Here is a 57671-nt window from a genome sequence, read left to right as displayed (position 1 = left end):
CGCCGTGGACGAGGAGCGCGAGGCGCAGCGGCAGGTGCGGGCCGGTGCGGTGAACATGCTGCGGCTGCGCACCGGACGGCCGGGGCTGTTCCCGGACCCGGACGACGTCGAGAAGCACGAGTTCTCCCCGATGGAGGAGGAGTTCGTGCACTCCTGGACCGCCAACATCGTGCACGGCACCGCCGACGAGGTCCGCGCCGGCCTCGACGACCTGCAGAAGCGCACCGGCGCCGACGAGCTGATGCTCACCACGCACGCCCACCGCGGCGAGCTGCGCCTGCGCTCCTACGAACTGGTCGCCGACGCCTACGGCTTGCCGACCGGGGTGTCCGCGTAGGTCCTGGTGTCCAGCAGCTCGGAGATGCGATCCGCCGTCACCGGCCGGGAGTAGAGCCACCCCTGGCCGGTGTCGCAGCCGATGTGACGCAGGCGGGAGGCCTGCGCCGAGGTCTCGACGCATTCGGCGGTGACGGTGAGGCCGAGGCGGTGGGCCAGCTGGATCATCGCCTCGACCACGACCTCGTCCGCCGGGTTCGGGCGGTCGCCCGGGTCGTCGTACTGGAAGCCCCTCACGAAGGAGCCGTCCAGCTTGAGGACCGAGACCGGGAGGCGGCTGAGGTAGGCGAGGTTCGAGTAGCCGGTGCCGAAGTCGTCGATGGCGATGCGCACCCCCATGTCGCTGAGGGCCTGGAGGGCCTGGAGCGGACGCCCCGCCGAGCCCATGACCGCCGACTCCGTCAGCTCCAGCTGGAGCAGGTGCGGGGCCAGCCCGGTCTCCGCGAGGGTCTCGGCGACGTCCGCGACCAGGTCCGAGTCCCAGACCTGGCGGACCGCGACGTTGACGCTGACGAAGATCGGCGGCTCGCCGGGGTGGTCCAGCTGCCAGCGGCGGGCCTGCCGGCAGGCCGTGGTCAGGGCCCAGCGGCCGAGCGGGACGATCGAGCCGTCCTCCTCCGCCAATCCGATGAACCGATTCGGCGTTAGTGTGCCGAACTCCGGATGGTGCCAGCGGACCAGGGCCTCGACCCCGCTGAGCCGGCCGTCCCCCATGCCCACCAGCGGCTGGTACTCGAGCACGAACTCGCCGCGCTCGATGGCCGGGCGGAGGGTGGAGGAGAGCGCCTGCCGGGTCACCAGGTGGGCGTTGCGCTCCGGGTCGAACAGCGTCCAGCGGGACTTGCCGTCGGCCTTCGCCCAGTAGAGCGTCGTGTCGGCGGCCTGCATCAGACCGGTGGCGGTGGTGCCGGCGGCGTGCCGCTCCACCACCCCGATCGACGCCGACAGCGACAGCCGCTGCCCGGCCAGGTCGAACGGCGCCTGGAGAGCCGCCAGCGCGGACTCGGCCAGATCGGCCAGCTGCTCCGTGCCCGTCGAGTCCTCGACCAGCAGGGCGAACTCGTCCCCGCCGAGCCGGGCCACCAGCGGCGCGCCGGCCCGCGCGAAGCCGGCCTCGTCGGCGACCCGGGTCAGCCGTTCGGCGACGGCGGCCAGCAGACGGTCGCCGACCCGGTGGCCGAGGGTGTCGTTGACCGCCTTGAAACCGTCGAGGTCCAGGTAGCACAGGCCGATCCGGCCGGTGCCGCTCTGCTCGTACGACTCCGCCTCCAGCGCCGCCGAAAGCCGCTCGAAGAACAGTGTCCGGTTGGGCAGCCGGGTCACCGGATCATGCATCTGCAAGTGCCGCAGCCGGGCCTGGAGTTCGCGACGGGCGCTGATGTCCGAGACCGAGATCAGCACACCCGGCACGTCCCTGGCCAGCGGGGCGATGGTGACCTGGGCCCAGACCGAGTGCCCGTCGGGGTGTTTCAGCCGGCGGGTGCAGCGCAGCCTGGCCTGCCGGCCGCGCAGTACCTCGCGGTAGGCGTGCCAGGTACGGGCGTCGGAGGCCAGGTCCACCAGGTCCGCGGCGGTCCGCCCGGGCAGCCCGGCCTGGTCGGCGCCGATCAGGGTGGCGAACGCCTCGTTGGCGGCGGTGACCAGCCCCTCGCGGTCGACCACGGCCATGGGCAGCGCGGCGGCCGCGAAGGCGTGCTCGTAGGTCGTCGGTTCTGTCTTCTCGTCTGTCTTCTCGTACGACTTCCGGTAGGTGTTGTCACTCTCTGTGACGGCGGACCGGTCGAGGTCTGCCGCGGGCGTCGGCCCTTCGGACGTTCCGCTCACCGCTCGCTCCCGCAGTGCACTCGATCTCTGTCCGTGCAGGAAAGTGTGCCGATCATAGAGGCTGGCCCGAGGGCCTTCCAGCCACTGTCCAGTGTCCCCGATGAACCGGCGATTCTGACAGATCGTTTCTGCCCGCACCTGGACGGGTTCTTGGGGCGCGCGACCACTTGTGACGTTCCGTTAGCGTCCCGGGGTGTCGGCCGTTCGGGTCTGCCTGTGGTGAGCAGGTGGTTCCTCACCCTTCTGGTGCAGATAAACAGGTCATAAGGTGACAAACTCAAAGAGGCTGGGTGCGGTGTCCCGCGAACCGCCCCCGGAGGTCCTTCCGTGCCGCGTGTCCTGCTGCGCAGCTCCGCCGCCGTGTTCACCACGATGTCGGCGCTCGTCGCAACGACGATCCTGACCGGGCCGTCGGCCGCCGAGCCGTTCTCCACGGCCCCCTGCGCCCTGCACCGCACCGACGCGCACCACTCCGAGGGCGTCGACACCTGGAACCCCGACTACACGCGCCCCACCCATCCGCTTTCGGCCGTGATGGTGTTCCTCTCCTTCCCGGACGCGACCCCGCAGACCACGCCCGCGGAGCTCGCCGCCGACCACTTCCCGGCCACCAGCCGCTACTACGAGCAGGCCTCCTACGGAAAGTTCACCATCCGTCCGCACCCGCTCACCCACTGGCTGCGGATGCCCCGGCCCTCGGTCGACTACGGCATGAGGCGCGACTGGAGCATCCCGCTGCGGGCCGCCTACCTGCGGGACGCGTTCGCGGCGGCCGATCCCGAGGTCGACTTCTCGCGCTACGACGTCGTGTACCTCATCGCCGACCCCGACGCGCCCGGCGTCGACTCCGACGCCACGAAGGTGGTCAACCTCGACACCCCGGTGCACGTGGACGGCGTCGACGTCCGCCGGGTCGTCACGGTCTTCGAGAAGCACCCGCCGGACCGGCTGGTTCTCGCCCATGAGACCGGGCACGTCTTCGACCTCCCCGACCTCTACCACCGCCCGGTGGACGGCAAGGGCGACTGGGACACCTACGTCGGCGACTGGGACCTCATGGGCAGCCAGTTCGGTCTCTCCCCGGACCTCTTCGCCTGGCACAAGTGGAAGCTCGGATGGCTGGATCCGCGCCAGGTGGTGTGCGTCCGGGGGACCGCGCCGACCCGGCTGACCCTGGAACCGCTCTCCGCCGGGCCGGGTGTGCCCGCGCAGGGCGGCGCGGGCGGCGAAGCCTTCGGGCTCGGCGACGGCACCAAGCTGGCGGTGGTGCGCACCGGGCAGGACGCCGCGCTGGCCTTCGAGGCGCGCGACGCGTCCGGCAACGACAGCGCGGCCTGCCGGCAGGGCATCCTCGTCTACCGGGTCCGCGACGGGGCGGCCTCCGGCAGCGGGCCGATCGAGGTGATCGACGCCCATCCGCACACCGAGGCGTGCTGGGAGAACTCGGTCTACCCGCCGCTGGCCGATGCCCCGGTCGCCCTCGGTGAGAGCTTCACCGTGCCGGGGGACGGTGTGCAGGTGGCGGTGGAGGGGCGGACGGCGTCCGGCGCCTGGAACGTGAAGATCACGCCGGCCAAGGCGGACTGAACCCTGCCGACGAAAAGACGAAGGCCAAGCTCACAGGAGCTTGGCCTTCACCTACTTCGCGTGCGCCGCCAGGGACTCGAACCCCGGACCCGCTGATTAAGAGTCAGCTGCTCTAACCAACTGAGCTAGCGGCGCCTGCTGACGTCGTAGACCTTAGCACCCTGATCGGCGGGAGGAAAAATCGATATGCGGACGGCCGAGCGGGCCGCGCGGACGGCCGCCCAGAGCAGGATCTCGGGGCCCGGAAGCCACGGGTGCCGGGTGTCCGGGGCGACCAGCCAGCGGGTGCCGGCCGGGGCGGCAGAGGGGGCGCCTACCGGCGCCGGCGCCGGTACGGTCACCGCGTCGCCGGTGCCGTGGCACAGCAGCGGCGGTACGGCCCCGCCGCGGCCGCCCCACTCCTCCCAGCCCAGCAGCGACGGCAGCCGGGCGGCGGTGCCGGGGGCGGCGAACAGGAGCATCCGGCCCCGGAAGACCGCGACCGGCCCGGAGCCCGGCCCCTCGTCCCACAGCCGGTCCAGCATGCGGCGGCCGAAGATCGCCGGGGCGTTCACCACGTCGAACACGGTCCCGCAGGGCAGGACGACCGGGGCGTCCGGACGCTCCTCCCAGAACGCCAGCGTGCTCCGCGGATACGTTCCTGCCGAGGCCAGCCACGCGGCTCCGTCGGAGGTGACCTCGGCGGCGCAGCCGAGGTCGGCGAGCTCGGCGAGGTCGCCGGGGAAGGTCTCGTACGGTGTGCGGCTCATGGGGAATTGATACCCCTCGTGAACGCCCGCTCGCCGTCAGTTGCGGGAAACCCGGACAGGGCCGAACGGAGGGGCGTATCTTGCCCACCCGGCATATGCCATCCGCTAGATCTGCTCGGGGCCCCGCCCTTCCTTCCCTCGCAGCAGGTCCCGGCCGAACTCGACCATCTTCTTCGCGTAGTCCTCGGTCCACTCGGTCCGCTCGGCGATGTCGGCCGGGGTCAGCCGGTCGAAGCGGCGCGGATCGGCGAGCTGGGCGGCGGCCATGGCCTGGAACTCCACCGCCCGGTCGGTGGCCACCCGGAACGCCTGGGTCAGCTCCGTCGCACGGCTCAGCAGCACCCCGGGGTCGTCGATCGACTCCAGGCCGAAGAAGTGCTCGGGGTCGGCGACCGCTTCCACAGGCTCGAAGAGCAGGGGCGCGGGGCGTAGCCGCGGTTCGTTCCGACGCGGCGTGGGCTCCGCCATGTCTGGTCCTCCTCGTACGGTGTCGATGACTACGGTCCGATGACCACCGTCCATTGTCCCGCGCCCGCGCAAGGGGACCCTAAGGCCGGTAGCTGACTCTCTGCTCGCCCAGCTGCGCCACCGCGTGATTCGCCTTCCAGCCGTCCGGGGCTGTGTCCGTTGGCCGCCTCCGGCGGCGTGCCGGACTCCGTCCGGCGGGTGGGCGGCGCTGGTGCCGGTGCCCGTCAAGGCCGCCACGTCACCCGGTGCTCGCCCAGCCGTGCCAGCACCGCGTGATTCGCCTCCCAGCCGTCCGGGAACTTCACGAGGGTTCCCAGCTGGACCGGTTCTGTGGACGGGTAGTCGTCCAGGAGGTCGGTCACGCCGGCGCGGCAGATCATGATGCAGGCGTGGCGGTGGCGGGAGGCGAGGACGCAGAGGCGGCCCGTCTCCAGGTGGAAGGCGGTGGCGTCGGGGCGGCCGGAGAGCGGGTGGAGGACCACCGTCACGTCGTACTCCCGGCCCTGGAGACGGTTCGCGGTGTCGACGGTGACGTCGGCCACGCCCAGCTCCGCCAGGGCCGCGCGGACGGCCGCCGCCTGGTCCCGGTGGGCGGTGCCGACGGCGATCCGGTCGGCGGTGAGGGGTGCGGGGCCGGAGGAGCGCTCGGAGCGGGCCGCGCCGCCTCGGTCCAGTAGCCGTCGTACCACCGTGGCCACCGCGCGGACCGCCTCCGGGTCGGTGCGCGGGGTGTGCCGGGCGGGCAGTTCCAGCAGGCCCCAGCCGGACTCCGCCGCCTCGTCGATGACCCGGTCGGGCCCGGAGCCGTCGGAGGGGACGGCGAAGGTGAGGCGCCGGTCGTCGGGGCCGGTGCCGCTGCGGAAGGGGGTGTACGGGTAGAACGCGCCGGAGACGAGGGGCGCGGCCGACGCCGGGAGGCGCCAGGAGACCGGGAGGCGGTGCTGGGGGAGGCCCGGGTTGTGGGCGAGGAGGGTGGAGACGGCGGACGCCGACGGGTCGTACGACAGGCCCGCCCACTGCTCGCTGCCCACGATCGCGAACGGGTCCAGCTGGCCGGGGTCGCCGACGAACAGCGCCCGTTCGAACAGGCCGGCCACGGCGAGCAGGGAGTCCGAGCGCATCTGGTACGCCTCGTCGACGATCGCGTGCCGCCAGGGCTCGTCCACCTTCACGTGCGCCCACTTCGCGGCGGTGGACAGCACGACCTGCGCCTCCTTCAGATCGGCTGCCTTCGCCGACTTGCGGACGCTCGGCAGGTCGTCCAGCGCCTTGTCGTACGGGTCGGCGTCACTGCTGTGCAGGCGGCCGACGGGCAGCTCCGGGTTCTTCTCGGCGAGCCGCAGGACCAGGTCGTCCACCTGCGCGTTCGTCTGCGCGACCACCATCAGGGGGCGGCCCGCCGCCGCGAGTTCCAGCGCGGCGCGGACCACCAGCGTGGACTTGCCGGCGCCCGGCGGGGAGTCGACGACCACGCCCCGGTCGGCGCCGTGCAGGGTGTCGTGGAGGATCGCGGCGGTGGCCTGCGCGGCGGCCGTTGCGGGATCAGTTACTTGGACGCGATCGATCACGTTGTGTGCCATCCGGGTGACAGTTGGTAGCCTTGTGGTGCGCCGAGCGAGAACCAAGCCGGCGTGGCAATTCCGATTTCCAGGGCAAACCGGGCTGGTTCCAACCCGGCTGGTGTCGATCGCGGAAGACTCGGTCGTTCGCTGAGCGATCGAGCGGCGTGAGCCAGGAATTCCTCTCGTCCGCGAGGGGGAGGGTTCAAAGGATGTCCTCCGGCGTCGCGGTGTCGGCCGCCTCCGCCTCCGCCTCCGCTGCCGCCTCGCCCGGCGGGCCGCCGTGCGTCCACGGGGTGTCCTCCGGGTCGGGCAGCCTGGCGCCGCCGCGCTGCTCGTGTTCGAACAGGGTGAAGACGAGCCGGTCGCCCTTCTCGGGGACCGAGCCGGGCTCGGGTTCCTTGCCGCGGCCCATCTTGTCCAGGACGCGCAGCACCAGCACCCCGTCCGCCTCGTACCCGACGAACTCCGTCGACTGCGGCTTGCCGCCCAGCGAGCGGTACGCCTTGGCGCGCTCGCCCAGCTGCGGCCGGTCCTCCGTGCGCACGGTCAGCAGCGGGCGCGGGCTGGGCCGCTTGCCGTCGCTGTACGCCATGACGACGTCGAGGACCTCTCCGGCGAACGCCTCCCCGGACAGCCGCCGCCCCGCCATCACCAGCGGGTCGTCGAGGGCTTCCTGGGCGTCGAGGCGTGCCTGTTCCCGCTCGCGCGTGGCCAGCTTGTTGGCGGCGGTGACCGCGTCGTCGCGGCGCGGCTGCGGGGGTTCGCCGGCCAGCACCCGGTCGCGGTGACCGGTGAACGACCAGCGGTCGCGCGTCCACCGCTCCTCGACCCGGGCGCCCTCCGGCAGTCCGCGCAGCAGGTCGAGCCCCTGCCAGACCGCGTCCCAGGTGGGCCGGGTACGGCTCTCGACCAGGGCGCGGATCTCCCGCTCGGCGGCGGTGAGGATCAGCAGCCGGTCGTCGGCCTGGAGGCCGTCCTCGGCCCCGGCGAGGGCCGTGCGGGCCCGGTCGTAGCGCTCGAAGGCGGGGGCCAGCAGCCTGTTGTCGAAGGCCGGGTCGGTGGCGGGCCCGGCCGGCGGGCACAGCAACTGCCCGTCGCCGTCCCGCGCCAGCTCGGCCACGCGCGCGGCCGCCGCGCCCGTGCTCCCCTGCGGCGGGGCGATCCAGGCGAGCAGCGCGCCCAGGTGCTGGTCCTCGATGCCGGACTGGCCGGTCGCCCAGTGCCGGGACAGCAGGTCCGTCATGGCGAGGAGCAGGGAGGAGCCGGGGACCCGGGCGCGCTCGCCGAAGTGGGTGAGCCAGCGGCCCAGCAACGGCACCCGGGGCGGCGCCGGATAGGGCGCCTCCGGGTCCTGCTCCGCCGTGCGCCGGAACCGCATCGACCGCCCCAGCAGCCGTACGTACTCGATGCCCGCGCGGCCAGGGACGATCAGCTGGGGTGCGTCCGCGCACAGTTCGACCTCGACCTTGACGCGCTTGCCGGTCTCCGGGTCGGTCTCGGTGCGCTCGGCCGCCTCGACGCTGTCGGCGTAGGAGTCCAGGTAGGGCAGGACGACGTCGGCGAGCTCGGCGAGGAAGGCGGACCGCAGGTCGCGGTCGCGCGGCTGGGGTACGACCAGCAGGCGCGGGGCGTCCCGGTCGGTGCCGACCAGGGCCCCGAGCGGGGCACCGGCCTCACCGGCGGTGGTGAGCGGCACGAAGACCAGGGGATGCTCGGCGAGGTGCCGGTGGCGGACGGTCGCGGCGGGCTGCGCGGTGCCCGAGCTCACGGCTTCGAGGCGGGCGAGCGTGGTGATCAGGGACACACGGCCTCCCGCGCACCGCTCAGCGCCTCGGCGCGCAGGGCGGCCGCCCTGCGCAGCGCCGCCACCGCCGGGTCGGCCGGGTCGCCGCTCTCGCCGCGCGCCGCCGACAGCACCTCCTCGACGGTGCTCAGCCCGCCCAGCTCGGCCCGGGCCGCACGCCCCAGCGCGGTCACCTCGTCGGCCGCGCGGGACCGCTGCCGGCAGTGGAAGGCCAGCTCGCAGGCGGACAGGCACTCGGGCGCGTACGTCGCGGGGACGGCGTCCACGGCCGCCGTGAGCTGCTCCTTCGGCAGGTCCGGGGCGAAGCAGGTGCCCTCCGGCAGGGCGTCGGCGATGTCCTGGACGCGGGTGAGCCGGGCCAGCTGGCGGGCGGTGACCGCGCGCTGCTTGCGGACGTCCACGGCGGCGGCGGTCGGCAGGTTGGCGAAGTCCCTGGGGCAGACGAGCAGCACGTCGTGGCGCACGCGCGGGGCCGGGGTGAGCCGGGCCGCGACCTCCTCCAGGGCCAGCACGTACACCGCGGCCTGCCGGGCGGCCGCGCCCACCTTCGCCGGGTCGGCGGAGCCGTCCAGCATCGGGAACGACTTGATCTCCACCACCGTCCAGCTGCCGTCCGGGTGCACGACCACCGCGTCCGGCTCCAGGAACGCGAGCGAGCCGGCGACCTCCAGGGCCAGCATCGGATGGTCGAACAGCGCCCAGCCGCCCGCCTCGACGGCCTCGCGCAGCGCCAGCGCCGTACGGGCCGTGCGCCCCTCGGGTCCGGCCGCGGAAAGGTCCGGCACGGCGGCCCGCTCGGCAGGCTCGGCGCCCGGGTCTAGGTGGGCACGCACCAGCCGCAGCAACTCGGCGCCGCCGTCCGCCTTCACCTTCGCCTCGAAGGCGTTGCCCCGGGTCAGCGCGAACTGCGACTGGCCGAAGGCCGACGGTGAGCCGAGGGCGCCCGCCAGCGCGGACTTGTCCACCCCGGCCCCGTCCAGGATCGCCCGCCGCCTGCACCCCGGGTTCGCGGCGAGCGCCGCGAGGGCACGCGCGTCGAGGGCCTTGGCCGGGACCGCGGGGCCGCGCAGCTCAGCGAGCCGGTGCCGGAGCGCCGTCCCCCGCGTCTGTGGGGGAAGCGTCCGGTTCGGCTGCGGGGGCGAGCCGGGACTCGCGCTGCGCTGGAATTCGCTCACCCGCGGAAGTCTGGCATCCGCCACTGACAATCGGGGAGCCCGCGCCGTCCGAGCGCGCTGCGACGAGGGAGGCGCCCGGGGTGATCCGCACCCTGACGAGATCCGCGACCCGCGTCACGTACGGCGCCAGCAGGTAGCCCACGCCCATCACGAACACGCCCGCGACCGCGTCCAGGAAGTAGTGGTTGGCGGTGCCCATCACGACGATCGCGGTCAGCAGCGGGTAGGCCACGCCGAGCACCTTGGTCACGCGGTTGCCGCCGTGGCGCCACAGCATCACCCCGCACCACAGCGCCCAGCCGCAGTGCAGGCTCGGCATCGCCGCGTACTGGTTGGTCATGCCGCCGAGGCCGCGCGGGGCGCTTGCGTCGCCGCCCCACCAGCCGTACGAGCTGTACCGCGCCATCGTGTCGACGAACCCGTACTGCACGTCCAGCAGCCGGGGCGGGCAGGTGGGCAGCAGGGTGAAGCCGATCAGGCCTATGAACGTGGACGTCATCAGCCAGGTGCGGGCCCGCCGGTACATCTCGGCGCGCTTGCGGAACAGGAAGACCAGGATCACCGGGGTGACCAGGTAGTGCAGCGAGGCGTACCAGAAGTCCGCCGGTACGCCGAGCCACGCCTCGCGCGTGAACAGGCGGTTGAGCGGGTGCTCGGCGTTGAGGTGCAGGGCCTTCTCGATGCGCAGGATGGCCAGGCCGTGGTCGACGGCGGTGCCCGTGTTCCCGCGCGCGAGCAGGCGGCCGGCGGTGTAGCAGCCGTACACCAGCAGGATCAGCGGCAGCTCGGTCCACCAGCGCAGCCGGGTTCGTGCAGCCACCTCGGTGCCCGGTTTCTCGGTCTGCGGCATCCGACTGCCTCCCCCTTCTCGTCCCTGTCCGCGCGGCACCCGGCGGGCCGACCGTGACACTTTACGTTGCGCGTATTCCCGCCCATGCGGGGCGCTCAGCAGTCAAAGACGCGGAGAGCGCGCGCCGGGTTGCCCGCACCCGAGCCCGTTCCCGGCGTGTTCCCAGCCTGGGCGATGATGGAGGTGTCCCGCTCCCGAATTTCTCCCGGAAGGTTCTTCCTCCATGGCACCGCGCATCCTGCTGGCCCGGCACGGACAGACGGAGTGGTCACTGTCCGGCAAGCACACCGGCAGGACCGACGTTCCGCTCCTGGAGGAGGGCCGGCGGGGGGCCAAGCTGCTCGGCGAGCGCCTGCACCGGCCGCCGTTCGACGGCCTCGCCGACGCCGAGGTGCGCACCAGCCCGTTGGCTCGCGCGCGTGAGACGTGCGAACTCGCCGGCTTCGGCGACCGTGCCGCCCACTGGGACACGCTGATGGAGTGGGACTACGGGGCGTACGAGGGCCTGACCCCGGCGGAGATCCAGTCCGTCCGCCCCGGCTGGCTGATCTGGCGGGACGGGGTGCCCGGGGGCGAGTCCCTCACGGAGGTCACCGCACGGGCCGACGAGGCCGTGGCCTGGGCGCGCTCGGCCGACCGCGACGTGCTGATCTTCGCCCACGGGCACATCCTGCGGTCGATCGGGGCGCGGTGGCTGGGACTCCCGCTGGACTTCGCGTCCCGGATCCGGTTGAACCCGACGTCACTGTCCGTGCTGGGGTGGGCGTACGGGGAGCCCGCCATCGAGAGCTGGAACGATCTGGGGCACCTGGTCGGCTGACAGCGGGTGGGGGCTCGGGTGGGGTCGCTCACCGGCCCTTGCCGGGTGCCTCCCCCAGCCTTCGGCCGGGGGAGGAACTGCGCGACCAGCCCCCACCCACCCGCACGCGGAACTCGGCCCTACACGCCCCTCGGCGTGGACGCATGCCGGTCCAGGAACTCCTGGACGCCGCTCGCACGGCGGTGCGGCAGCAGTACCCGGGCCGTGCCCGCCAGCATGCCCTGGATCCGGGACGACTGGACCTGGTCCAGCAGGTCCAGGACCCGCATGCCCGCCGTCGCCGCCTCGTCGGGGCGCCCCCCGCGCGCGAGGTCGTCCGCGAGTTCCGCCGTGTACAGCGCGATGTTCCTCGTGAAGTGCGGGTCCTGCAGCTCGGCGGCCCGGTGCGCGTGGCGCGCGGCACGGCGCCAGTCGCCCAGCGTGGACCAGCACTGCGCCTCCAGGCCCTCGAGCTCGGCCTCTCCGTAGAAGCTCATCCACTCGGGGTCGGCGTCCGAGTGGCCCCGCTCGAAGAGGGCCTGTGCGCGGGCCAGCGCCTGTTCGGTGCCGGTGCGGTCGGCGAGCCCCGCCCAGCCGCCCGCCTCGCGCAGCGCGAGGAGGGACATGAGGCGGGCCGAGCCGAGGGGCCGGCCGACCCGCTGCGCGGCCTGGGCCGCGCGTACCGCCTCCCGGGGACGCCCGGCGTCGCGCGCGAGGAACGCCGTGTTGCAGAAGGCGTGCGCCTCCAGCCCCGGGTCCCCGGTCATCCGTGCCGTCGCCAGCGCCTCCGCGTAGTGCGAGCGGGCGTCGTCGAAGCGGCCGGAGTCATGGGCCAGCCAGCCCACCGAGATGGCCAGTTCACCGGCGCCCGAGTGCAACCGTTCGGCGGTCGTCTGCCGGGTCGCGCCCGCGTCAAGGAGCGCGTACGCCGCGCGCAGCGGAGCCGCCGCGCGCCGGTACAGCCCGTCCGCGCCGTGCCGGTCGTCCAGCAGCCGGATCCGGCGTACGGCTTCCTCCAGGGCGGCCGCGTGCGAGGACCCGGCACGGCGCACCGGCCGGTCCGCCGCCACGGCGTCGATGGTGAACCCCAGCGGGCCCAGCGTGGCGGCGGCCACGGTGGCGCCCCCGCCGGTCATGAATAGGCGACGCAGCACGTCGCTCTCCTCGTAGTTGTCGTGCGTCTCGTACGGGTCCTGCGGGTTCCGCATCTCGTGCGGGTCATGCGGGTCGTGCGGGTGGTACTGGTCCTGCGGGTCATACGGCTCGGCGGCCCCTTGCGTCTCACCCCGGGCGAGAACCAGGGGCACCTCCTCCGGCGGCCGCGCCGCGCGTCCGCGGACGGACGAGCGGGGCGCGAAGCCGAGGTCGGCGAGCGTGCGACCGGGGAACATGTGCAGGAACACCCGTTCGTAGGCGTAGTTCGGGCAGCGGATCTCACCCGCCTCGACCCGGCCGATGTAGCGCGCGTCACAGCTGACCCGCTCGCCGATCTCGCGGGCGGCACGCCGTACCAGCGCGGCGAACTCGGCCGGCGAGTGCCGGCCGCGTACCTGCCGGAAGGCGACGTTCGGCCGTACCGGCCGATCGGGCTGCGACGAGGCCGTGGTTGACGACGTCATGGCCGGGTCCTCTCGTGCGAACCGTCGAACCATGCCGGACTCGTGGTGGGTTGTCCGAGTGGACCCTTGATTCCGGCGGGCAAGAACGTACCTGCTGTGTCGGACCCGTGACGCTGTGTTTGGCTACAAACCGGATATCTCATCCACGATCTGCCATGAACTGCCATCCTTTGCGGCTGACTTCTGCCGTAGCCGTTGACGCGGTGGCGCGTTGGACCTCATGGACTGCAAGAGGGCTGCGCGGTGGAGGCCGGGATGGAGACCAGCCAGAGCAACGATCCTTGTGACGACGCGGGATGTGATCTCGTGACGGTGCCGGCCCGGCAGGGCCTGGAGGCGGTCGACATCCTGCGCCGGGGTGCCGGGGAGGCGGTGGGGCCCGTGCTCCACGACGACGGGGGCGACACCCTCGGCTTCGTGGTGCCGGCCGGTACGGCGGCGGGCTGGGACCTGCCCGGCAGCACCTGTACCGGGACCGAGGGGCGCGGGCTGCGGCTGAACCCGGAGCCACCGGTCGAGGGCTCCGACTGGCTGCTGCCGCCCGGCCAGGCCGAGCCGGCGACCGATCCGGCGGTGCTGCGGCGGGCGCTCGGCGAGGCGGCCCGGATGATCGAGGCCGCGGACAGCTGCCGCTGAATTTCCCGGACGGCCGCGGCCTGGGAAAATAGCGGAATGGGCAAGTCCAGGAACTCACGTCGCCGGTCGGCCGCCGCTGCCGAGGCCGTGGTCGAGGCCGTCGACGGCGGCCTCGCCCAACTCATCCCCGACCCCGACCGCGGCCGGGCCTGGACGCTGCTCATCGACGGCGCCCCGCAGTCGCACGTCGACCTCGACGACCCGGCGTACCTCTCCTTCGAGTACCAGCGCCGGCTCGGCCACGTCATCGACCTGGTCGCACCGCCGGGCAGGCCCGTGCAGGTCGTGCACCTCGGCGGCGGCGCGCTCACGCTGGCCCGGTACGTCGCCGCGACCCGGCCCCGGTCCACGCAGCAGGTCGTGGAGCGAGACGCGGCCCTGGTCCAACTGGTGCGGCGCGAGCTGCCGCTGGACGCGAACGCGCGCATACGGGTGCGGTCCGTGGACGCCCGGGAGGGACTGGGCAAGGTTCCGGAGGCGTGGGCGGACCTGGTCATAGCCGATGTGTTCAGCGGGGCGCGCACTCCTGCGCACCTGACGTCCACGGAGTTCCTGGACGCCGTGCGGAGGGTGCTGCGGCCGGGGGGCGTGTACGCCGCCAACCTCGCGGACGGGCCGCCGCTGGCCCACCTGAGGGGGCAGATCGCCACCGCGGGGGCGCGGTTCGCGGAGGTCGCGGTGGTGGCCGACCCCACGGTCTGGCGGGGGAAACGGTTCGGCAACGCGGTGCTGGTGGCGGCCGACGTGCAGCTCCCTGTCGCGGAACTGACCCGGCGTTGCGCGTCCGATCCGCACCCTGGGCGGGTCGAACACGGGCGGTCTTTGCGGGACTTCACGGGCGGCGCAGTGGCCGTGACCGATTCGGTGGCCGTGGCGTCGCCTTCCCCGCCGCCTTCGGTGTTTCGCTGAGCCTGCGGGCCGGTGGGGGCTGATCGCGCAGTTCCTCCCCCGGCCTTCGGCCGGGGGTACCCCCAGCGCCCCTGAAAGACTTAGCTGCGGGCAGGCGTGCCGCAGGGCGGCACGGGTGGGCGCGGCAGGACCCTGCAGCGCCGGTGAGCGTCCCCACCCCCGGCGCAGCTGTCAGTACGTCTCCACCTGCACCTGCGGCGCGCTGTCGTGCCAGGTGCAGAACACCGAGACGCGGTCCGTGCTCCTGCTGAACTCGACGCGGATCCACGTCTCCGTCTTCCACACCTGCATCGACCAGCCCGTCCCCGGTGTCGCCGACACGAGGGTCGCGCTGGCGCTGCCCAGGTCGAAGACCGCCCGGCCGCCGTCGGTGTCGTAGGCCTTGACCTGGCCCGAAGCGGAAGCGGAACCGGTGGCGGACGGGCTCGGGGCGGTCGTGGAGGTCCTGGACGGCGTCGGTGTGGGAGACGCCGACGGGTGCGGGGAAGCGGTGCGCGAGGGGCTCGGGGCGCGGGACGTGGACGAGGCGAGGGGCTTGGAGCCCTGGGTCGTCGGGTCGTCGTCCGCCGCCGTGACGGTCAGGGCGCGGGGCGGCGCGTAGGCCGTGGCCGCCATCACCGTGTGGACGCCCCACCACGACAGCGTGACCGCCGCGCCCGTGGCGAGCAGCCAGGCCATTACATGTACGAGTCCTCTGCGCATCGCGGGCCATACTGCCTCAGGGGCACCGCGGTGCGCACTCGACCCGAGTTGTCCACAGCCCCCGACCGGCGCCTGCCGCATGGCGTACGGTGCGGCGCATGGCAAGTGTGCTCGTCGTCGAGGACGACCAGTTCGTACGCTCGGCGCTCATCCGGCATCTCACCGACGCCTCGCACACCGTGCGCAGCGTCGGCACGGCACTGGAGGCGCTGCGCGAGGTCGCCCATTTCCGTTTCGACGTCGTCGTGCTGGACCTCGGACTGCCGGACCTGGACGGTTCCGAGGCGCTGAAGATGCTGCGCGGCATCACCGACGTGCCCGTCATCATCGCCACCGCCCGCGACGACGAGACGGAGATCGTCCGGCTGCTCAACGCGGGGGCGGACGACTATCTGACGAAGCCGTTCTCCGTAGAGCACCTCTCGGCGCGGATGGCCGCCGTGCTGCGCCGGGCGCGGTCGGGCGGGGGCGAGCCGGCGCCGTCGAGCGTGCTGCGGGTCGGCGGGCTGGCCGTCGATCCCCTGCGCAGGCAGGCCGAGTTGGACGGGGTGCGGCTCGATCTCACCCGGCGGGAGTTCGACCTGCTGGCCTTCCTCGCCGGGCGGCCGGGGGTCGTGGTGCCGCGCAAGGAGCTGCTGGCGGAGGTGTGGCAGCAGTCGTACGGGGACGACCAGACCATCGACGTGCATCTGTCGTGGCTGCGGCGGAAGTTGGGGGAGACGGCGGCCCGGCCGCGGTATCTGCACACACTGCGGGGCGTCGGCGTGAAGCTGGAGCCGCCGGGCGGGGAAGCGAGGCCGGTCGGATGAGATGGGCTCTGGTCAAGGTCTGCCTGGCGGTCACCGCGATGGTCGTGGTCGCCTTCGCCGTTCCGCTCGGCCTGGTCGTCAAGGAGCTGGCCCGCGACCGGGCGTTCTCCAACGCCGAGCGGGAGGCCGCCGCCGTCGCCCCCGCCCTCTCCATCACCACCGACCGGGACAAGCTGGAGCGGGTGGTGGCCTCGGCCGGCGCCGACCGGGGCATGGCCGTGCACATACCGGCAACCGGTGGCCAGGCCGCCGTCGACATCGGTCGGCAGCGCGCCGCCGACCGGGACATCGCGGCCGTACGGAAGCTGGGGCGGGCCTCCACGACCGGGGTGGCCGGCGGGTCGACCCTGCTGCAGCCCGTCGCGCTGAGCTCCGGTGCCATCGCGGTCGTCGAGGTGTACGTGCCCGAGTCCGAGGTGACCAACGGCGTCGGCACGGCCTGGGCGGTGCTCGCCGCCGTCGGCCTGGCACTGATCGTCGGCTCGGTCGCGGTCGCCGACCGGCTCGGCGTACGGATGGTGCAGCCCGCCCAGCGGCTGGTGGAGGGCGCGCACGAACTGGGGGAGGGCAAGCTGGGGGCGCGGGTGCCCGAGGAGGGACCGAACGAACTGCGGCTGGCGGCGGTCGCGTTCAACTCGATGGCCGACCAGGTCGTACAACTGCTGGCGAACGAGCGGGAGCTGGCAGCCGACCTGTCGCACCGGCTGCGCACTCCGCTCACCGTGCTGCGGCTGAACGCGGCCTCGCTCGGGGACGGTACCGCCGCCGAGCAGACCCGGGCCGCGGTCGCGCAGTTGGAGCGCGAGGTCGACACCATCATCAGGACCGCCCGGGAGGCGAAGCCGCAGACGGCGGCCGTCGGGCCGGGCGCCGGGTGTGACGCGGCCGAGGTGGTGCGGGAGCGGATGGGGTTCTGGTCCGCGCTCGCCGAGGACGAGGGCCGCAAGTGGCGGGTGGCCGGCGTGGACCGGCCGGTGCGCATACCCGTGGCCCGCGCCGACCTGGCCGCCGCGCTCGACGCGCTGCTCGGCAACGTCTTCCGGCACACCGCCGAGGGCACCGCCTTCGCGGTCGACGTGCACAACGCGGAGGACGCGGTGATCGTGCTGGTCTCGGACGCGGGACACGGCATCCGGGACCCGGCGGCGGCGATGGCCCGCGGGCGGGGCTCCGGGGCGGCCGGGTCGACCGGGCTCGGCCTGGACATCGTGCGCCGGCTCGCCGAGTCGACCGGCGGCGACGTGCGGATCGGGTCGTCGGTGCTGGGCGGGACCGAGGTGCGGATCTGGATCCAGCTGGACGGCCGGAAGCCGGAGCGCAAGGGGCACCGGGGGGCGGTGCGCCGGCGCCGTCCGCGCAGGCAGCCGGGAGACCCGGGCCGGAGCGGAACCGGCGGAACCGGGGGAACCACCGGGCGAATTGGTCTCGACCTTTAATCGGTCCCGATGCCTTCCTTAAGCGCACCCTAAGATCCTCAACAGCCGTCCCTATCAGGCCGTTTGTCCGATTCCTGGCCGCTAGCGTGCTGCCGCACCCCACCCCCTTTGGCAGGCGAAGGCAGGCACGGCATGAGCACGCACCGGCGCAGAATCAGCAGCAGGAACAAGGTGATGGGCGGTCTGGTCGCCGCGGCCGTGGTCGGTGGCGGGGCGATCCTGTTCACCGGCATCGCGCAGGCGGCCGGGGTCGGCGCCGCGTACACGAAGACCAGCGACTGGTCGACCGGGTACACCGCGCAGTACGTCGTCACGAACAACAGCGGTGCCAGGGAGCAGGACTGGACGCTGGAGTTCGACCTGCCGGCCGGCGCGAAGCTCAGCTCGCTGTGGAACGCCGAGTACACCGTCAGCGGGCAGCACGTCACCGTGAAGCCGCCGAAGTGGGACACGGACGGCCTCGCGGCCGGCGAGTCGGACACCGTCGGCTTCGTGGTCAACGGCAGCGGGGACCCGACCGGCTGCCGTATCGACAACGCGAGCTGTTCGGCGGACGGCACGGCGACCCCGGAGCCGAGCGGCCGCCCGACACAGTCCGCCACCCCGACCGCGACGGCCACCCCGACCGCGAAGCCGACGGCCACGGCGACCGCCACCTCCACCCCCACCGCGACGGCCACCCCCACCGCCTCCCCGACCCAGACCACCGGATCCGGCACCACCGCCTCCGCCGGGTTCGCCCCGTACGTCGACACCTCCCTCTACCCGGCGTTCGACCTCCTCGCGGCGGCGAACGCGACCGGCGTGAAGAACTACAACCTCGCCTTCGTCACCGACGGCGGCGGCTGCACGCCCAAGTGGGGCGGCGTGACGGACCTGGCGAGCGACGGCGTGGCGTCCCAGATCGGCGCGCTGCGCGCCAAGGGCGGTGACGTCCGGGTCTCCTTCGGCGGCGCGTCCGGCTCCGAACTCGCCACCACCTGCTCCTCGGCGGACGCGCTGGCGGCGGCGTACGGCAAGGTCGTGGACGCGTACAACCTGACCAAGGTCGACTTCGACGTGGAGGGCGGCGCACTGCCCAACACCACGGCGAACACCAACCGCGCGAAGGCCATCGCCAAGCTCCAGGCCGCCCACCCGAACCTGGACGTCTCCTTCACCCTCCCGGTGATGCCGGAGGGCCTCACCCAGGACGGCGTGAACCTGCTGTCCAACGCCAAGGCCAACGGCGTGAAGATCAGCGCCGTCAACATCATGGCGATGGACTACGGCGCCTCGTACAACGGCGACATGGGCACCTACGCCATCCAGGCCGCCACCGCCACCCAGGCGCAGATCAAGAGCGTCCTCGGCCTCTCCGACTCCGCCGCCTGGAAGGCGGTCGCCGTCACCCCGATGATCGGCGTCAACGACGTCTCCGCCGAGATCTTCAAGGTGGACGACGCCGGCCAGCTCGTCGACTTCGCCAAGTCCAAGGGGATCGGCTGGCTCTCCATGTGGTCGGCCACCCGCGACCAGCAGTGCGCCGGCGGCGCCAAGTCCACCGCCGACGCCACCTGCAGCTCGGTCACCCAGGACAAGTTCGCCTTCTCGAAGGCCTTCGCGGCGATCGGCTGACCCGTACGCACCCTCCGACACGTCCCGTCTGGTCTTCCCCTTCCCGGACGGGACGTACAAACTTCATCATCGGGGTGTGGCGTAACAAGGGGGACGAATGATCGAGCTGTACGACATGATCAGTGAGCTGAGGCGGCAGTTGATCGCCGCCGCGGCCGACGGCGACGGCCAGACCGTACGGTTCGAACTCGGGCCCGTCGAGGTCGAGGCCACCGTCGCCGTGACCCGGGAGGCGGGCGCCGGCGCCAAGGTGCGGTTGTGGGTCGTGGACCTGGACTCGAACGGCACGTACACCCAGGCACAGACCCAGCGGGTCAAGCTGACGCTCCTGCCCAAGGCCGTACCCGCGGGCGGGGGTTCGGCGCAGCCCGCCATGCTCGCGGGAGACGAGGCCGATGGCGAGCGCTGACCCGGGCTTGCGGGTGGAGCAGGTCGCGGAGATCCTGGTCGCGCCTCCCGGTGGGCGGGCTCGCCGGGGCACGGGGTACCTCGTCGGGGCGCGCACGGTGCTGACGGCCGCCCACCTCGTCGAGGCCGTGGAGGGCGCGGGGGCCGTCACGGTGCGCTTTCAGGCCGACCGGCCGGGACAACAGTCCGTCCCGGCGACCGTGTGCTGGCGGCACGCGGGTATCGACGTCGCGGTCCTCGCCCTGGACCCCGAGGTGCGGGTACCGGAGCCCGAAGCCGTCCCGTACGGCCGGGTGGGAGAGCAGGACGTGGTGCTGCGCTGCACCACCCTGGGGTTCCCGCGCTTCAAACTCCGCACGGACGACGACGGTTCACGTTTCCGGGACGCGGAGCACGTGCACGCTTCCTGCGCCGTGCTCTCCAACCGCCGCGAAGGCACCCTGGACCTCGCTGTCGCTTCTCCTCCCGCCGACGATCCCGACCCGGACCACGACGCCTGGGAGGGCATGTCCGGCGCGGCGGTCTTCGCCGGCGGCCACCTTGTCGCGGTCGTCACGCGGCACCACCCCACGGACGGTCCGGGACGCATCGCGGCGGTCCGGGTCGACCGGTGGTCCGAGGTGCTGAACCAGGAACAGCGGAAGGAGCTGGCGGAGCATCTGGGCTGCTCCCTCGACCCCGAGACCCTGCCCGACGCCGTTCCTCCCAGCATGCTGGACTGGAAGCGGGAGATCTACCGTGCCCACCTCGCCGGCTTCGCGCCCGCCGAACCCCATGCCCGGGAAGCCGAACTCGGCGAACTCGTCTCCTTCTGCGGTGGCCCTGATCCCTATCTGTGGGTCCATGGCCGGCCCTGGGCAGGAAAGACCACGCTGGCCGCTTGGTTCGCCCTGCACCCGCCGCGGGGCGTCGTCCCGGTCTCGTTCTTCGTCACCGCGGGCAACGCCCGGCAGTCGGACAGCTATGCCTACTCGCAAGCGGTCACCGACCAGCTTGCTGGGATAGTCGGCCGCGCGCTGACCGAGAACGCCACCCCCACGGCCCATGACGGAGAACGCCGACTGCTGCTGAAGCAGGCAGCCGAGCGCGTCGGACGGGGTGGCGGCACACTGCTCCTCGTGGTGGACGGTCTCGACGAGGACCAGTCCCTGCGCAGCGGCGGCATCAGTGCGAGCATCGCGTCCCTGCTCCCCGAGGAGCCCCCGCCGAACGTACGTGTCCTGGTCACCAGCCGCACCAGCCCCGGACTCCCCGTCGACGTCAAAGGCGGGCACCCGCTTCGTCATTGCCGGCAGCTGCGGCTGTCCGCCAACGAGACCGCACGGCGCTATGAGCAGGAGGCCAAAGCCGAGCTGCGCCGGGTGCTCACCCCGGACCGGCTGCCGCGCGACCTGGTCGGCCTGCTGGTCGCCGCCCGGGGGCCGCTCACCACCGACGACCTCCGTGTCCTGACCGGTGAGCCGAACGACGCGCTGCGGTGGCTGCTCGACAGTGCCTTCGGACGCGTCGTGCGTATACGCGACGCGCACCACGGCGATGGCGCCGACCGCGAGGACGACGACCACAACGACGACCTGGACCTGTACGTGTCCGGACGTGGCTGCGTCTTCACCCACGAGACGCTGTTCGCCACCGCCGAGGAGGAACTCGGGCCGGACGTGGCCCCCTACCTGGAAAAACTGCACGCCTGGGCGGAGCACTTCGCGGGCCTGGGCTGGCCGCCGGACACCCCGAACTACCTGCTCCAGCCCTATGGCCGCAGGCTCGCCCTGCTCCGCGACGCGGACCGGCTGCTCGGGTTCGCCGTCGACGTCCGCCGACGTGACCGGCTGCGCGAGGCGACGGGAAGCGACGCGGCCTTCCTCGCGGAGGTCGTGGCGGCCCGAGCGACGGCGAGCGAGGACGACCCGGGCACCCGGGCCGTACTCGTGGCAGTCGGCGACCTCGTCGCCCGGCGCAACAGGACACTCCATCCCGGCGTCCCGGCTGTCCTTGCCCGGCTCGGCAGGACCCGCGAGGCCATCGGGCTGGCCCGGAGCGTGCCGCACCGTCTCAGCCGCGCGCGGGCTCTGGCCGGAGTGGCCGGGGTACTGGCGGAGACGGGTGACGTGCGGGCGGTGCGGTTGGCGGAGGAGGGGGTGAAGCTGGCGACGCCGGAGGTGCGGACGGAATCAAGCCGGCTGTCGGAACCTGGCTGGGGGGCCACGGGATTCACCACCGAGGTTCTCGCGGTGCAGAGCGCCGCGGCAGCCGTGTTCGCGAGGCTCGGCAAGGAACACGATGCGGTGCGCCTGGCCTTCGGCTGGCCCTGGCGGTACGAGGCCGCGAACCACGAACTCGTCAGGGCGCTGACCGAGACCGCTCGCCAGGTCCGTGTCCCCGCCCACGCGGACGAACTGTGCCGCACCGCCGAGGAGATCGCTCACCGGTGCAAGTTCGATCCGGACCGCGTCCGCTCTCTGGTCACCGTCGGGCGGACATGGGCGGCCCTGGGGGCCCGCGACGAAGCCGACCGCCTCTACGACTCGGTGGTCCACTGGGTCCGGCGGCACGGAACCGACCGGCCCTACCTCTTCGCGGTCGCCGCCGAGGTCCTGCGGGAGGTACGCCCGAGGGAGGCGCAGCGACTGATGAGGGCGGGCCGCGAGCCCGTGCGCCACAGGTGGGAGTGGCCGCCGGCCCATGGTGAGGAGACCCATGACGATGTGTACGCGGCCATTGCCGGCAACCGCTTGAGGGACGCAGAACGGCTCCTGAGGTACGGGGCACTGTCGCGGCGCGCGGCACGAGAGCGTTTTCCCGGGTATCCGGGTTTCTCCGCCTCGGAGCAGAGCGAACGGTTGCTCGACGATGCCTGGACCATGACCGCGCGGCAGTGGGCGCGCGCCGGTAGGGCGGAAGAGGCCTGGGAAGCTCTCGTCGCGGCCCGCCGGCGGAGGGATCGGCAGGGAGTCGTCGAACTCCTGCTGCAGGCAGGTGAGGACGCGATCGAGGAGTTGGAGTCGTTCCTGCTCTCCCGGCCCGCCGTCGGCAACGGGACGGGCGCCGACGCCCTCGTGACACTCGCCGCTCACTTCGCCGCCGGCCGACCGGAGCACGCACGACGTCTGGTCGGCGAGGTGCAGCGGCGGCGCCACGGAGGGGACGGCTCCGGCCAGGCCGACACCACGAGCCTCGCCGTCCTCGCTGGTGCCCTGGCCGCGGCCGGCCGGCCGGACGACGCCGAACGTCTGCTGGCCCAGATAGGAGACCACGACGTACATGCGTGGGGCTGCGCGGTCGCCTCCCTGGCCACTGCCGAACGCGACGCGCGCCGAGCCCTCGGCCTGTGCGAGAAGGCCCGGGCGCCCTCATCCCGGTCGCCCTACTCCCCGGTGCCCGAGGGCACGGTGGTGGCTGTGGCCCAGGTATTGGCAGGGGCAGGAGCGGAGGAACACATCGAGGAGCTGCTCGGGCAGTGGCCCGTCACCGACAACGTGCGGTCTTTCTCCCGTGACAAGGCTGTCGTCGCCGCGGCCGTGGGCCTGTGGCCGTACGCTCCGCGGGCGGCATGCCGGTTGCTCGGCGAGGTACGGCTCCGCAAGGACGCCGGGGACGCCGTGCGCGCCGCCGGCCTCCTCGTCGAGGTGGGCCCGGACGGGCGGGGCAGCCTCCCGCGGGTCGAGGCGGTTCTTGAGGGCGATCATGGGATTCGGCGCTTGTTCCACCAGGGCGAGGACGTCTCCCTGTACGCCCTTCTGCAGGCCGGCAGCGACCCGGTGGCCGCACGACAGCGGCTCAAGGAGGCGCTGGGGAGGCGCTGGGGAAGTCTCACCGGCGGTGGACCAGGCGCCGTGGCGACCGTCGCCCTCGCCGCACTGGGAGATCCCGACGCGGCGGAAGAACATGCCAGAGGCGCGACGCAGCAGGAGGAGCGCGCCCTTCGTCTCCTCTGCCTGGCCGGCCACCTCGCCGGAATGCCGGGCCTCGCCATGGTCGTACCGCTCCTGGAATCCGCCCACCACTCCCTGCCGGTCTCCACGCGCCTCGCCGTCTGTCTCGTCCCGGCCCGTCCCACCCCCGACCTCCCCAGGGCGCGTGCCCTGGTCGCCGAAGCCCTCGGTCTGGGGGCCTGGGCGCGTGCCCTCCCGGTTCTCGCGGTCATCGACCCCGCGGCCGTCCTCCGGGTACGGGACGTGGTCGTCGCGCATCTCGGGCTGGCCGACTGAACCGGCCGGGCGGGTGCTCCCGTGCGGCCGCCGGATCAGAACGGCCCGGGACCGCCGACCCCCCCGAAGCCGCCCGGCCCGCCCATCGGCGGGCCGTGGTGGTGGAAGCCGTCGAAGAGGGCGTCCGCCAGGAGCATGCCGCCGACGCCCGCGGCGCCCGCGACCAGGGCGGTCTTCCACCAGGGGGCGCTGTACCAGCCGCCGGGGACGGTGCGGCCGCCGACCAGGCCGCCGGGGTAGTAGTAGGGGGTGCCCGCGCCCGGGCGGTCCGAGGACGTGTACGTCCGGCCGTTCACCGTCACCTGCCGGCCGGCCGCGGCCGTGCCCGTCGGCGGCAGGGCCGGGCCGGGGTCGAGGCCGAGGGCGGTGCGGGCCGCCCGTACGTAGTGCAGGCCCTCGACGGCGGTCTGGGTGACCAGGGCGTACTGCGCCGGGGTGTACGCCGTCGCCAGCTGGGCCTGGGCCGCGCGGTGGCGTTCGGTCGCGTCCGCCAGGGCCTGGCGCGCCGCCCGGTCGTCGCCCGCGGCCAGCGTCGCGATGCCGCCGCCGAGCCGGTCCACCCAGCGGGTGGCCTCCGCACCCGCGTCGGCGGTGAGGTCCTGCTGAGCCGTCTGCCCGGCACCCGCCGCGACCCGCTCCCGGTTCCGGCCGACGAAGGCCACCACTGACCCGATGACCAGCGCCAGCAGCACCAGCGCGATGAATCCCATGACGTCCTCCGGTGTCCACGAGGATCACTCGATCACGTCGTACCACCCATGAGACGCCCGGCAGTTGAGAGCCCGCTGATCGAAGCCTGAGCACCCCCTGTGAGCCGGGCGCGGCACTCCCCTCCGGGCGCCGCGCCCGGCTCACAGCGCCCCGCTCGACAGCGCCCCGCACTGAAGCGCCCCAAAGGGGCGCTGGGGGTACCCCCGGCCGAAGGCTGGGGGAGGAACTGCGCGACCAGCCATGACGGCGCCGCAGCCGAACGACGCATGCCGCAGCCGAACGACGTCGTCAGGCGACCGCTCCCACCGGCGGCAACGTCCCCGTACGGGCCGCCTCCCCGTACCAGCGGGCGCTCGACTTCGGCGTCCGGGCGAGCGTCGCGTAGTCGACGTACACCGCACCGAACCGCTTCCCGTACCCGTACGCCCACTCGAAGTTGTCCATCAGCGACCACAGGTAGTAGCCGCGCACGTCCGCGCCGTCGGCGATCGCGCGCCGCACCGCCGAGAGGTGGCCGTGCAGGTAGGCGATGCGCTCCGGGTCGTGGACCCTGCCGTCCGGGTCGGGCTTGTCGTCGTAGGCCGCGCCGTTCTCGGTGATGTAGAGGGGCAGGCCCGGCGCCTCGCGGGTGTAGCGCATGATCAGCTCGTGCAGGCCCGTCGGGTCGATCGTCCAGCCCATCTCCGTGCGCTCGCCCGGCGTCTGGTGGAAGGCGACGTCGTCGGCGGCCGGCCAGGGGGAGTGGTCGCTCGCGCCGTGGCCGTCCGCACGCGGCCCGCTCGCCTCGCGGGACGCCGACGACACCAGTGCGGGCGTGTAGTAGTTCAGCCCGAGGGCGTCCAGCGGCTGGTGGATCGCGGCCAGGTCGCCGTCGCGGACGTACGACCAGTCCGTCACCGTCGCCGTCGCCGCGAACAGCGACGAGGGGTAGGCGCCGTGCAGGACCGGGCCGTGGAAGACGCCGTTGGCGAGGTCGTCGATGGTGCGGACCGCCGCCAGGTCCGCCGGGTCCTGCGAAAGCGGACGTACCACCGAGGAGTTGAGGCTGATCGCGACCTGGTTGCGGGCCGGCAGGACCGAGCGCAGCGCCGAAGTGCCCAGGCCGTGCGCGAGATTGAGGTGGTGCGCGGCGCGCAGGGAGGCCGCCGGGTCGGTACGGCCGGGGGCGTGCACGCCGGAGCCGTAGCCCAGGAAGGCGCTGCACCAGGGCTCGTTGAGGGTGATCCACTGCTCCACCCGGTCGCCGAACGCCTCGCCGACGATCCGCGCGTACTCGGCGAACCGGTACGCCGTGTCCCGTTCCGGCCAGCCGCCCGCGTCCTCCAGCTCCTGCGGCAGGTCCCAGTGGTAGAGGGTGATCGCGGGCCTGATGCCCTTCGCCAGCAGTTCGTCGACCAGCCGGCGGTAGAAGTCCAGGCCCGCCTGGACCGCCGGGCCGCGGCCGGTCGGCTGGACGCGCGACCAGGAGACCGAGAACCGGTAGGCGTTCAGGCCCAGGTCCGCCATCAGCGCCACGTCGTCGCGGTAGCGGTGGTAGTGGTCGACAGCGATGTCACCGGTCTCGCCGCCGGCCGTCTTGCCCGGCGTATGGCTGAAGGTGTCCCAGATCGAGGGGGTGCGGCCGTCCTCCCGTACCGCCCCTTCGATCTGGTACGCGGAGGTCGCGGCGCCCCAGAGGAAGGCGGGAGGAAAGGCCTCGGTCGGCGAATCGGGCATGGAAGCGCTCCCATGGTCGGCTTGGCGCCATTATGCATGGGAGCGCTCCCATGGCAAAGAGGTGCCGTCAGGCTCCCGCGGTCCCGCCGGCGGCTCGGGGTGTCCGGTCCCTGGGAGGCGCTCCGGAAAGCTCATCGTTCACCTCTCGGCGTCCGGTCCGGGCGTGCCGCGTCCTGGTCCGGGAAACCCCGGGTGCGCGGTGGTGTGCGGCGCAACTCCTGGGGTGCTGGCCGCCGTCGCGTCTGTGACCTGCGTGATTCCTGGATGAGGCGGGCTGATGTCGGGCCGGTGAAACCCCCCGGCGCGACACGTTCCCGTGACGTCCGGAACACGCTTAGGCAACAACGCCGTTTTCAAGTCTTGACAGTCGGCCCGACAGGAACCAGTCTTCCGGCATGCCGCGTGGGAGCGGTCCCACGGGTAGCCGGGGAATCTCTCCCGTGTGGAGCGAACCACCCCATGGCCTATCCCTCTGTCGTCACCGCACCTCGTTGACCAGCACCTTTTCACCGCACGTCGAGTGCTGTGGGCTGGCCGCTGCTCGCACCGAGAGGGCAGGTCCGGATCGCCGGTCCCCGGCGGTCTGTTTCCTGAGATCCCGTTCCCCACTGGAACAAGGAGTAGTGGAATGCGCATCACCCGTACCGGTCGTCGCGGCCGCAGAGCGGCGGCCCTGACCACAACGGTCCTGACCGCCTCGGCGCTGCTGCTGACCGGTTGCAGCAGCGACAGCGACTCGGACGCCTCGGACTCCAACGGGAACATCACTCTCACGGTGGCGGACTTCGGGCAGTTCGGCTACAAGGAGGCCGACCTGTTCGCGAAGTACCACAAGCTGCACCCGAAGATCACGGTGAAGGAAGAGACCACCGCCAACGAGCAGGACTACTACCCCAAGCTCCTTCAGCAGCTGAACACGGGCAGTGGCCTGGCGGACGTCACCGGCATCGAGGTGGGCCGCATCAAGGAGGTCGTCGACACCCAGGCGGCCAAGTTCACCGACCTGAGCAAGACGATCAACGTCAGCGACTGGGTCTCCTGGAAGGAGAAGCAGGCCACCGCCTCGGACGGCACGGTCATCGGCGCCGGCACCGACATCGGCCCGATGTCCCTGTGCTACCGCAAGGACCTCTTCGACAAGGCGGGTCTGCCCTCCGACCGCGACGCGGTCGCCAAGGCCGTCGCGGGCGGCTGGGAGGACTACCTCAAGCTCGGCGAGCAGTACAAGAAGAAGGCCCCGTCCGGCACCTACTTCATGGACTCCGCGAGCGCCATGTACAACGCGGTCGTCAGCTCCTCGGCGCAGCAGTACTACGACGCCTCCGGCAAGCCGATCTACAAGGACAGCCCCTCCGTGCAGCAGGGCTGGAACCTGGCCGCCGAGGCCGCCTCGAAGAAGCTGACCCACGGTCTGGCGCAGTTCACCGACGCCTGGACGGCGGCGCTGCGCAAGGGCAGCGTGGCGACCGTGGCCTGCCCCGCGTGGATGGCCGGGCAGATCTCCACCAACTCCGGTGACGCCTTCAAGGGCAAGTGGGACATAGCCAAGGCCCCCGGTTCGACCGCGGCCAACTGGGGCGGCTCCTTCCTCGCCGTGCCCAAGAGCGGCAAGCACGCCAAGGAGGCCGCCGAGCTCGTCAAGTGGCTGACCGCCCCGGAGCAGCAGGCCGAGGTCTTCAAGGCGATCGGTGTCTTCCCGTCGAACAAGGGCGCCTATGACCTGCCCGGCGTGAAGAACGCGACGCTCCCGTACTTCAACAACGCGCCGATCGGCCAGATCTACGCGGACGAGGCCAAGACCATCCCCGAGGCGGTGCTCGGCCCGAAGGACGCGACGATCAAGGACACCATCTCCACGCAGATCAACAACATGGAGCAGCGGGGCACCAAGCCCGCCGACGCGTGGAAGGCCGCGACCGAGGCGATCGACAAGGTGATCGGCTGACGACCCGCGGTGCGGGCGGCCCCGCCGGCCGCCCGCACCGCGCGCCGTGCCGTACGAGGTTCCGGTGCCCGGCGCGTGGGTAGGGCGCGCCGGACACCGGTGCGCCGCGTCCCCCGGCCGGGTCCGGTGCGGTGTCAGACCCCGACGTCGCCGTCCGGCCCCGCCCTGTCCCGCCCCTGTTTCCCGGCCGAATCCCCCCAGGAAGGAAATCCCCCGTGGCAACGACGACACCCACACGGGGTGCCCCCACCCCGCCCGCCGGCGGCTCCGGTGCCGTGCCGAACGGACGCGGTACCTGGCGCAGCCGGCTGTGGCGCCTCGACGACCTCGCGTCCCCGTACGCGTACATCGCTCCGTTCTTCCTCGTCTTCGGTGCCTTCGGGCTCTACCCGCTCCTCTACACGGGCTGGATCGCCCTGCACCGGGTGGAGATGACGAGCCTCAGCACGTCGGAGTGGGTCGGTTTCGACAACTTCACCAAGATCCTCCAGGACTCGGAGTTCTGGACGGCCGTCACCAACACCTTCCTGATCGGCGTCATCTCGACCGTCCCGCAGCTGCTCGTGGCCCTCGGCCTCGCCCACCTGCTCAACTACAAGCTGCGCGCCAGCACGTTCTGGCGGACGGTCGTGCTCACCCCGTACGCCACCTCGGTGGCGACCGCGGCCCTGGTCTTCGCCCTGGTGTTCCGGGCCGACGGCGGCATCCTCAACTGGGTGCTGCACTTCGTCGGCATCGGCAACACCGACTGGGGCAACGGCGAGTGGACGTCCAAGATCGCCATCTCGGTCATCGTGATCTGGCGCTGGACCGGCTACAACGCGCTGATCTACCTGGCGGCCATGCAGGCCGTGCCGACCGACCTGTACGAGGCCGCCTCCATCGACGGGGCGACGCGCTGGCAGCAGTTCCGCAAGGTGACCATCCCCTCGCTGCGGCCGACGATCCTGTTCACCATCGTCATCTCGACGATCGGCTCCATGCAGCTGTTCGGCGAGCCGCTGCTGCTCCAGGGCGGCACGCTCGGCTCCACCGGCGGCAACGAGCACCAGTACGAAACCCTCAGCATCTACCTCTACAACTACGGCTGGAAGCTGGGGCATCTCGGTCCGGCCGCGGCGGTCGCCTGGGCCATGCTCGCCCTGCTGCTGCTCATCGCCCTGATCAACCTGATCGTCGGCCGGTTCCTGCGCAAGAGCGCGGCCTGACGGGAGCGATATCGATGACCACGACCAGCCCCACCAACACCGCACCGAGCCTCGACCCGGTGCCGCCGGTCGCCTCCCCGGGCAGGAACCGCGTACGACTCAAGCTCGGCGCCGGGCAGCAACTGAAGGGCGGCCCCCTCACCTACCTCGCCCTGGTCGTCGTCGGCCTGGGCTCGGTCTTCCCGCTGTACTGGACGCTGGTGGCCGCCTCGCACGACCAGCAGCGGGTCCTCGACAGCCCACCTCCGCTGCTGCCGGGCGGCAGGCTGTGGAGCAACCTCCAGGCCGCCTGGGAACAGGCCCATCTGGGCAAGGCCATCGTCAACAGCGTGATCGTGGCGGGCTGCATCACCGCGGCCACCCTGTTCTTCTGCACCCTGGCCGGCTACGCCTTCGCCAAGATGCGGTTCCGCGGCCGGGGCGCCCTGATGACCGCGGTCATCGCCACCCTGACGATCCCGCCGCAGCTCAGCGTGGTCCCGCTGTTCATGATGATGGCGGACATCGGCTGGGGCGGAAAACTGGAGTCGGTGATCTTCCCGACCCTGGTCGGTGCCTTCGGTGTCTTCTTCATGCGCCAGTACCTGCTGGAGGCCCTGCCCTACGAACTCATCGAGGCGGCCAAGGTGGACGGGGCGACCAACATCCGCATCGTGTGGAACGTGGTCCTGCCCGCGGCCCGGCCCGCGATGATGGTGCTCGGCATGCTCACCTTCGTCCAGGCGTGGAACGACTTCTTCTGGCCCTTCCTCGCCCTGAACCAGGACAACCCCACCCTCCAGGTCGCGCTCGGCCAGCTCAGCGCCTCCTACACCCCCGACCAGAGCATCGTCATGGCCGGCGCGCTGATCAGCACCCTGCCGCTGCTGCTCGTCTTCGTGATCTTCGGCAAGCAGATCGTCGGAGGCATCATGGCGGGCGCCGTCAAGGGCTGACGCCGGGCGGTCCGCCCCACCCGTTTCCGCCGGTCCGCCCCACCGCGTTCCGGCGGTCCGCCCCCGGGCCTGGCGGCGTCCCGCACCGTCCGCCGTCCCGTACGGGTCCGCCCCGGGTGCGGGCCCGTGCCCGGGCCGGTGCCCGCGTGCGACCCGGTCGCCTCCTCGCAGCAAGACCCCTTCTCCGCTTCTCCCCTTCCCCCCTTCTCCACGCCACTCCGGGAGCGTTCTCAGATGACCGCCGTACGAACCGAGACCACTGCCCAGTCGGCCTCAGACACCTCCTTCCCGCCCGGCTTCGTCTGGGGGGCCGCCACCGCCGCTTACCAGGTGGAGGGCGCCGCCGCCGAGGACGGTCGTACGCCGTCGATCTGGGACACCTTCAGCCACACCCCCGGGAAGGTGCGCAACGGCGACACCGGTGACATCGCCGCCGACCACTACCACCGGTACAAGGACGACGTGGCGCTGATGAAGGACCTCGGCCTCAAGGCCTACCGGTTCTCCGTCTCCTGGTCCCGGGTGCAGCCCACCGGACGCGGGCCCGCGGTCGAGCGCGGCCTCGACTTCTACCGGCGGCTCACCGACGAACTCCTCGAAGCGGGCATCGCCCCGGTCGCCACCCTCTACCACTGGGACCTGCCGCAGGAACTGGAGGACGCGGGCGGCTGGCCGCAGCGGGACACCGCGCACCGCTTCGCCGACTACGCCGAGATCATGGCCCGGGCCCTCGGGGACCGCGTCGGGGTGTGGACCACCCTCAACGAGCCCTGGTGCAGCGCCTTCCTGGGGTACGGCTCCGGCGTGCACGCCCCGGGGCGCACCGACCCGGCCGCCACCCTGCGCGCCGCGCACCACCTCAACCTGGCCCACGGGCTGGCGATCGGGGCGCTGCGGGAGAACCTGCCGTCGACCGCGCAGACCTCCATCACCCTCAACCTGCACCAGGTGCGCCCGCTGACCGACAGCGCCGCGGACGCCGAGGCGGCCCGGCGCATCGACGCGGTCGGCAACCGGATCTTCACCGGCCCGATCCTGGACGGCGCCTACCCCGAGGACCTGCTCGCCGACACCGCGCACCTCGTGGACTGGGCGGAGCTGGTGCACGACGGCGACCTGGCCGAGATCTCCCGCCCGATCGACCTGCTCGGCGTCAACTACTACTCGCCGACCGTGGTCTCCGCGGCCGTCGAGGGCGGCGCCGGCACCCGCAACGACGGCCACGGCGCGAGCGACCACTCCCCGTGGACGGGCGCCGACGACGTCACCTTCCATCTGGCCAACGACCAGCTCACCGCGATGAACTGGGCCATCGACGCGAGCGGACTGCACACCCTGCTGACCGGCCTGGCGGCCTCGCACCCGGGGCTGCCGCTGATGGTCACCGAGAACGGCGCCGCCTTCGACGACTACGTCTCGCCCGAGGGCCGGGTGAACGACCCGCAGCGGATCGCCTACCTCCACTCCCACCTGGACGCCGTCCGGCAGGCCGTCGCCGACGGAGCGGACGTGCGCGGCTACTTCCTGTGGTCGCTGCTGGACAACTTCGAGTGGTCCTACGGCTACTCCAAGCGCTTCGGCGCCGTCTACGTCGACTACGGCACCCAGCGCCGCATCCCCAAGGCGAGCGCACACTGGTACGCGGAGGTGATCCGCCGGAACGCGCTGCCGAGCGCCGGTGAGCAGGGCTGACCCGGTACGGCCCCGGGGGCGTGACGGGGCCCGGAGCGGCCGGGTCCCGGCTGTTACATTTCCTGGCCTGAGGGCTGCGAACGGAAGGCGGCGACCATGACGGTCAAGGGCGAGCGGGGCCGGGGCACTCGGCGGCCGACCCTGGAGGAGGTCGCCGCCCGGGCCGGCGTGGGCCGCGGCACGGTGTCGCGCGTGATCAACGGCTCGCCCCGGGTCAGCGACGCGACCCGCGCGGCGGTGGAGGCGGCCGTCAACGAACTCGGCTACGTCCCCAACACCGCCGCCCGCGCGCTGGCCGCCAACCGCACGGACGCGATCGCGCTGGTCGTTCCCGAGCCGGAGACCCGGTTCTTCGCGGAGCCGTACTTCTCCGACATGCTCAGCGGCGTCGGCGCCGAACTCTCGGAAACCGAGATGCAGTTGCTGCTGATCTTCGCGGGCAGCGACCGCGAGCGGCGCCGGCTCGCGCAGTACCTGGCCGCGCACCGGGTGGACGGGGTGCTGCTGGTGTCCGTGCACGCCGACGACCCGCTGCCCGACCTGCTCGCCCAGCTGGAGATCCCGGCCGTGATCAGCGGCCCCCGCTCGGCGGAGGAGACGCTGACCTCGGTGGACTCCGACAACTACGGCGGCGCCCGGTCGGCCGTGGAGCACCTGCTGACCCGCGGCCGCCGCACGATCGCCCACATCACCGGCCGGCTCGACGTGTACGGAGCCCAGCGCCGCGTCGACGGCTACCGCGACGCCCTGCGCGACGCGGGCCGTGCGGCGGACGAACTCCTCATCGAACCGGGCGACTTCACCGAGGAGGGCGGCCGGCGGGCGATGGCCCGGCTGCTGGAGCGCGAGCCCGGCCTCGACGCCGTGTTCGCCGGCTCCGACGTGATGGCGGCGGGCGCCCGCCAGGTGCTGCGGGTGGCGGGCCGCCGTATCCCCGAGGACGTGGCGCTGGTCGGGTACGACGACTCGGCCATCGCGCGTCACATGGACCCGCCGCTCACCAGCGTCCGGCAGCCGATCGAGGAGATGGGCCGCGCGATGATCGACCTGCTGCTGGCCGAGATCGCCGACCGGCGTCCGGCCGCCGCCCGGGGGCTGGAGCGCCGGCACGCGGTACTGCCGACGGCGCTGGTGGCCCGGGCGTCCTCCTAGTTCTCCGGGCGCTCAGGGTTCTCCGGGCTTTCAGGGTTCTAAGGGAGGCGGGTCACTTGGTGGCGTAGGCGGCGGTGTAGCCGCCGACGAGGGGACGGGCCTCCACCTTGGCGAAGCCGGCGGCCCGGAGCCACTCGGTGACGTCCGCGACCGTGTACTCGGATCCGCCCTCGGTGTCGATGAGCATGTTGAGCGACAGCATCAGGCCGTAGGTGTTGTGGCGCCGCTCGTCGTCGAGCATCGCGTCGTAGACGATGAGGGTGCCGCCCTCGGGCAGCGCGTCGTAGGCCTTCCGGAGCAGGAACCGGCGCTGTTCCAGGTTCCAGTCGTGGAGGATCTGCCCCATGACGTAGACGTCGGCCGCGGGCAGCGGGTCGGAGAAGAAGTCCCCGCCGTGGAAGGTGAGGCGGTCGGTCAGGCCGTGGGCGGCGACGAACTCGTCGAACACCGGGCCGACGGGGGGAAGTTCGAAGACGCCTCCGGTGAGGTCGGGGTGGGAGCGCAGGACGGCGGCGGGCACGGCGCCGAGGGCTCCGCCGAGGTCGACGACGTGGCGGCGGCCGGTCCAGTCGAAGTCCGCGGCCAGCGCGGCGGCGAGGGGGGTGCTGACGCCGTTCATGCCGTTGAGGAAGGCGCGCCAGGCGACCGGGTCCTGGCTGAGCGTGGCGAAGAACGGGGCGCCGCTGTGCGCTACCTCGTTCTGGAGGGTGCCGGTCCGCAGCGCGTCGGTGAGGTTGTTCCAGAAGCCGAAGAGACGGGAGTTGGCCATCTCGAGGATGCCGCCCACGTACGACGGCTTGGCCCGGTCCAGGAACACGTCCGCGGCGGGGGTGTTGCGGTAGGTGCCGTCCTCGTCGCGGGTCAGCACGTCGAGCGAGACCAGGGCGTCGAGGAAGTCCGTGGCGGATCTGGGGTGCAGGCCCACCTCGGAGGCGAGGGACTCGCGGTCGCGGCCGCCGCCGGTTAGCGCGGTGAAGACTCCCAGCTCCACCGCGCTCAGCAGTGTCTTGGAGGCCATGAAGCCGAGGCCGAGCCGAAGAAGCGGCTCAGGGGTGATCGGGGCGTCGATCGACATTTCTTTTCTCCACTCGGATTTGAAGTCGGACCTTGAACGGCAGGTGCCGTGCGGGTCTCAGAGCGTCTTGGTCTGGCCGCCGTCGACGAGGGTCTCGGTGCCGGTGATGTTGGCGGCCAGAGGGGAGGCGAGGAACAGGGTCAGGTCGGCGATCTCGTGCGCCTCGCTGATCCGCCCGGACGTGATCCCCATGCTCTGCGGCACTATGACGTCCAGCGCCTCCTGTGCGGTGGTCCCGGCTGCCGCGGCGGTGGCGTCGGCGAAGCCGCCCGGCGCGGTCCAGAACGGCGTGCGGACCGGGCCCGGAGCGATGGCGTTGACGCGCACGCCCTGCGGCGCGAACTCCTCGGACAGGGACTTGTTCAGGTTGGTCAGCGCCGCCTTGGCCGCCGAGTAGTCGACCACCATGGGGAAGGGCAGCCGGGCGTTGATCGAGCTGATGTTCACGATGGCCGCGTCACCCGCCGCGATCAGGTGGGGGAGGGCGGCGCGGGTGGTGCGGACGGCGCTGAAGAAGGTCAGGTCGAAGATCCGCTGCCAGTCGGCGTCGTCGACCTTGAGGAACGACTCGCGGGGTTCGGCGGCGCCGACGTTGTTGACCAGGATGTCCAGGCGCTGGTGGCGCTCCACGGCCTGCTGGATCAGGGTCTCCGCGCCCGCCGTGGTGGACAGGTCGACCGGCACGAACGTGACGTCGTGGCCGGCCGCCAGGGCGTCCAGTTCGGGGGTGGAGGTGCGGCTGCCGGCCACGACCTTGACGCCTTCGCGGACCAGCTTCTCGACCACGGCCAGGCCGATGCCCTTGCTGGCTCCGGTGACGACGGCGACCTTGTCCTCGAGGTGCAGTTCCATGACGGTTCCTTTCTGGATTGATCAATACATAATTACGGTATGACTTCCCGCGGGTGGGGGTGCGGGTGCGGCGATTCGGGGTCGCCCGTGGCGGTCAGTCCAGTGCGCGCATCGCCACGGACAGGGCGTCCTCCGCGAACTCCCTCCCCGTGCGCGCCTGGCCGACTATGCGGATCCCCTGGATGAAGGTGGTGAGGAACCGCGCCAGTTCCCGCGGATCCTTGTCGGGGGAGAGTTCGCCCCGCGCCTGCGCCTGCTCCAGGGCTCCGGCGAGGAAGGACTCGACCTGCCGGACGGCGATGGTGACGCGGTCCGCCGCCGAAGGCTGCTCGCCGCACTGTGTGGAGGCGCTGACCACGAGGCAGCCGCGCGTGGGTTCGGCCAGGTCCGCCTCGATCATGGAGGTGAGCACCTTGCGGATCGCGGGCCGGATCCCGGTCGTCCCGTCCAGGGTCTCCTGCAGGTCGCTGCCCTGGAGGGAGGTGTAGCGCTCCAGGCAGCGGACGTAGAGCTGTTCCTTCGAGCCGAAGGCCGCGTAGAAGCTGCCGCTGCCGATGGACAGCTCCTGCAGCAGGTCCTGCAGGGACGTCTCGGCGTAGCCGCGGCGCCAGAACAGGTCCATGGCGCGGTCTGTCGCCTGGTCGACGTCGAATTCCCTGGTGCGTGCCATGCGGCAAGAGTAGCCCACTTTATGGAATAGTCAATCCACAATGAGAGGGCCGGTCGCGGGGCAGTACCCTGAGCTTCCAGACAGACCGAGTCCGGGGGACCCGGCTGATGGGGGGAACGTGGAGCTCGTCGGTCGCGACGATCAGCTGGATCTGCTGCGCCGGCTGCTGGCCGAGCCGCGGAGCCACGGGAGCGCGGTGCTGGTCCGCGGGGCCCCCGGCATCGGGAAGACGGCGTTGCTCGCCGAGACCGCCGCCCTCGCCGAGGGGCTCGGCCACCGGGTCCTGCGCACCAGCGGTGCCGAGGCCGAGAGCGACATCCCCTACGCCGGTCTGCAGCTCGTCCTGCGCCCGCTGGCCGCGGAGGCCGCCGAGCTCGCCGTCCCGCACCGGCAGGCGCTGGACACCGCCCTCGGGCATGCCGAGGCCGGTGTGCCCGACGTCTTCCTGGTCGGCCTGGCGGTCCTCAACCTCCTGGCCGACGCGGCCGCCCTCGCGCCGGTACTGCTCCTGGTCGACGACGCCCAGTGGCTCGACGACGCCACCGCCAGCGTCCTGGCCTTCGTGGCGCGCCGGGTCGGTACGGAGCCGGTGGTCATCGTGGGAGCCGCACGCGAGGGCTACCGGTCGCGCCTGAACTCCGACGAACTCACCTCCGTGACCCTGGGGCCGCTCACGGACGGCCAGGCCGCGCAACTCCTCGCGGACCGCGCTCCGGACCTGCGGCCGACCGCGCATCGCCGGCTGCTGGCCGAGGCCGCCGGGAACCCCCTGGCCCTGACCGAACTCTCCCGCACACTCGGCGCGTCGGCCGATCCGCACATGTCCCAGCTGCCGCTCACCGAGCGGCTCGAACGGGCCTTCACCGACCGCCTGGAGACCCTGCCCGACATCACCCGCAGTCTGCTGCGGATCGCGGCCCTCAACGACAGCTCGTCGCTCCCCGAGACCTACCGTGCGACCCGGCTGTTCACCGGCGCCACGGCCGGACCCGCGGAACTCGACCCGGCCGTGCGCGCCCGGCTCGTCCAAGTCGTCGGCAACGACATCAGGTTCGGGCATCCGCTGATGCGGTCGGCGATCCACCAGACCATGCCCACCGGCGTCCGCCACGCCGCACACGCCGCGCTCGCCGCCGTGCTCTGGGAACACCCCGACCGGCAGCTGCGTCACCGCGCCGCCGCGGCCGACGACCCGGACGAGACGGTCGCCGCCGCGTTGGAGGACGCCGCTCACCGGGCCGCACACCGTGGCGGCATCGCGGCGGCCGTCACGGCCCTCGAACAGGCCGCCGCACTCAGCGAGGAAGCCGACCGCCGAGCCGAACGGCTGCTGCGCGCCGCCGACTTCGCCGTCGAACTCGGCCGGCCCGAGACCGTGACCCGGCTGCTGGACCAGGCGCTCACCGGACCGCTGTCGCGACGGCAGCACGCCACGGTCGTCTGGTTGCGCGGCAGCTTCGACGAGGGACTGCACAGCCATGCGTCGGGCGCCAACTCCCTGACGGCCCTCGCCGAGGAGATGGCCGCGGAGGACCGTGCGCTGGCGCTGCGGATCCTGTGGAGCGCGGCACAGCTGTGCTTCTGGTCCGACCCGGGCCCGCAGGGCCGCTCCACGGTCCTGCGGGCCGTGGAGCGGATGGAGCTCGACGAACTCGACCCGTGGCGGCTGGCCATCTGCGCCTACGCCGCGCCGGTCGACCGCGGCACCTTCGTCCTGGAGCGCGCCCGGCACGTCGCCCTGAAGGAGGGCGACGACGGCCGCGCCTACCGCATGCTCAGCACCGCCGCGCTCCTCGTCGGCGGCTTCGACCTGGCGCGGGCGTTCTCGGCGGCCGGCGGCGCCCCGCTGCGTGCCCAGGGACGCCTGGGGCTGCTGGCCCGGACGGTCGGCGCGGACGCGTGGAGCGCTCTCGTGGTCGGCGACCTCGGCGCGGCGATCGCCGCGACCGAGGAGTCACGAAGGCTGGCGCGCGAGACCTGCCAGACGATGATGTACGCGCTGATGACCGCCACCGCCGCCAAGCTGGCCGCATTGCGCGGTGAGGTGGATTCCGCCCTGGCGCTGGCCGAGGAGGCGGAGGAGATCGGGCTGCCGGCCGGGGCCCGTCCGGTGCTGGCCACCGCGTCGATGGCGCGCGGGCTGGCCGCGCTGGGCGCGGGCCGGTTCGAGGAGGCCTTCGGCCAGTTCCGCCGGCTGCACGATCCGGCGGATCCCGCGTTCCAGGTCGCCCTGCGGCTGACGGCCGTGGGCGACCTCGTCGACGCGGCGACGCACTGCGGGCGGCCGGACGCCGTGCTCCCGGTCGTGACGGAGCTGGAGGAGGTCGCGACGGTGACCTCCGCGCCGGTGCTGCACGCCGAACTGCGTCTGGTCCGGGCACTGCTGGCCGCCGACGAGGACGCCGACCCGCTGTTCGCGGACGCGCTCGACGCCGACCTCGGCGCCTGGCCGCTGATCAGGGCCCGTACCCACCTGGCCTACGGCGAATGGCTGCGGCGCCGGCGGCGCAGTGTCGAGTCCCGCGACCACCTCCGCGCCGCCCGCGACATGTTCGACGCGCTCGGCGCGATCCCCTGGGGGGAGCGGGCCCGCCGGGAGCTGCGCGCGGCGGGCGAGACCAGCCGCCGCCGGGCCCCGGACGCCCGGGACCGGCTGACCGCCCACGAACTGCAGATCGTCCAGCTCGCCGCCGAGGGCCTGACGAACCGCGAGATAGGCCAGCGGCTCTACCTCTCGCACCGTACCGTCAGCTCGCATCTCCACCGGATCTTCCCCAAGCTGGGCGTGGCCTCGCGCGCCGAACTGCGGACGGTGGTCAGCGCCCTGCGGTGACCGGCACACCACCGTCACATGACGCTCGCTTCCGCCGGCGCGGTGCTCCTAGCGTCCCCATGTCAGGACAGCGACAAGCAGGGGAGCGGTCCCATGAGGGGGAACGGCGTCCAGCACGCATCCGGGCTGCCGATCGTCGGCCGTCATATCGAACGCGAAGCCATCGGGCGACTGCTCGACGCGGTACGCGACGGCCTCAGCGGAGTCCTGGCGCTGACCGGCGAACCCGGGATCGGCAAGACCCGGCTGCTGGAGTACGCCGCGGACCGGGCCGCGGAGCTCCGCGTGGTCCGGCTGACCGCGGCCGAGACCGAGACCGGTCTCGGCTACGGCGCGCTGCACCGGTTGCTGCGGCCGTTCCTGAACGGTACGGATCGGCTGCCCGGGCCGCAGCGGGCCGCGCTGGACGCGGCCATGGGCCTCGCGCCTGGGCCGCCCGCGGACCGCTACCTGGTCGGGCTGGCGACACTGACGCTGCTCTCCGAGGCCGCCGCCGACCAGCCGCTGCTGTTCCTGCTCGACGACGCGCAGTGGCTGGACCGGGAGTCGGCCGAGGCGCTCGCGTTCCTCGCCCGCCGGCTGCACGCCGACTCCCTGGGCCTGATCATCGCCGTCCGTGACGGGCTCGCGGACAACGGCCTCTTCGACGCGCTGGACGTGCACTCCCTGACCGGTCTGCCCGAGCCGGAGGCCAGGGTCCTGCTCTCCTCCGTCGCCCGGCGGGTGGACGCGGACGTGGCCGGCCGGATCGTCACCGGCACCGGCGGCAATCCGCTCGCGCTGCTGGAGCTCGCCGACGCCCTGGCTGCCGAACAGCTGTCCGGGGTCGCCCCGCTGCCCGATCCGCTGCCGGTGAGCCGGCTCCTCGAGGACCACTTCCAGCGCCTGGTCCGAGCCCTGCCGGCCGAGACCGCAACCCTGTTGCTGCTGCTCGCGGCCGCCCCCTCGGACGACACGGGGATGATGTGGCGGGCCGCCGGGCGCCTGGGCCTGTCCGCCCGCGCCGTCCAGCCCGCGGCCGCCGTGGGAGTCCTCGGCCGGGACATGCCTCCCGCCTTCCGGCATCCCCTGATCCGCTCGACGGTCTACGCCGCGGCCGAACCCGGCGAGCGCCGCCGGGTGCACGCGGCACTGGCCGCCGCCTGCGACCCCGTCCGGGACGCCGACCGCCGCGCCTGGCACCGGGCGGAGGCCGCCGAGGGCGTGGACGACGGCGTCGCCGACGACCTGGCGGCCGCCTCCGAGCGGGCCCGCGCCCGCGGCGGCTACTCCCAGCAGGCCCTGTTCCTGTCGCGTGCCGCCCATGTCACCGGCGCCCCGGAGAAACGGGCCGAGCGGCTGCTCGACGCGGCCCAGGCCCATCTGATGTCCGGTGACGCGCCGGCGGCGGGGACCGCGCTGGACCTGGCCGTCGCCGGCGTCCGCGGCCCGGCGATGCGCACGCGCGAACTGCGGATCCGGGCGACCGTGCTGATGTTCCAGGCGGTCGTCGCCGACGTCCCGGCGATGCTGATGGACGCCGTGACCCGGCTCGGTACCCGGGACCCGCGGCTGACCTGGGAACTGCTCCGGGAGGCGCTGCACGCCGCGCTGGTCGCCCACGACACGGTGCGGGGCACGTCGCTGACCGAGGTCGCGGCGGCCGCCGTCGCCGCGCGGCGCGACCCGGACCCCGTCGTACGCGGCCGCGACCTGCTGATGGAGGGGCTGGCCCGCCGTGTGGCCATGGGCTACGAGCACAGCGCGCCCGTGCTGCGTACCGCCATGGGCCTGCTGTCGGGCGGTGGCGGGACCGGGGACGCGAACAGTCCGTTCGCGGTGATGGTGGCCATGGCCTGCGACGATCTGTGGGACGTCGAGGCCAGGCGCCGAGTCGCCGACCGGCTGGCGGCGACGGACCGCGCCGGCGGCGCGCTGTACGCGCTCAGCATGTCGCTGCTCGTCCAGGCGCACTACGAACTCTGGGACGGACGCCTCAAGCAGGCGGAGGTCCGCTACGCCGAGTTCGACGACATCGTGGCCGACACCGGCTTCCCCGGCGGCGGAGACCTCAACCGGATCCGGATGTTCGCCCTGACCGGCCGGGAGGCCGAACTACGGGCCGCGGTAGCGCGGATCACGGAGATGAGGAGCATGGGCCACGGCCTGCTCCGGTTGCTGGCGCAGCACGCGCTGACCCTGTTCGAGCTGGGGCGGGGCCGCTACGGGCAGGCGATGACGCACGCGCTGGAGGTCTTCGAGGCGGACCCCCCGGCCTGCGGCAACCTCGTGCTGCCGCTGATCGTCGAGGCCGGCGTCCGCACCGGCGACCGGGACAGCGCGGACCGGGCCCTGGCCCGGCTGGAGGAACGCGCCCCGCTCGCCGGTACTCCCTGGGCGCTGGGGACGCTGGCCCTCGGCCGGGCGCTGACGGCGGACGGCGACGACGCCGAGAAGTTCTACCAGGAGTCGGTCGAACTGCTGGGGCAGGGGCCGCTGGGCCTGGAACTGGCCCGGTCCCGGCTGCTGTTCGGCGAGTGGCTGCGCCGCCGCAAGCGACGTTCCGATGCCCGGAGGCAGTTGCGCGCAGCGTACGAGAGCTTCGACGCCTTCGGCGCGGTGCCGTACGCCGAGCGGGCCCGGATCGAGTTGCTGGCCACCGGCGAGAAGGCCCGCAGGCGGACCGAGGAGACCAGGTTCGATCTCACCCCGCGGGAACGGCAGGTGGCCGCCATGGCCGCCTCGGGGCTGACCAACGGGGAGATAGCGGCGCGGCTGTTCGTCACCGCCTCGACCGTCGAGTTCCATCTGAACAAGGTGTTCCGCAAGCTCGGCATCACCTCCCGGAAGCAGATCCCGCGCGCGATCGGCGAACCCGGCCCGGAGACCGGGGGGTGACCCCGTGGGAACCGGTCCGGGCGGCCGCCGTCCCGGCCGCGACGCGTGTGTCATTTCGCCGCGGACGCGAAGAAGTCCAGGTAGCGGCTCGCGAGTTCGGCGGGCGCCTCCAACGGGATGTTGTGCCCCGCCTGCTCGACCACCACAGGTGTGACGTTCACCGCGACCTGAGCCATCTGCTCCCCGGGCTCCCCGGCGAGGTAGGCGCGCCCCCCGACGGCCAGCACCGGGCATTCCAGCGGGACGGCGAACTGCGGCCGGTTCTGGTCGGCGTCGATGCCGGTCGCCCGGTACAGCTCGAACACCGCGTGGTTGCCGCCCGGTTCTTCGAGCCCGCGCGTGTACTCGTCCTCGTCGGCGTCCGTGTACGCACTCGGGTCCCACATGATCCGCCGCATGAAGTACGTCCAGAAGGCACGCTCCCGGCCGGTGATCAGCAGTTCGGGGTAGTGCGGCAGACCGAACAACGAGCGGTGCCAGCCGGTGCGGGGATCCTCGGCGGCGAGCGGCCCGAGGTCGGGCACCGGGAGGCCGGGCAGTCTCGTCTCCTGGAAGACGAGCTGGACGACCTCCGGGCGGTGGAAGGCCGCGACGGCGTAGCCGACGGCCGCACCCCAGTCCTCGCCCACCACGCGGTACCGGTCGTGTCCCAGCGTCGCCATGAGCGCGGCGACGTCGGCGGCCAGGGTCCGCGTGTCGTACCCCGTCGCCGGACGTCCGGAGCCGCCGAAGCCCCGCAGGTCCACCGCGACGACCGTGTGGTGCGGGGTGAGCAGCGGGATGACGTGGCGCCAGAAGAACATGGTCTTCGGCACGCCGTGGATCAGCACGACCGGGTCGCCGCTGCCGCCCGTCGCACAGTGCAGATCGACCCCGTTGACCCGTGGCCGGCCGTGGGTGAGCGGGGCGCCGGCGTGATCCGTCATCCTCAGCGCTCCGGATCCCGTCATCGCCGCCTCCTCGTGGCCGGTTCCCGCCGGTGCCGATGGCGCCGGTCGGTCGTATTCCACACCGGTCGAGGTTCCGCTCGCACTGGGGAGCCACCCCGGTCCGAGAGTGCGCCGGGGTCCCGTGCACAGCCTTCCGATCGCCGCACGCTCCGCGGGCCGGCCGACCGTCGGCGGCCCGGCCGCACGGTGAACGCCGGACCACATCATGGGAGTTCCCTTCACCACGTTCCGACCCGCTCGGGCGCGGGCGCGCCCCGGTGGGCGGGCGAGCGTCGCAGGAGGCGACGCCGGGTCCGGTGGGGAGCCGGGAGTGACGGGAGCCGACGGCCCGGCGGATCAGGGCGCGGGAAAGCGGCTGCGGCGTACGGCACCTCGCCGAGTGCGTGGCGAGCCGGCGCGCAGGGGTGTCGGGCCGGTCCCGGTGCGGGTCACCGGCGGGACGCGTGAGGGCCCGCACCGCATCGCGGTCCGGGCCCTCGGCGGTGGCGGAGCCGGGCGGCTACTTGGCCAGGAAGGCCAGCAGCGCGGCGTTCACCTCCTCGGCGTGCGTCCAGAGCAGGCCGTGCGGGGCGCCCTCGATCTCGACGTACTCGGCCGAGGGCAGCAGCGCGTGGAAGGGCCGCCCGGTGGCGTCGACCGGCAGGATCCGGTCGGCCGTGCCGTGCAGGATCAGCGTCGGTACGTCGATCCTGGCGACGTCGGCGCGGAAGTCGGTGATCCAGGTGGGCACGCAGGCCACCGACGCGTACGCGGACGCGCCCGCCGCCACGTTCCAGCTCGCCCGCACGGCCTCTTCGCTGATCCGGCTGCCGAGCGTCTCGTCGAGGTTGTAGAACGCCTCGTAGAAGCCGGTGAAGTAGGCGTAGCGGTCCTTCGTGACCGCCTCCAGGATGCCGTCGAACACGGACTGGTCGACGCCGCCCGGGTTGTCGTCGGTCCTGACCAGGAAGGGTTCGAGGGAGGCCAGGAAGGCTGCCTTGGCGACGCGCCGCGAGCCGTACGTGCCCAGGTAGCGGCCGACTTCCCCGGTGCCCATGGAGAACCCGACCAGTACCGCGTCGGTGAGGTCCAGCTCGGTCAGCACCGCGTTTAGGTCGGCGGCGAAGGTGTCGTAGTCGTAGCCCGTGGTCGGCTGCGACGAGCGGCCGAAGCCGCGCCGGTCGTAGGTGACGACCCGGTGGCCCGCGTCGAGCAGGGCCGGGAGCTGCTTCTCCCACGAGTGGCCGTCCAGCGGGTAGCCGTGGATCAGTACGACGGGCTGCCCGCTCCCGTGGTCCTCGTAGTACAGCTCGATGTCGGCGGAGTTCTCCTGGCCGACGGTGATGTACGGCATGTCGGTTTCCCTTCGTGTGCTCGGTGGACCGGCGGGTGACTCACAAGGACGGCGGCGGGCCGGTGACGCGCAGGTGGAAGGCCTCGGCGGAGGCCACGACCGCCGCGATGTCGAACTCCGGCGGCAGGTCCCCGGCCTCGGCCACCGGGGTGCCGTTGGCCCGGAAGTACTCCTCGATGCAGGCCGGGCTGAACAGCACCGCTATTCGCGCCCCCTCGGGCGAGCGCACCAGGTAGCTGTGCGGCACCCCGCGCGGCCCGTGCGCGACCTGCCCGGGCACCAGGTCGTGGCGCTGGTCGCCGACGAAGAACGTCACCTCGCCGTCGAGGACGAACCAGACCTCCTCCTCGTCCTCGTGGACGTGGTGCGGGGGTGCGTGGCCGGCCGGGTCGGCGAACTCCATCAGACTGAGGCGGTTGTCGGTCGCGGTACCGGGGAGCAGGATCCTGGCCTGGCCGCCGAGGAACCAGAAGGGTTCGCGCTCGGGCGTCGGGCCGAAGGTCGGGAAGAAGCCGGTCATTTTCGCTCCTGAGGTCATCGGGGGCCGTCCAGGAAGCGCAGCAGCATGTCGGTCATCTCTTTCGGGTGCTCCTCGTAGATCCAGTGGCCGGAGTCGGGGACGACGGCCGGGGTGACGTGGGTGGCGTAGTGGCGCACCTGCTGCGCGAGCGACGAACCGAGGCTGCCGTCGGCGCCGATCGCGAGGACCGGCATGGTCAGGCGCTTCTTCCGGAACCGCGCGTTGTCGGCGATGTCCTGCGGGAACGCCCGGAACCAGGCGAAGCTCGCCTCCAGATGGGCGTAGTCGCGCAGGTAGGAGGCGAAGACCTGGAGGTCGTCCGGGGTGAGGGCGTCCTTGCGCACGGCAAGGCCCTGCATGAAGCCGGTCGTCCAGGTCAGCTCGCGGCCCCGGACCAGGCTCTCCGGGAGGCCGGTCCGCAAGGAGAAGAAGCCGAAGTGCCATGCTCCGGGGCCCTGGGCCGTCAGCGCCGGGTGCTGGTAGATGTCCGGGTCCGGGATCGGGGCCTCGCTGAGCACGAGCTTCCTGACGCTGTGCGGGTACTGCGCGGCGTACGCGTACGCGACCATCGTGCCGATGTCGTGGCCGACGACGTCCACGTCCTGGTCCTTGCCGAGCGACACCAGGAGCGCGTGCAGCTCGGCGGCCATGGTCTTCTTGTCGTAGCCGGACGCCGTGGCGTCACTGCGGCCCGCGCCGGGCAGGTCCGGCGCGATGACGGTGTAGTGCCTGGCGAGCGCGGGCATGATGCCGTGCCACTCGTACCAGGTCTGCGGGTAGCCGTGGATCAGGACCAGGGTCGGGCCGTGGCCGCCGATCACGTAGTTGATGCCGATCCCGGCGACCCGGGTCTTGTGCTCACTGAAGCCGGCGGGAATCCGCTCGCCGGGCGACGGCGCCGACTTGTCGGAGGCCGCGGCCGTGAGGGTGGTCGAGCCGAGGCCGACGGCCAGGGCGAAGACCGCGGCCACCAGGCGGCGGGATCTGGGCAGGCGGAATCTCACGGATCTCTCCAAGCGACACGAGGGGAGGTGAGGCGCGGCGGGCCGGGCGCCCGTCGTGCCGTGACGGCCGGTCAGAGAGAGTCGACCAGGCCGCCGTCGACGACGAAGTCGGCGCCGGTGATGTTCGCCGCCCGGGGACCGGCCAGGTAGACCACCAGATCGGCCACCTCGGACGGCCGGGTGAAGCGGCCGGTCACCGACTGGTCCGCCGCGCCACGGGCCACCTCCCGGGGGTCGACGCCCCGGGACCGGCCGACCGTGGCGGCGACACCGCCGGCGCCCTGCCACAGCGCCGTCTCCACCGGGCCGGGACCGATGGTGTTCACCCGCACACCGCGTGGCCCCACTTCCTTGGACAGGGCCTTGCAGAAGTTGGTCAGCGCCGCCTTCGCCGCGCCGTAGTCGATGACCAGCGGGTCCGGCAGCCGGGCGTTGACCGAGGAGACGGTGACGATGCGTCCCGCGCCGGTGGCGAGCAGGTGCGGCAGCGCGGCCCGGGTGGTACGGACGGCGGCCATGAGGTTGACCGTGAACGTCCACTCCCAGTCCTCGTCCGTCACGCCCAGGAAGCCGTCGACCCGCGGCCGCACCGCACCGACGTTGTTCACCAGGACGTCGACACCGCCATGGAGCGCCACGGCCTCGGCGACCAGCGCGGCCGGACCGTCGGGCGTCGCGAGGTCGACCTCCACGACGGTGAGCTCGGCCCCCTGCTTCACGTGCTGGTCGAGGGCGTCGGTGCGTTCCCTCGAACCCGCGACGACGCGGGCGCCGGCCGCGAGGAAGGCCTCGACGACGGCCAGTCCGATGCCGCGCCCGGCGCCGGTGACCACGACGGTCCGCCCGGCCAGGCCCGTGTCGCCGGCGGACGTCCCGGCGGCCTGGGGACCGGAGTTCACCGCCCGGCCTCCAGGCCCTGCCGCCGCAGCCAGGTGAGCACGGTGTCCGCGACCTCGCGCCAGCCGCCGTCGATCGTCAACGAGTGCCCCCGGTCGGGGAAGTTGATGATGTCGGTGACCGCCTCGGAGTGCCGGTACTGCTTGAGGGTGGCCCGGGTGACGACCTCGGGCACCGTGTGGTCCTTGCCGCCGGAGATGAGCAGCAGCGGGCCGCGTCCGCTGTTGTCCGTGTCGACCTTCGCCGGGGAGTGGGGGTTGAAGTTGGCGGAGGCGGCCTCGTACAGCGGCTTGCCCGGCGCGGGGATGGTCCAGCGCTCGTACAGGGCCGCCGATTCCTCCTCGGCCACGGCGTTGCCGAACGCGAACCGGAACTGCTCCGCGGTCAGGGAGACCGACCGGCGCTTGTTGGCCGGGTTCTTGAAGACCGGGAGCGTCGCCTTCAACGCGGACAGCGGCAGCGGCAACACACCCTTGATCTGCGCGGCGTCGATCGCGACCGCCGCGGCTGCGCGGTCCTGGCCGAGCAGCTTCTGCGCGATCATCCCGCCGAACGAGTGGCCGATCACGACGGGCCGCACGGGCAGGGCCTCGATCAGGGCCGCGTAGTGCTCGACGACGTCGTCGATGCCGTGGCCGGCGATGCTCTCGGGGTTCTGGCGCGCGTCCTCGACGGTGTCGGGGTCGCCCGGCCACCCGGGCGCGGACGGGTCGTAGCCCTCGGCGCGGAACAGCTCGATCCACGGCTGCCAGGAGGTGCTGTGCAGCCAGAGCCCGTGGATGAAGACCACGGGAAGGGGGACGGTCATGGCTGGGCCTCTCTTGTCGGTGTCCTGACCCGCATGCGCACACGAAACCGGGAACCCCGGTGCTCTCGCACCGGGGAGGCACCCCAGTGCTTCAGGGCAGTGCTTCAGAGCCAGCGGTTCAGGGCCGGTCGTTCAGGGACGGACGCCGAACGGCCCGAGGACACCCGCGTCGATCCGCAGGGACTCCAGCAGCGTCCACGCGTTGTCCCGCGTGAAGACGTCGGCGGCGACGAGCGCGGCGGCGGCCGGGACGGCGAGCGCCCCGGCGGCGCCCTTGAGGAATCCGTGGCGGCCGGTCGGAGGCTGGAGTTCGGAAGGCATGGAGGGGTGGTCGCCTTTCGGTTGGGGGGACGAAGGCGGCGATCGCCGACCCCGCCAGGACAGCACCCCCCGAGCGACGTTCGCACTGGGGCTCCACCCCAGCCGAACAGACCTCCACCCCCCCCAAACCCCCTGACACACAGGGAAGTTGAGGATCGGCGGCACGGATGACCGGAAGCGGCCGAGTCGACATGAGACGTAAAGAAACTTCACAGGAAACCCAAAGAATCACTCACGCTGGAAACGCATCTCGACGCACATGACTCGAAAACGGGCTGTAGGCGGCCGCTTGGCGATCAATTGGTGATGCACCGCCCACATACCGGCCTTCAGAATGCACAGCGGCGCGGACCCGCCGGGGGGACCGCCTCTGTCCCGGGAAGGATCCCGACCTCCATGTCCGTCTTTCGCTTAGCCATGCCTGTTCTCAGACGTCCCGCGTCAAGGCCGTTCGTCGCCGTCATGGTCGTGGCCACGGCCCTTGCGGCCGGATCACTGACGGCGCCGGCCCACGCGGCGTCCGGCACCCCGGCCCCACCACGCCGTGCCGCGTCGCGCAGCACTCTCTCTCAGCCCACCGCCCGACCGACCTGTGCGGTCAACGACGCCGACGGCTGCCTGAACAACACCGCCACCAGCACCTTCACCACCACGACCAGTCCTGCCGACGCCGACGGCTCCGGCGACAGCATCGACGCCGCCGACCTGACGGGCACAGCGGGCTGGCAGAGCGGCGGCACCGTGACCGTCGACGGCGCCACCATCACGCTGCCGCAGTTCGGCACCGGCACCTACGACAACATGCTGGCCTCAGGCCAGACCCTCACCCTGCCGGGCGGCAGCGTGGTCGACACCGGCGATGCCGTGGTCTTCCTCGCCTTCGCCACCGGCGACGCGGTCAAAGGCGCCTCCGGCACCATCACCTACGCCGGGAACAACTGCCTGAACCCGGACGGCGACCCCGCCGACCAGGACTATGTTCTGGACACCGTGCCGGACTGGCTCTCCGGTCCGCCCGCCGCGGCCTCGATCACCCTGGCCCACGAGAACCACGGCAACAACACCCAGACCAGCCCGAGTTCCGGCCCCAAGGTCTACGCCGTCAGCGTTCCGCTGGCCTGCCCCGGCTCGGTCGTCAGCAGCATCTCCCTGCCGCTGGTGAGCAACGGCGTCCAGGCCGGGCGGCCCGCCCTGCACATCCTCGGGCTGGGCCTACGGCCGACGACCGCCACCGGCAGCGGACCCACCGCCCGGCACTGGGTCGGCACCTGGGCCTCGGTCCAGGACACCGGCAGAGTGCGGTTGTCCGACGACAGCACAGCCACCGTCGACGACCAGACGCTCCGTATCCCGGCCCATGTCAGCATGGGCACCGACAGCGCCAACGGGGTGCGAGTCCACCTGTCCAATGCGACGGGCGCCACCCCGGTGACCTTCGACGCGGCCTCCGTCGCCCTTCAGGACACCGTCACAGGCGGCGCCACCGCGGCGGCGGCTCCGACGGCGCTGACCTTCGGCGGTTCCCCGTCCGTCACCATCCCCGCAGGCGCCGACGCCGTCAGCGACCCAGTCGCCCTGACCGTCCAGCAGCAGGCAACCGTACTGGTCAGCTTGCGGGTGCACGGCTCGGTGTCCGCCATGCCCGGTCACTCCGTGGCCCGTACTCCCGTCTGGGTCAGCGACCCCGCCGACCGCACCGGTGACACGGCCGCCGCCCACTACACGCAGACCACTTACACCGGTCTGCCGTACCTCTCGGGTATCGACGTCACCACCTCCACCGCAAGGCCCACCGGCTCGCTGGTCCTCTACGGAGACCAGAGCGTCAACGGGGACACCGCAAGCGCAGACGGCCGGCATCACCTGAGCGACGCGATCACCGACGCTCTGGTCGACGATCCGCACGGGAACGCCTCCGTGGCCTACGGCGTGCTCAACGCGGGCACCAGCACCAACCTGCTTCCGCAGATCACCGACAGCACCGTTCCGAGGAACGCGCTCAACCCCCAGGACCGGGACGTGCCGGCCCAGGGCAACGTGCGTACCGTCCTCGTCTCCCTCGGCGCCGACGACCTGCTGAACTGCGCCGGCAACGCCGACACCTGCGCCACCGAAGTGGAGAGAGGACTGGCCTCCCTCGACACCCGGCTGAGCTCGTACTACACCGACGACAGCCAGATGTACGCCGACCAGCAGCCGGTCACCCAGAACTCCGGCATCACCGTCTACCTCGCCACCATCCCGCCGTTCACCGCCGCCCACCCTGGCACCGCGACCCAGGAGGCCGCCCGGGAGCAGGTCAACAACTACCTGCTCGACGATTACCCGGGCCGGCTCATCGACCTTGCCGCCGCGGTCTCCACCGACGGCACCGCCACATCCTCGACCGTCAAGGCCGCCGACCTCTCGGACGGCAACCCGTCCGACGCGTACTACGCCGACCTTGCCGGCCGATACGTCGACGACGTCGACTCCGGCACGCTCATCTACCCGCCCGACTGATTCCAGCAGGCCTCGGACAACGAAAGAGGCCGATGACCTGTGACTACAGATCATCGGCCTCTGACCGAAGGGTGAGTGACGGGACTCGAACCTGTTTCGTATCGCTATCGTGACCTGCGGCTATGCTGTACAGGTGGGCAAACCCGGGCATCCGGGTGACGGGTGATGGCGCTGGATGACGCTGTGCGGGATCCGGTTTGGCCATGGCCAAACGCTCCTGTTGAGGGCGGCGGGTGCGCGTGACGCGCGGGGTGTTCGTGACCTCGCGCGCTGCGCGCCGGATAGGGCGGTCCTGGCTTCCTGGCGGCCCTTCATGCTTCCGTCGCCGTCCGCACGGTGAAACCGATCCCTTTTGCCAGCCCTGCTGAAGGGTCTCCGGTTGCCGACTCGGGCAGTGACAGCGGGCACCGAAACCCTGATCGCTGTCCCTGTCTCGGCATGCGTCAAGCACAGTTGTCTGACCGGGCGCCTCTCCGCGAAGAGTCCCGGTGCACGACAAACACGGGCTGTCAGTCGTCATCCTCGTCGTCTGGTTCGGACTCCCGGACGAAGGCCAGGTCGAGTACGTAGCGTTCGTCGGCCGGGCATCGGCCCCAGGCCTGCCGGATCAGTTCGGAGGTCCAATCCTCGTCGATCCTGCTCAGGATGTCGTCGTAGTAGGCGGAGGCCGCTTCGCGTCCGGCCCACCACGCGTAGCCCTCGTACACGCCTGGGCGGGGCAGGGTCATCTCGCCGGCCGGGCCCAGAGTCAGCTGGTTCACGACGAGGGTGCCGGTCTCGGACTCGATAGTGATCGGGGTGTGGCCCTCGGCCTCGGCGGGGGGCTTGGGGGGCGTGTCCCAGATGCGGACGGTGATCCGTACGTCGATGTCGGCCTGGAGGCTGAGCAGGTACAGGTGGTAGCCGTTGCCCGCCACCACCTGTACCTCCGCGGCTGCCATGGCTGCCTCGTCACCGAGGTAGGCGTCGGCGTCGTAGACCTCGACAACTCGACGGTCGGGGCTTGCGGTGACGCTGTACTCGGCGAGGAGTGCCATGGGAACACCTTTCGGTCAGTCAGTGATCTTCACGTAGAAGGGATCGTCGTCCAGGACGCGGTTGGTGGTGTACATCTCGTCGAGCCGGTTGCCGCCGGCGCGGTTGTCCGTGCCCGTGATCAGGCGGACGGAGTACCGGTTGTCACCCTTGGTCGACCCTTCTTTCGTGCTGGCGAAGGGGTACTCGTCGCATTCAAGCCCACTCCCCGAGTAGTCGCCCCACACCTTCTTGCACTCCTTGATGGACTTGGTGCGGTTCGCATCCTGCTTGTCCTTGTTGATCAGCCGGTGAAGCGGATCCTTCTCTCCAGGAACGGTCTTGCCCGCGAAGGACGGGAAGGTTCGTTCCGGGCGCTTCAACGCGTCGTAGATGTGCAGGGCGCTCTCCTTGACGGCGGAGTCCTTGCGGCTCATCACGAGCTCGACGCGGGCTCCGGTGAAGACCGTACCCATGAACTTGCCTGCCACGGGTCCGGCGTAGTCGAAGCGGACGCCGGAGTGGTAGGCGTCGACCTCCTGGTACGGGGAGACACTGGGCGACGAGATGTTGAGGTCCATGGAGACCGTTCCCGCGACCTTTTGCTGGTTGCCGTTGTTGTACTGGGCTCCCAGGTCTGGAGAGGTGTAGGTGAGCGTCCATGTGGGCTTGTCGTTCCAGACGCCGAGAAGTTCGTCGCGCTGGACCGTGCTGGGGGCGGTGATCTGCGGGTCGGGGTCGCTACTGCTGGCGTTGATGTCGTCCCGGAAGAACTGACCGACGCTCCACTTGGTGGCGTCCTCGCTACCCGCGGTCTGGACGCGGATGTTCTCGACGCTGGCCACGTAGTCGACCTTGCGGCTTCCGTCGTAGGAGAAGCCCAGGGTCCACATGTCGAACCAGAGACGGCCGATGGCCTCGGTGCCGTTCTTGTCGCGCAGGATCAGGTCGTACGGTTTCTTCTGACAGCTCTCGAAGCGGCTCTTGATCCAGCCGGTCTGGGTTTTCGCGGCTGTCGCCTGCTGCTCACACTGCTGGCGCAGGTCGGTCTGATCGTCGGTGGGTGCGCGCCGGACTGTGTGCCCGTGCCGCGTCTGCTTGCCGTGTGAGCGTCGGTAGGTGGTGAACGGAACCGGGTGGTTCAGCTTTCGGAGCTCAGACTTGGGAACGGACGAGGCTTTCACGAAACCCGAGGTCGTCGCGGGTCGCGGTGTGTGCGCCTGATCGGGTGCCGCGGTCGCCGCGGTCGTGGTCAGGAGGGTCACGGCGCAGGCGGCTGCCGCTCGGCGGGCCCAGCGGACCAGCCGTATTCGGTGGTCGGGGTGCTGCATAAGGAGTTGCTCCCTGGGAGGCACAGTGAAGTCTCGGATGGTGGAAGGCGTCAGCTGGGACTGCTCGTGGCGGCCGTGGAAGGCGGAGCGTTGCTGGTTCCGTCCGGTCAGGAACGGCACATCGCGCCCCAGCAGGCTTCGAGGAGCTGGCCGGTCCGGGCCGAGTACACGGCGGTGAAGCCTTGGTAACGTCGGTGGACGTGCTCGAGTCCTGGCGTCATCTGCTGGGAGCTGACGGTCCATGTCGGCTCCGGCTTGGCGCCCAGAGACCGTGCCCCAGTGGTCGACGACCGGGCCAGGTCGAGGTGGCGCGGGTCGACGGCGAAGGAGTGCGCGGCGCGCTCGCGGAGGGATGCCGCGCTGGGAGCGTCGCCGCTGGCGCGGTCGGCCATGGCTTGCGGCTTTGCTTCCAGAGCGACGGCGTTGCAGACGTGGGCGGCCTGCACGCACTCGGCGAGACCGGGCACTGTCTGGAGGCAGCTGTCGGGGTCCCGGTCCAGGCACGCGGACAGGGCGTTCTGGTCGACGCCGTTGACGACGGCCGGTACGCCCTGGGCGTGCTGCAGGGAGGCCCACGACGCCGGTACAGCCGTGGCGCGTGTGGCAGCGACGGAGGGCGCGGGCTTGCGCGGCTTGCTCGCCGTCCACTGGGTGAAGGCGGTGGCGTCCGTCAGCTTGCTCTTGAAGCAGTACGGCGGCTTGTTCGTGGTGCTGCAGGTGGGCAGCGAGAGAACCTTGGCCACGTTCGTCGTGGCAACCTGATGCCAGGACTTGTTGCCGTCCATGAACTGCATGCGGTTGGAGATGTCCGGGACGTTCGTGTACTGCGGGCCCGTCACCTCGAGACCGACGTCGACGCGGTTGGTGGCGCCCCCGATGACCTTGAGCTGGTCGGTGGTGCTGCCCACGGTGTTGAAGTCGTACAGGACGTCCCACTGGTTGCCGGTGGCCTGGCGGACCAGCATGTAGGTGTGGTTCCGCTTGTCCGGCTTGCTCGGGTTCACTCCGGCGGTGATGGCCGTGGTGCGTCCGCCGCTCTTGCCGAGTTCGGTCCAGCGGGGCCCGTACTTCATCGTGGTCTTGCCGGTCTTCTCGGCGTACAGGCCGATCTCGATGTTCCGGCCGAACTCGTTGCCGTCGGTGTTGGGCGTCACGCGCAGGTAGTTCGCCGTCTACACGGTCGCTGTGGTGCTTATCTATAGGCGGTTTCTCGACGTAAGGCATGTGAGGTCAGGGCTCATTCGTCTGTGTGGCTGACGGGTATCTGATAGGTCACTGGCCGGTCTGGCTCGTTAGGCCTTTCGTGATCTTTCATGCTGAGCGAGCGACGGTGGCCAGCCCTTCGGGAGTGGCATGGGTGGTGGTGGATGAGCAGTTCCGCCTGCATCCGGAGTCGACTGCGTACCTGGACGCTGTACGCGGTCTGGGTCGGTCGGTGAACACAGAGCGGAACTACGCGTACCGTCTGGCTCTCTACCTGACCTGGTGTGATGAACGAGCCTTGTCGTGGTCGGACCCAGGTTTCGAGAGTCTGCTGAGGTTCCGGAACTGGCTGGTCAGCGCACCGCTTCCGGCGCGGGGCCGAAGAGGTCAGCCCGTCGTCCGGTATCGCAAGGACGGATCGGCGAACGCCGTGCTGGGGACGATGACGCAGTTCCTTCGGTTCGGGGTGGGCCCAGGCTGGGTGTCGGAGCGTGTCGCCGCGTCGCTGTCTCAGCCCAAGTACATGCGGTTCCTGCCGGCCGGAGTCGGCGGAGACGGCCGGGACCTTCGAGTGGTTCAGGAAAGGACGCTGAAGTTCGCCACGACCGACCCTGGGATCGAGTGCCTTACTCCAGAACAGGTCGAGTTGATGATCCGGCTGGCCAGGAATGCGCGCGATCGATTCATGATCGTGTTGATGCGGGCCACGGGCATGCGGATCGGCGAGACGCTCGGCCTGCACCGGGCCGACATGCACCTGCTCGCCGACTCCCACGCCCTGGGCTGCGCTGTCCGCGGACCGCACGTTCACGTTCACCGCCGCCGCGACAACACCAACCGTGCCCTGGCGAAGTCCCGAAAGTCGCGGGCCATCCCCGTCGGCGATGATGTCGTCGGCCACTACCGGGACTATCAGTGGGAACGCGACGCGGTACCTGAAGCGGCCGACAGCGACATGGTCTTCGTGAACCTGTTCCGGGCTCCGCTGGGACGGGCGATGAGCTACCCGAACGCCAAACAGCTCTTCGATCGACTCGCCAAGTGGGCCGCGATCGTTGCCCGGCCACATATGCTCCGGCACACTGCCGCGACGGAGTGGATCAGAGCGGGGGTTCCCCGCGACGTGGTCCAGGACCTCCTGGGTCAGGAGTCGCCCGCATCGCTGAAGCCCTACCTGCACACCACGGACCGGGACCGCCGCGAAGCCGTCGAGCGAGTGGCGGCAGGTGCACGATGACCGCTACAGCCCATGCGCAGTTGCAGCCTGCCATCACCCCGTTCGACGTCGACTGGGCAGGCTGGCAGACGTGGCTGCAAGACCACATCGATCGAAACTGGCGCCCGGCGGAGTGGGACGCTGACTCCTGGCTGTTCACCGGCGACCTCACCAGTTCGCTGACGGCCGCCTGGAAGTGCCAGACGCCTCGCTGCCGGGCCTTGCTGGCCTCGCGTTCCCGCTGCCGGAACTGCACCCGCGGGCGGGAGGAGAGCGGGCTGAGCTGGGAGGACTTCGACGCTCAGTACGTGCCGTCCGACCGCCCCCGCGGCACCGACGCCGCGCCGTGCGCGGTCATGCGGGACGCGGTGCGATGCGGACGCGCGCGGGTGATCCACACCCTCTGCCAATCCCACTACCACCGCTGGATCAGAGACTGCAAGATCCGCAGCCGGAAACTCCCGATCATGGAATGGGTGGAGTCGTTCGGCGTCACGCCGTTTCCACAGCCGCCGCCGTGCATGGTCGGCGGATGCCCGAACCGCTGCATTCACGATCGGACGCCCATCTGCAACTACCACCAGCGCAGGTGGATCGAGTCTGGGCACAAGGGAACGCGGGACTGCCGCGAGCTTCGGGAGTGGGCCAGGGCCGAGCCGCCGGTCCTGACGGCTGCCCAGTTCTCGTTGATCCAGCTTCCCGCGCTACCACGGCTGGAGATGGCCTACGCGATTCAGCAGCGGGACAAGCTGGGCTCGACCATCCCGCCCCATCACCTGCGCGCGGTCATCATCGAGGTCCGCAAGCAGGGCGGCACCAGCATGCTCTTGTCCAGTGAAGCGCTGATGGACAAAGTGAGGGGCACCAACCAGAAGTCGCTGGTCAGACAGCTGATCTGGTCCCTCCAGCAGGGCTTCGTCGCCTTCAGCGGACGGGACCCGCGGGGCGAGGACTACTTCGATTTGCGGGCGTCCGGTCTGAAGGCCTCCACTCGGTCGGGACGACGCCGTCACATGGGCGGGGCCGACCTGGCGCAGATCCCGCAGCCCTGGCTGCGGCAGGTCTTGCGTCGGCGGGCAGAAGCAGAAAAGCCCACCGGGGCGGCGTTCTGGCGATGGTTTCGCGCCTGCACTCTGGCAGGCCAGGGCATGAACCGTCTGCCCGGCGGAGGGATGAAGCCGGCCGGTCTGGATTTCGCCCACATGCAAGTGTGCTTCGACGAGATCGCTAGCGCTGTCGACCAGGACGGAAGGCTGGTCGGTGCCGGTTACCGCAGTGACCTATGGACGGGCTTCTGCCAGACGATCGAGTTCGGTCGCCTGACCGAGTTGATGAATGACGCCCCCGGGTCCTTCATCCGCCGGGCGACCCAGCGCATCCCCGACGAGGACACCAACGAAGACGAGATCGGCAAGGCGATCCCAGAACACGTCATCCGCCAACTCGACGCCAGACTGGACTCGTTCGGAACGAACATCCCATACGGAGGCCTCAGGACCGAGTACGTCAAGGCCATGTTCCAGACCGCTTACGTCGTCCTGCGGGACTCTGGTCGGCGGCCACTCGAAGTCGTCTCACTGCCCCGCAACTGCCTGGAGCGCGAGCGTGACGAAGTCGCACTCATCTGGAACAACCACAAAGGCCGCAGGATGCGCCGCCGCCTGCCGATCACTTCCTCCACAGTCGAGGCGATCACGGCATGGCAGAAAACTCGCGACCGGCTCGAAGCCCCATCGGTCAGCGACTCCTACCTGTTTCCTGCGATCACGGACAACAGCGGCTTCGACCACATGACCAGCAACAACTTCAGCGCCGCACTCCGGGCTTGGGTCGACTCACTTCCATCCCTGGACAGCGATGCCCTGGACGCAGACGGCAACATCATCCCGTTCGGTCGCTCACTGATCTTCCCCTATGCCTTCCGGCACTCGTTTGCCCAGCGGCATGCGGACGCCGGAACCCCGATTGACGTCCTGCGCGACCTGATGGACCACGACGATCCCAAAACTACGATGGGTTACTACCGGGTCTCCTTCGAACGCAAGCGCCAGGCTGTCAAGACGCTCAGCCTGATGGTCATCGACCGACACGGCAGCTCGGTGCCGTGCTCTTCAAGGGCCTACGAACAACGCTCGGTCGCGGTCCCGTTCGGAGGATGCACCGAGCCGTCCAACGTCAAGGCCGGCGGACAGTCCTGCCCGATCCGATTCCAATGCTCAGGCTGCGGCTTCTACCGCCCCGACCCGTCCTACCTGCCAGCGATCGAAGATCACGCCAACAGTCTCCGCGCGGACCGGGAGCGTGCGATGGCGATGGACGCGGCCACCTTCGTGATCGACAATCTCACCGCCCAGATCACCTCCTACGAGGAAGTCGCGGAGAAGATGCGCGAGGACATGGCCGATCTGCCTGCGGATGAACGTGCCGAGCTTGAGGATGCTGCGGTCGTGCTGCGGCGGGTCAGGGCCAGTGGCGACCGCAAGTTGCTGCCGCTGACCGTGGTGTCCCCCGAGAAGGAGCGGCCGTGACCTCGCGCTCACCAGCGGAAATCCTGGCCGCATCGCGCCGCGAGACCAGTCTTCGGAAACGTCAACGCGTCCTCGACACCGTCCAGCGGATGCTCAACGATGGCGCCCCCATTACCTTCACTGCCGTCGCCCGCGCAGCCCGAGTTTCGAACTGGCTCGTCTATGCCGAAGGCGTCCGCGAGCACGTCGAGACCGCCATCCAGCGACAGGAACGAGCACCCGTCCCGACACACGACGTCAGCCAGGCCAGCACCGCAGGCCTCAAGGCCGACCTGACCATGGCTCGCGAAGAGATCAAAGCCCTCCGTAACGAACGAGACCGCTTGCGAGAAGGCCTGCAGCAACAGCTGGGCAACCAGCTCGACCAGATCAACAACCGGCAACTGACCGAGCGCATCAGCGAACTCACCGACGCCAACCGACGACTCGAACGCGAGGTGACCCAACTCAGACCGCTTCAGAATCAGGTCCGTCGACTCCAGAATGATCTCGACGCGGCCCGCACCAGTCTGCGACAGATCATCCGGGCGCAGAACCGGATTGACCCCTCGGATTGACGTCCCCTGCCTCACGTCCCTCAATCACTATGTGCGTGTTTGCAATCCGCGTGAGGGCGATCTTGGCCAGCAGTTCTCGTACGGCAGCGAGGCGAACTGCGCCAGCACTACCGCGAGGGCATGGAGGACCAGCTCGGCGCCCTCGGCCTGGCCCTGAACTCCGTAGTTCTGTTCAACAGCCTCTATATCGATGCAGCCGTCAAGCAGCTGGCCGCCGACGGCTTCCCCGTCACCGATGAGCTGATCGCCCGGTTCTCCCCGCTCCAGTACGACCACATCATCCTCGGCCGCTACGCCTTCACCCGGCCGGCCGCGCCGGGCCT

Annotated in this window: 45 protein-coding genes, 1 tRNA gene and 1 pseudogene (2 of these 47 cut by a window edge); 22 read left to right on the top strand and 25 right to left on the bottom strand. The window is 71.6% G+C overall.

Annotation, left to right across the window (positions count from 1 at the left end):
- A protein-coding gene (locus ACZ4UV_RS06985; protein ID WP_467836175.1) for an LLM class flavin-dependent oxidoreductase crosses the window boundary here: on the top strand, positions 1-337 show its 3' end. 761 nt of this gene lie to the left of the window's left edge; the window shows 337 of its 1098 coding nt (coding positions 762-1098); its start codon lies beyond the left edge, outside the window; its stop codon occupies positions 335-337.
- On the opposite strand, the gene ACZ4UV_RS06980 is transcribed toward ACZ4UV_RS06985, so the two are convergent.
- The gene (locus ACZ4UV_RS06980) at positions 307-2160 is read right to left on the bottom strand and encodes a putative bifunctional diguanylate cyclase/phosphodiesterase (RefSeq protein ID WP_467836173.1); all 1854 of its coding nucleotides are present in this window, start codon (positions 2158-2160) and stop codon (positions 307-309) included. The two genes, ACZ4UV_RS06985 and ACZ4UV_RS06980, sit on opposite strands and share 31 nt — an antisense overlap.
- Before the next feature lie 372 nt (positions 2161-2532).
- Here ACZ4UV_RS06980 and ACZ4UV_RS06975 point away from each other — a divergent pair, with 372 nt between their 5' ends.
- Positions 2533-3747: a M6 family metalloprotease domain-containing protein gene (locus ACZ4UV_RS06975; protein ID WP_467836612.1), complete on the top strand. Its 1215-nt coding sequence runs from the start codon at positions 2533-2535 to the stop codon at positions 3745-3747.
- Between the two features lie 61 nt (positions 3748-3808).
- Here ACZ4UV_RS06975 and ACZ4UV_RS06970 read toward each other — a convergent pair.
- The 7 genes from ACZ4UV_RS06970 to ACZ4UV_RS06940 form a co-directional block, all read right to left on the bottom strand.
- Positions 3809-3882: transfer RNA gene (locus ACZ4UV_RS06970), tRNA-Lys, on the bottom strand.
- Positions 3873-4496 (bottom strand): bifunctional DNA primase/polymerase, encoded by a 624-nt coding sequence (locus ACZ4UV_RS06965; RefSeq protein ID WP_467836171.1) that lies wholly within the window; start codon positions 4494-4496, stop codon positions 3873-3875. Before ACZ4UV_RS06965 ends, ACZ4UV_RS06970 begins: the two co-directional genes overlap by 10 nt.
- A 105-nt stretch (positions 4497-4601) precedes the next feature.
- Positions 4602-4964, bottom strand: coding sequence for a hypothetical protein (locus ACZ4UV_RS06960; protein WP_351496878.1), 363 nt, complete (start codon positions 4962-4964; stop codon positions 4602-4604).
- A 224-nt stretch (positions 4965-5188) separates the two neighbouring features.
- Complete coding sequence (locus ACZ4UV_RS06955) at positions 5189-6544, bottom strand: AAA domain-containing protein (protein ID WP_467836167.1); 1356 nt, start codon at positions 6542-6544, stop codon at positions 5189-5191.
- 184 nt (positions 6545-6728) lie between these two features.
- Positions 6729-8330 (bottom strand): hypothetical protein, encoded by a 1602-nt coding sequence (locus ACZ4UV_RS06950; RefSeq protein WP_467836164.1) that lies wholly within the window; start codon positions 8328-8330, stop codon positions 6729-6731.
- On the bottom strand, positions 8321-9505 hold the full coding sequence (locus tag ACZ4UV_RS06945; RefSeq protein WP_451022693.1) for a hypothetical protein: 1185 nt from the start codon (positions 9503-9505) through the stop codon (positions 8321-8323). Before ACZ4UV_RS06945 ends, ACZ4UV_RS06950 begins: the two co-directional genes overlap by 10 nt.
- On the bottom strand, positions 9402-10355 hold the full coding sequence (locus tag ACZ4UV_RS06940; RefSeq protein WP_390042797.1) for a phosphatase PAP2 family protein: 954 nt from the start codon (positions 10353-10355) through the stop codon (positions 9402-9404). The genes ACZ4UV_RS06945 and ACZ4UV_RS06940 overlap by 104 nt, the downstream gene beginning before the upstream one ends.
- Positions 10356-10578: 223 nt before the next feature.
- Here ACZ4UV_RS06940 and ACZ4UV_RS06935 point away from each other — a divergent pair, with 223 nt between their 5' ends.
- Complete coding sequence (locus tag ACZ4UV_RS06935; protein ID WP_451022692.1) at positions 10579-11175, top strand: histidine phosphatase family protein; 597 nt, start codon at positions 10579-10581, stop codon at positions 11173-11175.
- A gap of 119 nt (positions 11176-11294) precedes the next feature.
- Here ACZ4UV_RS06935 and ACZ4UV_RS06930 read toward each other — a convergent pair whose 3' ends face one another.
- Complete coding sequence (locus tag ACZ4UV_RS06930) at positions 11295-12773, bottom strand: hypothetical protein (protein ID WP_390042801.1); 1479 nt, start codon at positions 12771-12773, stop codon at positions 11295-11297.
- Positions 12774-13028: 255 nt separating this feature from the next.
- Here ACZ4UV_RS06930 and ACZ4UV_RS06925 point away from each other — a divergent pair, with 255 nt between their 5' ends.
- The gene (locus ACZ4UV_RS06925) at positions 13029-13409 is read left to right on the top strand and encodes a hypothetical protein (protein ID WP_451023129.1); all 381 of its coding nucleotides are present in this window, start codon (positions 13029-13031) and stop codon (positions 13407-13409) included.
- A gap of 36 nt (positions 13410-13445) precedes the next feature.
- Positions 13446-14318 (top strand): spermidine synthase, encoded by an 873-nt coding sequence (locus tag ACZ4UV_RS06920; protein WP_390042805.1) that lies wholly within the window; start codon positions 13446-13448, stop codon positions 14316-14318.
- 171 nt (positions 14319-14489) lie between these two features.
- Here ACZ4UV_RS06920 and ACZ4UV_RS06915 read toward each other — a convergent pair whose 3' ends face one another.
- Positions 14490-15020 carry a hypothetical protein gene (locus ACZ4UV_RS06915; protein WP_451020082.1) on the bottom strand — a complete coding sequence of 177 codons (531 nt, stop codon included), beginning with the start codon at positions 15018-15020 and terminating at the stop codon, positions 14490-14492.
- Between the two features lie 98 nt (positions 15021-15118).
- On the opposite strand from ACZ4UV_RS06915, the gene ACZ4UV_RS06910 reads away from it, so the two are divergent.
- From ACZ4UV_RS06910 to ACZ4UV_RS06890, 5 genes are all read left to right on the top strand, one after another.
- On the top strand, positions 15119-15829 hold the full coding sequence (locus ACZ4UV_RS06910; RefSeq protein ID WP_093502626.1) for a response regulator transcription factor: 711 nt from the start codon (positions 15119-15121) through the stop codon (positions 15827-15829).
- Complete coding sequence (locus ACZ4UV_RS06905) at positions 15826-17265, top strand: sensor histidine kinase (protein WP_451020083.1); 1440 nt, start codon at positions 15826-15828, stop codon at positions 17263-17265. Before ACZ4UV_RS06910 ends, ACZ4UV_RS06905 begins: the two co-directional genes overlap by 4 nt.
- Positions 17266-17397: 132 nt before the next feature.
- Positions 17398-18882, top strand: coding sequence for a glycoside hydrolase family 18 protein (locus tag ACZ4UV_RS06900; protein ID WP_467836156.1), 1485 nt, complete (start codon positions 17398-17400; stop codon positions 18880-18882).
- Positions 18883-18979: 97 nt separating this feature from the next.
- Positions 18980-19291 (top strand): trypco2 family protein, encoded by a 312-nt coding sequence (locus tag ACZ4UV_RS06895; protein ID WP_451020085.1) that lies wholly within the window; start codon positions 18980-18982, stop codon positions 19289-19291.
- Positions 19278-23498 carry a trypsin-like peptidase domain-containing protein gene (locus ACZ4UV_RS06890; protein WP_467836150.1) on the top strand — a complete coding sequence of 1407 codons (4221 nt, stop codon included), beginning with the start codon at positions 19278-19280 and terminating at the stop codon, positions 23496-23498. Before ACZ4UV_RS06895 ends, ACZ4UV_RS06890 begins: the two co-directional genes overlap by 14 nt.
- A 35-nt stretch (positions 23499-23533) precedes the next feature.
- Here ACZ4UV_RS06890 and ACZ4UV_RS06885 read toward each other — a convergent pair whose 3' ends face one another.
- Entirely contained in the window at positions 23534-24208 is a 675-nt protein-coding gene (locus ACZ4UV_RS06885; protein ID WP_451020087.1) for a hypothetical protein, read from the bottom strand.
- Between the two features lie 289 nt (positions 24209-24497).
- Positions 24498-25925 carry a GH1 family beta-glucosidase gene (locus ACZ4UV_RS06880; protein ID WP_467836147.1) on the bottom strand — a complete coding sequence of 476 codons (1428 nt, stop codon included), beginning with the start codon at positions 25923-25925 and terminating at the stop codon, positions 24498-24500.
- Positions 25926-26553: 628 nt separating this feature from the next.
- Here ACZ4UV_RS06880 and ACZ4UV_RS06875 point away from each other — a divergent pair.
- The 5 genes from ACZ4UV_RS06875 to ACZ4UV_RS06855 all read left to right on the top strand — a co-directional run bounded on the left by ACZ4UV_RS06875 (position 26554) and on the right by ACZ4UV_RS06855 (position 32857).
- On the top strand, positions 26554-27870 hold the full coding sequence (locus tag ACZ4UV_RS06875) for an ABC transporter substrate-binding protein (RefSeq protein ID WP_390042816.1): 1317 nt from the start codon (positions 26554-26556) through the stop codon (positions 27868-27870).
- Between the two features lie 215 nt (positions 27871-28085).
- Positions 28086-29078, top strand: coding sequence for a carbohydrate ABC transporter permease (locus ACZ4UV_RS06870; protein WP_123976749.1), 993 nt, complete (start codon positions 28086-28088; stop codon positions 29076-29078).
- Between the two features lie 14 nt (positions 29079-29092).
- Positions 29093-30013, top strand: coding sequence for a carbohydrate ABC transporter permease (locus ACZ4UV_RS06865; protein WP_451020089.1), 921 nt, complete (start codon positions 29093-29095; stop codon positions 30011-30013).
- Positions 30014-30247: 234 nt separating this feature from the next.
- Positions 30248-31705 carry a GH1 family beta-glucosidase gene (locus ACZ4UV_RS06860; protein ID WP_467836144.1) on the top strand — a complete coding sequence of 486 codons (1458 nt, stop codon included), beginning with the start codon at positions 30248-30250 and terminating at the stop codon, positions 31703-31705.
- A gap of 96 nt (positions 31706-31801) precedes the next feature.
- Entirely contained in the window at positions 31802-32857 is a 1056-nt protein-coding gene (locus ACZ4UV_RS06855) for a LacI family DNA-binding transcriptional regulator (RefSeq protein ID WP_390042822.1), read from the top strand.
- Positions 32858-32909: 52 nt separating this feature from the next.
- Here the strand turns inward: ACZ4UV_RS06855 and ACZ4UV_RS06850 are convergent, their stop codons facing one another.
- From ACZ4UV_RS06850 to ACZ4UV_RS06840, 3 genes are all read right to left on the bottom strand, one after another.
- A complete protein-coding gene (locus ACZ4UV_RS06850) occupies positions 32910-33932 on the bottom strand; it encodes a methyltransferase (protein ID WP_467836141.1) in 1023 nt (340 codons plus the stop codon).
- A gap of 57 nt (positions 33933-33989) precedes the next feature.
- The gene (locus ACZ4UV_RS06845; RefSeq protein ID WP_451022653.1) at positions 33990-34784 is read right to left on the bottom strand and encodes an SDR family NAD(P)-dependent oxidoreductase; all 795 of its coding nucleotides are present in this window, start codon (positions 34782-34784) and stop codon (positions 33990-33992) included.
- Positions 34785-34878: 94 nt separating this feature from the next.
- Positions 34879-35454 carry a TetR/AcrR family transcriptional regulator gene (locus ACZ4UV_RS06840; protein ID WP_467836137.1) on the bottom strand — a complete coding sequence of 192 codons (576 nt, stop codon included), beginning with the start codon at positions 35452-35454 and terminating at the stop codon, positions 34879-34881.
- 118 nt (positions 35455-35572) lie between these two features.
- Here ACZ4UV_RS06840 and ACZ4UV_RS06835 point away from each other — a divergent pair, with 118 nt between their 5' ends.
- Both ACZ4UV_RS06835 and ACZ4UV_RS06830 read left to right on the top strand, forming a co-directional pair.
- Entirely contained in the window at positions 35573-38287 is a 2715-nt protein-coding gene (locus ACZ4UV_RS06835) for an AAA family ATPase (RefSeq protein WP_390042829.1), read from the top strand.
- Between the two features lie 93 nt (positions 38288-38380).
- Positions 38381-41164 carry an AAA family ATPase gene (locus tag ACZ4UV_RS06830; RefSeq protein WP_467836134.1) on the top strand — a complete coding sequence of 928 codons (2784 nt, stop codon included), beginning with the start codon at positions 38381-38383 and terminating at the stop codon, positions 41162-41164.
- 50 nt (positions 41165-41214) lie between these two features.
- Here ACZ4UV_RS06830 and ACZ4UV_RS06825 read toward each other — a convergent pair whose 3' ends face one another.
- The 7 genes from ACZ4UV_RS06825 to ACZ4UV_RS06795 form a co-directional block, all read right to left on the bottom strand.
- On the bottom strand, positions 41215-42114 hold the full coding sequence (locus ACZ4UV_RS06825) for an alpha/beta fold hydrolase (protein WP_451020232.1): 900 nt from the start codon (positions 42112-42114) through the stop codon (positions 41215-41217).
- A 499-nt stretch (positions 42115-42613) separates the two neighbouring features.
- Positions 42614-43447, bottom strand: a complete 834-nt coding sequence (locus ACZ4UV_RS06820) for an alpha/beta fold hydrolase (RefSeq protein WP_451020231.1) — start codon at positions 43445-43447, stop codon at positions 42614-42616.
- 40 nt (positions 43448-43487) lie between these two features.
- Positions 43488-43967, bottom strand: coding sequence for a cupin domain-containing protein (locus ACZ4UV_RS06815; RefSeq protein ID WP_451020230.1), 480 nt, complete (start codon positions 43965-43967; stop codon positions 43488-43490).
- Positions 43968-43981: 14 nt separating this feature from the next.
- A complete protein-coding gene (locus ACZ4UV_RS06810) occupies positions 43982-44971 on the bottom strand; it encodes an alpha/beta fold hydrolase (RefSeq protein WP_467836132.1) in 990 nt (329 codons plus the stop codon).
- A 71-nt stretch (positions 44972-45042) separates the two neighbouring features.
- The gene (locus tag ACZ4UV_RS06805; protein ID WP_451020228.1) at positions 45043-45870 is read right to left on the bottom strand and encodes an SDR family NAD(P)-dependent oxidoreductase; all 828 of its coding nucleotides are present in this window, start codon (positions 45868-45870) and stop codon (positions 45043-45045) included.
- Positions 45867-46676, bottom strand: a complete 810-nt coding sequence (locus ACZ4UV_RS06800; protein WP_351497591.1) for an alpha/beta hydrolase — start codon at positions 46674-46676, stop codon at positions 45867-45869. Before ACZ4UV_RS06800 ends, ACZ4UV_RS06805 begins: the two co-directional genes overlap by 4 nt.
- A gap of 132 nt (positions 46677-46808) precedes the next feature.
- On the bottom strand, positions 46809-46997 hold the full coding sequence (locus ACZ4UV_RS06795; protein WP_467836128.1) for a hypothetical protein: 189 nt from the start codon (positions 46995-46997) through the stop codon (positions 46809-46811).
- A gap of 468 nt (positions 46998-47465) precedes the next feature.
- Between ACZ4UV_RS06795 and ACZ4UV_RS06790 the strand changes: the two genes are divergently transcribed.
- Positions 47466-49499 (top strand): SGNH/GDSL hydrolase family protein, encoded by a 2034-nt coding sequence (locus ACZ4UV_RS06790; RefSeq protein ID WP_467836124.1) that lies wholly within the window; start codon positions 47466-47468, stop codon positions 49497-49499.
- A gap of 509 nt (positions 49500-50008) precedes the next feature.
- Here ACZ4UV_RS06790 and ACZ4UV_RS06785 read toward each other — a convergent pair.
- From ACZ4UV_RS06785 to ACZ4UV_RS06775, 3 genes are all read right to left on the bottom strand, one after another.
- A complete protein-coding gene (locus ACZ4UV_RS06785; protein ID WP_451020225.1) occupies positions 50009-50536 on the bottom strand; it encodes a hypothetical protein in 528 nt (175 codons plus the stop codon).
- A gap of 15 nt (positions 50537-50551) precedes the next feature.
- Positions 50552-51844, bottom strand: coding sequence for a NucA/NucB deoxyribonuclease domain-containing protein (locus tag ACZ4UV_RS06780; protein ID WP_451020224.1), 1293 nt, complete (start codon positions 51842-51844; stop codon positions 50552-50554).
- 107 nt (positions 51845-51951) lie between these two features.
- The gene (locus ACZ4UV_RS06775) at positions 51952-52998 is read right to left on the bottom strand and encodes a hypothetical protein (RefSeq protein ID WP_467836121.1); all 1047 of its coding nucleotides are present in this window, start codon (positions 52996-52998) and stop codon (positions 51952-51954) included.
- Positions 52999-53201: 203 nt separating this feature from the next.
- Between ACZ4UV_RS06775 and ACZ4UV_RS06770 the strand changes: the two genes are divergently transcribed.
- The 4 genes and pseudogenes from ACZ4UV_RS06770 to ACZ4UV_RS06755 form a co-directional block, all read left to right on the top strand.
- Positions 53202-54284 (top strand): tyrosine-type recombinase/integrase, encoded by a 1083-nt coding sequence (locus ACZ4UV_RS06770; protein ID WP_467836119.1) that lies wholly within the window; start codon positions 53202-53204, stop codon positions 54282-54284.
- Positions 54281-56791 carry a tyrosine-type recombinase/integrase gene (locus ACZ4UV_RS06765; protein ID WP_467836116.1) on the top strand — a complete coding sequence of 837 codons (2511 nt, stop codon included), beginning with the start codon at positions 54281-54283 and terminating at the stop codon, positions 56789-56791. Before ACZ4UV_RS06770 ends, ACZ4UV_RS06765 begins: the two co-directional genes overlap by 4 nt.
- Positions 56788-57348 carry a DUF6262 family protein gene (locus tag ACZ4UV_RS06760; RefSeq protein ID WP_467836112.1) on the top strand — a complete coding sequence of 187 codons (561 nt, stop codon included), beginning with the start codon at positions 56788-56790 and terminating at the stop codon, positions 57346-57348. The genes ACZ4UV_RS06765 and ACZ4UV_RS06760 overlap by 4 nt, the downstream gene beginning before the upstream one ends.
- Positions 57349-57429: 81 nt before the next feature.
- Positions 57430-57671 (top strand): annotated as a pseudogene (locus ACZ4UV_RS06755) (Tn3 family transposase); its annotated part runs 55 nt beyond the window's last position; the annotation flags it as partial.

The organism is Streptomyces sp. NPDC028289 (assembly GCF_055565975.1).
Note: the sequence above shows the minus strand (reverse complement) of the source record. Positions and strands in the feature narration are given on the sequence as shown.

Excerpts from the sequence above, each read along its gene's own strand:
- ACZ4UV_RS06830 (WP_467836134.1), top strand. The coding sequence starts at position 38,381 with ATGAGGGGGAACGGCGTCCAGCACGCATCCGGGCTGCCGATCGTCGGC.
- ACZ4UV_RS06960 (WP_351496878.1), bottom strand. The coding sequence starts at position 4,964 with ATGGCGGAGCCCACGCCGCGTCGGAACGAACCGCGGCTACGCCCCGCG.
- ACZ4UV_RS06885 (WP_451020087.1), bottom strand. The coding sequence starts at position 24,208 with ATGGGATTCATCGCGCTGGTGCTGCTGGCGCTGGTCATCGGGTCAGTG.
- ACZ4UV_RS06780 (WP_451020224.1), bottom strand. The coding sequence starts at position 51,844 with ATGCAGCACCCCGACCACCGAATACGGCTGGTCCGCTGGGCCCGCCGA.
- ACZ4UV_RS06795 (WP_467836128.1), bottom strand. The coding sequence starts at position 46,997 with ATGCCTTCCGAACTCCAGCCTCCGACCGGCCGCCACGGATTCCTCAAG.
- ACZ4UV_RS06905 (WP_451020083.1), top strand. The coding sequence starts at position 15,826 with ATGAGATGGGCTCTGGTCAAGGTCTGCCTGGCGGTCACCGCGATGGTC.
- ACZ4UV_RS06850 (WP_467836141.1), bottom strand. The coding sequence starts at position 33,932 with ATGTCGATCGACGCCCCGATCACCCCTGAGCCGCTTCTTCGGCTCGGC.
- ACZ4UV_RS06800 (WP_351497591.1), bottom strand. The coding sequence starts at position 46,676 with ATGACCGTCCCCCTTCCCGTGGTCTTCATCCACGGGCTCTGGCTGCAC.
- ACZ4UV_RS06920 (WP_390042805.1), top strand. The coding sequence starts at position 13,446 with ATGGGCAAGTCCAGGAACTCACGTCGCCGGTCGGCCGCCGCTGCCGAG.
- ACZ4UV_RS06840 (WP_467836137.1), bottom strand. The coding sequence starts at position 35,454 with ATGGCACGCACCAGGGAATTCGACGTCGACCAGGCGACAGACCGCGCC.
- ACZ4UV_RS06875 (WP_390042816.1), top strand. The coding sequence starts at position 26,554 with ATGCGCATCACCCGTACCGGTCGTCGCGGCCGCAGAGCGGCGGCCCTG.
- ACZ4UV_RS06855 (WP_390042822.1), top strand. The coding sequence starts at position 31,802 with ATGACGGTCAAGGGCGAGCGGGGCCGGGGCACTCGGCGGCCGACCCTG.
- ACZ4UV_RS06910 (WP_093502626.1), top strand. The coding sequence starts at position 15,119 with ATGGCAAGTGTGCTCGTCGTCGAGGACGACCAGTTCGTACGCTCGGCG.
- ACZ4UV_RS06935 (WP_451022692.1), top strand. The coding sequence starts at position 10,579 with ATGGCACCGCGCATCCTGCTGGCCCGGCACGGACAGACGGAGTGGTCA.
- ACZ4UV_RS06925 (WP_451023129.1), top strand. The coding sequence starts at position 13,029 with ATGGAGACCAGCCAGAGCAACGATCCTTGTGACGACGCGGGATGTGAT.
- ACZ4UV_RS06890 (WP_467836150.1), top strand. The coding sequence starts at position 19,278 with ATGGCGAGCGCTGACCCGGGCTTGCGGGTGGAGCAGGTCGCGGAGATC.
- ACZ4UV_RS06815 (WP_451020230.1), bottom strand. The coding sequence starts at position 43,967 with ATGACCGGCTTCTTCCCGACCTTCGGCCCGACGCCCGAGCGCGAACCC.
- ACZ4UV_RS06930 (WP_390042801.1), bottom strand. The coding sequence starts at position 12,773 with ATGACGTCGTCAACCACGGCCTCGTCGCAGCCCGATCGGCCGGTACGG.
- ACZ4UV_RS06765 (WP_467836116.1), top strand. The coding sequence starts at position 54,281 with ATGACCGCTACAGCCCATGCGCAGTTGCAGCCTGCCATCACCCCGTTC.
- ACZ4UV_RS06915 (WP_451020082.1), bottom strand. The coding sequence starts at position 15,020 with ATGCGCAGAGGACTCGTACATGTAATGGCCTGGCTGCTCGCCACGGGC.
- ACZ4UV_RS06900 (WP_467836156.1), top strand. The coding sequence starts at position 17,398 with ATGAGCACGCACCGGCGCAGAATCAGCAGCAGGAACAAGGTGATGGGC.
- ACZ4UV_RS06955 (WP_467836167.1), bottom strand. The coding sequence starts at position 6,544 with ATGGCACACAACGTGATCGATCGCGTCCAAGTAACTGATCCCGCAACG.
- ACZ4UV_RS06860 (WP_467836144.1), top strand. The coding sequence starts at position 30,248 with ATGACCGCCGTACGAACCGAGACCACTGCCCAGTCGGCCTCAGACACC.
- ACZ4UV_RS06965 (WP_467836171.1), bottom strand. The coding sequence starts at position 4,496 with ATGAGCCGCACACCGTACGAGACCTTCCCCGGCGACCTCGCCGAGCTC.
- ACZ4UV_RS06895 (WP_451020085.1), top strand. The coding sequence starts at position 18,980 with ATGATCGAGCTGTACGACATGATCAGTGAGCTGAGGCGGCAGTTGATC.
- ACZ4UV_RS06825 (WP_451020232.1), bottom strand. The coding sequence starts at position 42,114 with ATGACGGGATCCGGAGCGCTGAGGATGACGGATCACGCCGGCGCCCCG.
- ACZ4UV_RS06820 (WP_451020231.1), bottom strand. The coding sequence starts at position 43,447 with ATGCCGTACATCACCGTCGGCCAGGAGAACTCCGCCGACATCGAGCTG.
- ACZ4UV_RS06865 (WP_451020089.1), top strand. The coding sequence starts at position 29,093 with ATGACCACGACCAGCCCCACCAACACCGCACCGAGCCTCGACCCGGTG.
- ACZ4UV_RS06940 (WP_390042797.1), bottom strand. The coding sequence starts at position 10,355 with ATGCCGCAGACCGAGAAACCGGGCACCGAGGTGGCTGCACGAACCCGG.
- ACZ4UV_RS06975 (WP_467836612.1), top strand. The coding sequence starts at position 2,533 with ATGTCGGCGCTCGTCGCAACGACGATCCTGACCGGGCCGTCGGCCGCC.
- ACZ4UV_RS06880 (WP_467836147.1), bottom strand. The coding sequence starts at position 25,925 with ATGCCCGATTCGCCGACCGAGGCCTTTCCTCCCGCCTTCCTCTGGGGC.
- ACZ4UV_RS06785 (WP_451020225.1), bottom strand. The coding sequence starts at position 50,536 with ATGGCACTCCTCGCCGAGTACAGCGTCACCGCAAGCCCCGACCGTCGA.
- ACZ4UV_RS06845 (WP_451022653.1), bottom strand. The coding sequence starts at position 34,784 with ATGGAACTGCACCTCGAGGACAAGGTCGCCGTCGTCACCGGAGCCAGC.